Source organism: Kitasatospora sp. NPDC096128, assembly GCF_040303105.1.
Lineage (GTDB): Bacteria > Actinomycetota > Actinomycetes > Streptomycetales > Streptomycetaceae > Kitasatospora.
Map to the genome: position 1 here is coordinate 1 of NZ_JBEOSP010000058.1, position 41,059 is coordinate 41,059.

The window sequence follows — 41,059 nt, forward strand, 5'->3', positions numbered from 1 at the left end:
CGGGCCGGGGGGGGGGGGGGGGCCGGGGCCCCCGCGGGGGGGGGGGGGGGGGGGGCGCGGCCCCCCCCCCCCCCACCCGGCCGGACGTCAGACGATCGAGACCGCGGAGACGTAGGCGTTGTTGAGGGGCACGCTGCCGCCCGCGTAGAGGTTGTAGTTCCTACCGTTCGCCGTGATGACGCCGTTGTTCCACAGCGAGGTCACCGAGTACACACCGCCGACCCCGGGGTAGATCGTGCCGACGCTCCCCGCGTAGCACAGCTGCCAGTAGCCGCTGCTGTCGTGTATCCAGAGCTCGATGCCGTACGCCTCCGCGCCGCCGCCCGGGCACTGCACGCTTCCGATCGCGCTGGCCGGCGAGGCCGCCAGGACGCTGCCGCCGATGAGGCCCGCGGCCGCCAGCGCCACGGCACCGATTCGTGTGATCTTGCGACGAGCCATCTGCTTCTCTCCTCGTGTCGGACCGTTTCGACAACCGGCTGACCGGCCGGCTCGACACCATCCTTGTGTCAGCGGAAGCCCGCCACCACGACGTTGGCCGGACGTTGGGCCGACACTCGCGTCGTGGGGCCCTCATGCCCTGGGCATCCACCCGCCGACGGGCCAGATCCGGGCGAGCGCCGAACTCGCAGTCCTCGAGCCTGCCGCAGCGGTGGCCTCACGCCGACCCGCGGCCGTTCCCGCCTGGGCGCGGCGACGGGGGTGCCGGCTACCACCACGTCCTGCGCTCCTCACCTCCGGCGGACGAGCTCAGGCCCGATCCGGTGAGCCGTCCGGAGCCGGCGGTGCAGGACGCGGCCGTACCCCGGCCGGCCACCCTCCACGAGCTGCGCACCGCGCTGTCCCGCTACGGCCTGCCCGGTGACCGCGACCTGTTCGAGCGGTACCTGGCCGCCGTCGCCGAGGTCATCACCACCCACCACCACCTGGTCCTGCGCACCAGCCCCGAGGCCACGGCCTCCCTCGCCGCACCCATCGGCGGCCAGCAGTGGACCCCGGCCACCGATGTGTTCGCCCGGCTCCGCGCCGCCGGCGGCGACCGGTGACCGACCAGCCCGAACAGCCGGCGCCGCTGCACGTCTTCCTCTCAGACGCCGCCGAAGCCACCCTCGCGACGCTGCGCCATTCGCTCGCATCTCCCGGAACAGGTATGCGTAGGCACTGTCCAGGGTCAGCTGCCGGGGACCGCGCGGATCGCCCTGGTCGAGCAGCCGGATCAGCTCGCCCGTCAGCTCGGTGTACTCGGCGTCCACCGGCGCCAGCGCCAGGCTGTCCGCGGCCCCCATGAAATACATCCCGTGGACCGAGGGCAGGGAGAACTGCTGACGCGGCGACCGGTCCCCGAGACTGGCCCGCCCCGAGTGGCAGCAGTCCAGCACGACCGCCACCGTGGTGGCCCGGCTGGTGTCCACCGCCCGCCGCACCGCCGACAGGGACAGCGCCTGATAGCCCTCCTGGCCCGAAGTCAGTCGGTCTGTACCACGCGCCGACAGGTACAAATCCCCGTCGGGCCCGATCTGCCCGTGCCCGACGTAGTAGATCAGCAGACAGCCGCGCGCCGCCTCCGCTTCCTGTGCAACAGCCCTGGCCAGCCCCTCCGCAGTGGGCTCGTCGAGAACCATCCGGATATTCGCGGGTGCCGCACCGCACCGGGACACCAGCCGCTCCGCCAGCGCCCGCACCGTCCTTGCGACGCTCGGCAACGGCTCCAGAAAAGGGCCGTCATGCGTTCCCGTGCCGATCAGGAGGACCCGCACGCCCTCCTGCGCCAGCGACATCACCGCCCGTCAGCCTCATTCACCGGGTTCGGAACGGCAACTTCCCGCTGGGCAGGTGGCTCGGTGGCGTCCAGCATCCGCACTGTGTCCCGCAGGAGCTCGCGCAGCGCTTCCTGCGTCAACCCCTGCACCCGCTTGGCCGACAGGTCCAGCGTCGTCCCGTCCGGCCGCGTCACCTTCACCGTGACTTCGGCGCGCTGCTGGCGGATCCACGCGAACAACGCCGTGGCCAGCCCCGTCGCCAGCCCGCCAGGGCCGAGCGCGACCGCGAGCGCCTCCATCACCGATCCCATGGTGCCGGCGACCTGCCGCTCGACCGGGCTCGTCCGGCCGCGCAGCTCCGGCACGCCCGCAAGCCAGGACCGCAACGAGTCCAACTCGCCGACCACCGGGCTGCCTTCCAGCGTCAGCTGGACATCCACTGACCCCACCTCGCAACCGGAACTACCCGATAACCCGGACAGGCTATCCGACAGACAGTCATCTATGGGGCGGAATGGATGGACTGGGGTGGTTCGTCCCAGGACGGCGGCACCAGTTCGTCTGGATCTGCGCTCTGGAAGGAAGGTCCTGAGCGTGTCAGGCATGCCAGGCTATCGGGACGACGCGCGCTTCCCACGACGGGCGAATTCGGCGGCGTAGGCGGCGCGTGTGGACGCCGTCTCCTTGGTCCACTTCTCGGCTGCGGAGATGTGCAGGCCGAGCAGGCGGTTGAGCACCACAGCGGGGAGTTCGGCGGAGAGTTCCATCAGTGTGGTGTTGCGGGCGGGTCGGGCTCGGATGCCCAGGGCGGTGAGCTTGCGGGCTGAGCTGTTCCCCGCACCCGCAGGATGAACTCCCGTACCACGCAGTCACGCCGCGGCGCACACGTGCTTCCGGCGTCCACGGATGTGGCGGGGGGTGCCGTGTACCGAGCCCGAACCGGCCGCTCGCCAGCCACGCACACCCCTGCCGCCGGCCGCCCCTTGCGGGCTACCGGCGGCAGGGGCCCGGCGGTGTCAGGCCTTGAAGAACGCCCGCAGCCACTGCTGCGGGCAGTCCGACTCCGGGGCGGTGAAGAAGCGGAAGATCGCCTTGTCGATGTCGCTGCGCACCAGAGTCCCATCGCCGTCACCGTCGAGCTTGGCAAACTCCTCCACGGCACCCGCGGAGGAACTGTTGCGGGCCTTCAGGTACTTCTCGAACTCGGCCTTGCCGACCTTCCCGCTCCCGTCGGCGTCCATGAAGGCGAAGACCGCACGGGCGAGGTTCTTGACCGGGTCGGGCAGCGTCTCGGGCGTCTTGCCGACCATCGTCCTCTCCACCCAGTGGAGCATCTCGTCCTTGGACAACTTGCCGTCCTTGTTCGAATCGGAGCTCCGGATGATCTCCGTGACGATCCGGCCCACCGCCTCGCCCCGTTGAACCTGCTCCGCGCTCTGCCCCTCGGAGCGCGGAGCCAGGTCACCAGGGTCGACGAAGCCGCTGCGGCTGGTGTCGATGAGATCGAACAGTTCAAGAACCCTCTGCTTGTACGCGCCCATGGTCATGGTCCTTCCGCGATGAACGGTGCCGGTCGGGGATGGTTCGCCCAGCAACCTAGCCAGCGACCGGCCGCCCCGCCCCCACCTGCGGGTGCGCCCACCCGGTTGGGCGAACCGAAGCCATGACAGCAAGGCGGCCTCCGGGAGCCCGACCTGCACTGGGCTGTATCAGGGCCGGTGCTCTTGTTCGATGCAGTTTGGTCCGGGATCGAGATCACCGGAGAGGATCACCTGCGCGTCGCACTGGAGCCTGGGTGCTATGCCGTGCGCGCGGCGCATGTTGAGCCCGATCCGCTGACCTCACTTGTTCTCGTCCAATTGCGGCTCCTCCCGCAGCAGTGAGTCGGCACGAGCGATCCTCGTGGCGAGGTGCTCGGCATGCTGAATGAGGAGCTTGTCGGTTCGAGTCCGACATGGCCCACCGGTCGCCGGTCGGTGGATATTCCGCCTGACCTGCGTTTTGGCGCCCCGCCCGGGTTTTCCGGGCGGGGCGCTCACGCGTTCTCGGCCCCGCGTGCGGGCGACCGGGGTGAGCCCCGGCGTGTTGCGGCGCGTCCTGCTACGGGGCGAGGAAGACCACCGACTTGAACAGCCGCAAGGGCCCGGCCTTCGTACCCGCCTTCAGAGTCGTGCTCGGACCAAAGCATTCCTCCTCCAGGTAGAGCAGCACGTCCTCGTCGGTGCGGTTGTTCGGGCTGAAGGCGTTCTGGGCCGGATGCCCCACGATCTCGGGGATGTCGATGCACTTGTTGGAACTCGGGTCCAGCAGCACCGACGTGGTCGTGGCTCCCGGGAGGCCGTAGTGGTAGTCGAGGCGGCCGAGGGCCGCGTGGGCCGAGGTGGGAATCGCCACGGTGAGAACCAGGGCGCCGAGAGCGGCACCGACCGCATGACGAAGACGAAGACGCATAGGGGGCTTCCTCTGTTCGGAGGCGGCCAACCGGAGGTAGGCCGTCCGATCCGAACATGGACTGAACGTTCCTTCCGCAGGCCTCGACACGGAGGCGCACAGGGGTGATCAAGGGGCGCGAGGAAGGATCGGAGGGGACGCGGCCGGGCCTTTCGCGTCCGTGGCCCGAGCGGGGGAGGTCGGACAGCGTCCAGCCGGAATGCGCTTCGCTGCAGGCCGGCACCAGACTGTCCGGGCTTCCGGTGCTTGGGGACCGGTGTGGTCGACCACGTGGGCTGGTTCGGTGCGTTGGGCTGAGGGCCGTCGGCCCCGGCGGGTGGGGTCAGCCGGTGTGGAGGACGCGGAAGTCGTCGGGGGCCGCCGGGTCGCGGTCGGCGACCTGGACGGGCGGCCAGGCCCATTGCCACACGCCGGTGCCGGGTGCCCGGGTGAAGCGGATCGGGCCTCGGGTGCCCTGGACGGTGGCCGTCGGCCAGGCCGCGGCGATGCGGTCGCGGTCCGGGCCGGTGGAACGCAGCAGCTCGGCGAGGACGGTGACGGTGTCGTGGCCCTCGAAGGCGACGAAGGACGGTGCCTCGCCGAGCCGTTCCCGCAGGGCCGCCGCGACGCGTTCGCCCTCGGGGCCGAGCTGTTCGGGCAGGTAGCGCAGGAAGGGGACGGCCGCGCCCTCGTCGCCCAGCAGCGCCCGCCACTCGGCGAACTCCGGCTGCCCCGCCGGGGCGCCGATCAGGACCTCGGCGAGGCGCTGGTCACGACGGACGGCCCGGACGATCGGGACCGCCGGCTCCGGGTTGCCGACCAGGAGGAGCAGCGCCGTCGCGCGGTGCCGGACGAGCTCCCCGCACAGGTCGGCGGGGGAGAGCGCGCCGGTGTCCAGCTCGACGACGGCGCCGCCGCGCGGGGCGAGGTGCTCCCGCAGGATGCGGGCCCCGGCGGCCCAGTAGACGCTCGGTTGGGTCGCCACGGCGATCCGGCGGTGGCCCGCGCCGAGGAGGAAGTCCGCGTAGATCCGCCAGCCGTGGGACTGCGCCGGGCACAGCCGGGCGACCCGGTCCGTCGGCTCGTCGGTGAGCGCGTCGAGGACGGCCGAGGAACAGAGGTACGGCAGGCCGAGGGCGTCCGCCCGCGCGGCCACGGCCCGGGCGACGACGCTGTGGTACTCCCCGGCCAGGGCGACCACGCCCAGGCCGGCCAGCGCGTCCACCGCCGCTGCGGCCCGCTCGGGATCGGCCGCGGTGTCCCGGACCAGCAGTTCGAGCGGCCGGCCGGCGATTCCGCCGGCGGCGTTGACGTCGCGGACGGCCGTCTCCAGCCCGGCGAGCAGGTGCCGGCCCGCCTCGACCCAGCCCGGCCGGCTCAGCGGGACGAGGACGCCGATCGGCACGGACGACCCGTCGGCCCGCTCCGCGCCGGATGACGGTCGTGGCGTACTCATCGCTGGCGTCTCCCGCCTGACGGTTCGGTGGCAGGTGCGTCGGGAGCGCCGAACGGTGGGTCGGGCACACCCGCGTGATCATGCTGGACACATTGCAGCCGCCGCCGGGGCGGATGGCAAGCGGTTTTCCCTGAAGCGGCGTCGCTCGCAGTCAATTGCAATCAGGCGCAATCAGGCGCAGTCGGTCGCAGTCGGTCGCAGGCAAAGGAAGGCCGTGGTCGAGGGGTTGTGGGGGACCCGGGTGCCGGGGTCGACACCTGGCACCTGTATGTTGATCAGTCGCCGACCCCGCTGCGCTCCCGTCCCGGAGCCGACGCGCGCGGGTCCGGCCCGGACCGGTGCCCGTCTCGCGGAGGTCGGGCCGCCGGCGCGGGGGACTTCGGAAGGACCTGGCCCGGGGCGGAAGGCCGCTCATCGTCCCGACGTTCCCGAAGGATCCCGCATGACCGTTCCTGTCCCGCCCGACAGTCCGCAGTCCGGGGAGGGGCCCGCCGGCGCCGACCCGTGGGCGCCGCTGACCCCGGGGCAGAGTGAGGCGCCGGCCCCGGAGTCGGCTCCCGCGCCCGCCCCCGTGCCCGCGCCGGCCGGTGCCCCTGCCGCCGCCGTCGGCGCCCCGGCCCCGGCCCCGGTCGACGCCGCCGCCGGTGCGTACCCGCCTCCGGCTGATGCGGCCGCCGGTGCGTACCCGCCCCCGCCGTACTGGCCGGGGTACCCGGTGTCTGCACCCCAGCCCCGCAACGGTCTGGGCGTCGCGGCGATGGTGCTGGGGATCGTCGGTACCGTCCTCAGCCTGGCGATCATCCTGTTCTGGCTGTCCTGGCTGCCGGCCCTGCTCGCGCTGATCTTCGGCATCATCGGCCTGGGGTACGTGCGCAAGGGCGAGGCGACCAACCGGGGGGTGGCCCTCGCGGGCGTCATCCTGGGCATCACCGGCCTGCTCGTCTCGGTCGGCGGCGGGGTCTTCGTCGTCATGCAGGTGCACTCCGCGAACCAGGAGTGGAAGGCCGAGCAGGCCGCCGCCCGGGCCCGCTCCGAGGAGGAGGACCGGGCCGCCGCGGACCGGGCCGCGAAGGCGAAGGAGCGGCTCGACGCCGCGAAGAAGAAGTTGGCGGAGGAGCAGCAGGCGAGGGCCGCGGACGAGAAGGCCCGCCATCTGGGCTTCGGCCAGTCCTACACCTACTCGGACGGGTTGAAGGTCACGATGGCCCCGCCGGAGCCGTACGTCCCGGACGAGACCGTGTTCGCGGCGCCGAAGAACACCACGATCATCCAGGTGCGGATCACCATCACCAACACCGGTTCCAAGGACGCCTCGCTCGCCGCGTCGGGGATGCCCTTCGTCCATGACGCCAACGGCGGCCTGGTCACCACCCTGATCGACGGCAGCGGCCGGATGAAGTTCCCCGCCAAGTCGCTGGCACCGGGCGAGGAGTCCACCGGGGTGTCCGCGTACGCGCTGCCGAACGGCGCGGCGGACCCCTTCACCGTCCAGTTCGTCTACTACGGCGCCGGGCAGGGCGGGAAGGCCGTGACCTGGACCGGTTCCCCGACCGGCTCGCCGAGCTGACCGGTCTCCGACACCCCCTCGACCCCTGACCCCCCGAGCCTCGGATCCCCCCGAGGCTCGGGGGGTCAGTCGTGTGCGAGGCAGCGCCGGAGTTCGTCGAGCCGGTAGAAGTGGCTGCCCTCGGCGACCGGGCGGCAGGCGGGCTTGAAGTCGGTCTCCTGCTCGTTGTAGAGCATCCGGACCAGGTGCTCGGCCGGGCTGCCGCCGGCGGGCGCGTTATCGTAGAGGTCCCACTGGATGTTCGCGGCCATCGGCGCGACCTCGGCGCCGCGCCACGGGTTGTTCCGGTAGCTGTAGGGCTGTGCCGGATCGGCGCCCTCGGTGCTGCCGGGCAGGCCCATGAGGGCGGCGAGCGGCTCGATCTCCTCGGCGTGGGTGAAGCGCAGCACCGCGCCGTTGTGGTTGCTGCCATCGGCCCTGGCCCGGGCCTGGGCGAGGAGGTCGTCGAGGAGGACGCCGGCCATCTTGTAGGTGATGGTGCGTCCGCTGAAGGCGGGGCCCTTCCGGTAGAACTCCTCGGCGTCGTCGAGGTAGCCGAGCCAGCGGGCGTCGTGGCCGGTGAGGTAGCGGGACAGGTCGACCTCGGGCGCCTCCAGGCCGAGATCGGGCGCCGCGCTGTAGAGCTCGTACAAGGAGCGGGCGAAGGAGACCTGTTCGTCGACGGGCAGCGCCGCGACGAAGTCCGCCCGGAAGAGGCGGGTGAGCGCGTGCCGGGCCGCTTCGGCGGTGCGCGGATCGGCGTCGTTCCGGGCGAGGACCGCGGCCAGGTCGGGGTCGTCCGCCAGGTAGGCCCGGTAGTCGGCGTTCTGCGGCTGCTTGTGGAAGTACAGCAGGTCCTTGTCGGTGACCGGGGCCTTGATCAGGCCCGCCAGCTCCGGTTCGCCGGCGGTCAGGCCGGCGGTGAAGGCGTCGGCGCTGGCCACGGCGCGCGGGACGCCCGAGGTCTCCACCACGACGGGCTCCCGGTCGGCGACGATCGTCCGGAACAGGGACGGCAGCCGCTGTTCGAGGCGCAGTGCCGTCTGCCGGTGTTCCCGGGCGCCGAGGGCGGAGAGGTTGCCGTAGCCGAGGGTGGCGGCGGCGGTCAGCAGCGACCGCACCTGTGGGGCGAGTTCGGCCCCGAGGCCGGTGAGGGCGTCCTGCTCCTCGGCCCGGACCAGGACGGCGAGCACGGCGTCGCCGTCCTCGCTGCCCGTCATGGCCCGGGAGCCGTGGCGGGCGACGTTCTCGGTGAAGACCGGACGGAAGCCCCGCGGGGGTTGCTGGTAGTCGGCCGGATCGCCTTGCGGCTGGTAGGGGGTCTTGGTCCCGTAGCGGCCGTGCCGGTCGGGGCCGGGGTGGTCGTGGGCGGAGGCGGCGCCCGCGCTGGACAGGGTGCCGATGGCCAGGGTGAGGGCCAGGGCGGCGGAGAGGGCGGGGGTGCGCTTCACGGCGGTCCTCCGGGGCGGGTCGGGCGGGGGTGGGGCGGGTCGGGTGGCCGGGGGTTTCGGCGCTGTCGGCGCTGTCGGCGCTGTCGGCGCTGTCGGCCGCGCGCATGCTGGCATGTCCACGTGAACGGGAGTTGACGTGCCACCGGCGGCAACTCGCCAGCCTGGCCGGAAAGATGGCCCCGAGTCGGCCGAACTCGCGATCTTTCGGACAGTGCACGATCAAGCTCTTGATCTACGGCCGGGCGGCTCCTAGATTGCGGTGCAATGTCACACTGAGGCGATCGACGCGGCGTGCCTGGGGGACCGGTGCCGGACACTGCACAGGAAGTACCGCACCAGACCACCGAGAAGCTGCCTCGGGTGTTCTACCGGCTGGCGCTCGGCGACGCCCTGTCCACCTACGGGAGCCAGCTCGACCTGGTGGCGCTCAGCCTGTTCGCGTACGAGGCGGCGGGCAATGCGCTCGGCACGGCCGGGTACCTGATCCTGCGGCTGACCGGCGGTTTCGCCGGGGGAATGGTCGCCGGACGGCTCGTGGCCCGGGTCGACCGGCGGCGACTGATGACCGGCTGCGCGCTGGCCCAGGCGGTGGCCCTGGTCGTGGTGGCGCTCGCCCCGGTCTCTTTGCGCATCCCGGTGCTCTACCCGCTCGCGCTGGTCTTCGGCGGCGCGGCCGCGGTGTGCGCCGTCGCGCTGCGCACCAGCATCCCGGAGATGGTCGGCGCCGAGCGCCGGGCCCGGGCCAACAGCCTGATGGCGACCTGTCGTTCGGCCGCCATGGTGCTCGGCTTCGCCTCCGCGGGCGTGGTGGTCGCCTGGGCCGGGTTCCGCGCGGCGCTGCTGATCGACGCCTCCAGCTTCGTGGTGTTCGCCGCCGTGGTGGTCCGGCTGCCGCTGCGCACCCGGCCCGAACCGGCCGAGCGGCCCGTCGCCGACATCGACGCCGACACCGACAGTGGCGCCGACACTGGCGCCGGCAAGGCGAAACGATTCGGCAGCCGGTGGCAGGCACTGATCGTGCTGCGCGCCGCTCCCGTGGTCGGCGCGATGGCGGCGATCCGGCTGCTGGACGCCTTCGGCTCGGCCGCGCACAACATCGGCCTGCCGGTCTTCGCCAACCAGCACGACCCCGGCAATCCGGCCGCACTGCTGGGCATGTTCTGGGCCACCTGGGCGGTGGGCAACCTCGGCGCCCAGCAGCTGGTCTCCCGGCTCATGCTGTGCCGGGGCATCGAACCGGGCGAGCGCGCCTTCGCGCTGGGCACCTGCCTGATGTCCGGCTGCTTCATCCTGATCTTCACCGGACTGCCGACCCCGCTGTTCCTGCTGGTGGCGATCGGCGCGGGGTTCGGCGACGGCTTCACCGAGATCTCGTACACCACCCGGATCCAGGCCCTCGCCGACGAACGGCGCGGCCAGGCCTTCGGGTTGCTGGCCTCCGCCGAGAACGTCGGCATGGGCGCGGGGATGCTGCTCAGCGGAACGCTGCTGTCGCTGCTCAGCCCGCTGACCGTGGTCGGCGTCTCGCACGCCGTCCCGATCGTGCTGGCGATGGGCTTCCTGGTCCACGTCACCCGGTCGCGCAAACGCTGAAAACCATTGCAGGGCCTCGTACTTCCGCGCCGCACGTCACCGCATCGCATGTCACCGCACGTCAACGCATGTCACCGCACCGCCCATCACCACGCCCACGAAGACCGCGCCACCGGATCCGCCGACGCCCCACCGGGCCGCAGGCCACCCCGATCCCCCCCACCCTCCGAGACCCGGGGCAGCCCCACCCGCGCACGCCCCGCACCGATCCGAAAGGTGCCGTAGCTGATGAGCTCCACCGGTTCCGAGCGTGCCCGGCTGCGCGCCCTGGAGGCCCGGCTGCTGGTGCGTGCCGAGGTCGCCGACTGCGCGCTGCTCCCGGTCGAGCGCGCCGACGGCCGTCCCGGCCTGCTGGCCTACCTGGTGCCCGCCGCCGACACCGACCCCGCCGCGCTGCGCCGCCGGGCCGCCGCCGCCCTGTTGGACGCCGACCCGGGCGCCGTGGTCCACCTCCTGGACGGCATCGTCCGGACCCCGGACGGCGAGCCCGACCGCGCCGCCCTCGGCGCCGCGACGGCCCGGCCGCCGGCCGGGCCCGGGCCCGCCCTGCGCCACCTGCGCGAACTCACCGCGCACTGGCGGCCGTTCGGGGCCAACGGAGCCGCCGCCCGCCCCGCCCCGGACGGTTCGACGGCCGCCCCCGACGGTGCCACCCCCGAGGGCCCCGGAGTCGAGGCGGTCGGCGCCCCGCTGCCCGCTCCGGCGCCGGACGCGCCGCGCACCCTGCCCGAGGCGCTGCTGCGCGCCGCCGAGCGGCACCCCGAACGCGGCCTGCACCTGGTCCGGGCCGATGGCGGGGCGACCGCCCTGAGCTACCGCCGGCTGCTGGACCGGGCCCGGGAGACCCTCGCCCTGCTGACCTCCGCCGGGCTACGGGCGGGCGACCGGGTGATTCTCCAAGTACCGGACCCGGAGGACTACTTCGCCACCCTGTGGGCCTGTCTGCTGGGCGGGGTGCAGCCGGTCACGGTGGCCCGCCCGCCCGGGTACGACCAGCCCGACCCCGTCCTGGAGAAGCTCTGGCACGCGTGGCAGACCCTGGAGGAGCCGCCGGTGCTCGCCGCCGGCCCGGCGGTGGCGGGCCTGGCCCGGCTCGGGGAGCTCTACCCGGCGCCCGGCCTGCGGGTCATCGCGGTCGACCGGCCCGCCGACGGCGCCGCCCCGTCCGCCGACGGCGCCGCCCCGTCCGCCCGCATCGGCGCCGAGCACACCCCGGACCCGGGCGACGTCGCGATCCTCCAGCTCTCCTCCGGCAGTACCGGCCGCTCCAAGGCGGTGCAGATCACCCACCGCGGCATCCTGGAGTACGTGGCCGGCGCGGTCGCCCAGGGCAACGCGCCCGAGGACGTCACCGTCAACTGGCTGCCGCTGGACCACGTCGCCGGGCTGCTGATGTTCCACCTGCGCGACGTGGCACTGGCCGCCGACCAGGTGCAGGTGCCGACCGAACTGGTGCTCGCCGATCCGCTGGTCTGGCTGGACACGCTGGAGCGCTACCGGGGTGCGCACTCCTGGTCGCCCAACTTCGGCTACCGGCTGGTCGCCGAGGCGGTGCGGGCGGCCGGCCCCGGGCGGCGCTGGGACCTCTCCTCGGTCAAGTCCCTGATCAACGCGGGGGAGCAGTGCACCGAGGCGGTGCTGGACGAATTCCTGGCCGCCACTGCACCGTTCGGCGTCCGGGCGGAGCACGTGCTGCTCGGCTGGGGCATGGCCGAGACCTGCACCGTCGTCACCTACAAGCGCTACCACGAGGACGGCGCCCGCCGCCTGGTGCGCACCGACTCGCTGACCGGCCGGCTGGAGCCGGCGGACCCGGACTCCCCGGAGCGCGGCACCGCCTTCCTCAGCATGGGGCGCCCCGCCCCCGGGGCCAGGATGCGGGTCGCGGGCGAGGACGGCCGGGCCCTGCCCGAGCACTGGGTCGGCCGGCTCCAGGTCAATTCCGGCCGGGTGACCCCGGGTTACCTGAACAACCCGGCCGCCGACCGGGAGTCCTTCGTCGGCGACGGCTGGTTCGACACCGGGGACCTCGCCTTCCTGGCCGACGGGGAGGTGGTGCTCACCGGCCGGCGCAAGGAGATCATCATCGTCAACGGGGTGCACCACTTCTGCCACGAACTGGAGGACGTGGTCGCCTCGGTGGCGGGGGTGCGCTCCGGGCACGTCGCCGCCTTCGGGGTCCCGGACGAACGCACCGGCACCGAGCAACTGGTGATCGCCTATGTGCCGGAGGAGCCGGACGCCCCCGCGGCCCCGGTGGCCGCCGAGGTGCGCCGGCTGCTGGCCGCCCGGCGACAGCCCGCCCCCGTGCTGGTGCTGCCGGTGCCGGCGGCCGGGTTCCCGCGCACCACCAGCGGCAAGATCCAGCGCACCGCCCTGCGCGAGCGGCTGCTCGACGGCGAACTCGACGAGCACATCGTGGCGTTGGACCTGGCGGAGGCCAACGCCCGCACCCTGCCGGACTGTGTGCGCCGGACCGTCTGGGAACCTCGTCCGGTGCCGGACGTCCCCGAGGTCCCCGACGCCGCGGCGGCCCGGACGACCCTGCTGCTCGGCCCGGCCGGCCCCGGAACCCTCACCGGGGCGCTGTGCGCCGCCCTGCCGGGGGCCGTGGTGGTGGAGCAGCCGCCGACCGCCGACCCGGCGCAGTGGCTGCGGGCGCTCGGCGAGCAGCGGCCCGGGCGGGTGCTCCACCTGTGGGGCGCAACCGGCGGGCCCGTGGACGCCGTTCCGCCGGACCAAGCCCTGCTCGCCCTGCTGCGGGCCCTCGCCGAGCGGCCGCCGACCGGCGAGCTGGTCACCGTCAGCGTCGGACTGCACGCCGTGCTGCCAGGTGAACTCCCGGACCCGGCAGCGGCGTTGACGGCGGCGCTGACCGCCGGCGGCAGAGCCGAGCAACTGGTGCCGGCCGCCCGGCACATCGACCTGCCGACGGGCCTGCCACCTGCCGAGCAGGCCGCCGCGCTGCTCGCCCTGCTGGCCGAGCCCCGGCCGGAGCCAGAGTGCGCCTGGCGCGAGGGCCGCCCGTGGGTGCCCCGGCTCGGCCCGGTCGGTCCCGCCACCGACGCGGGCCCCGACGCGGGGGCCGGCGCCGAGGGCTGCTCGCTGCTCTCGCCCGGCGCCCGCTACCTGGTCACCGGCGGGCTCGGCGGGATCGCCGCCGAACTGCTGCCCGGCCTGCTGCGCGACCACGGCGCCCGGCTGCTGCTGGTCGGCCGCACCGACCTGGACGCGCCGACCGCCGAGGCGGCCGAACGCCGCGCCGCGCTGCACCGGCTGTCCGGCTACGGCGGCCGGGTCGACTACCGCCGCGCCGATGTGACGGACCGCGAGCAGCTCGCGGCGGTGGTCGCCGAGGCCGAACGGGACTGGGGAGCGCCGCTGGACGGCGTGCTCCACCTGGCCGGCGCCTACCGGATCGCCCTGCTCTCCGGCACCGGCCCCGAGGACTGGCGCGAGGCGGTGCGCGCCAAGACCACCGGCACGGACCACCTCGTCGAGCTCGTCCGGCAGCGGCCCGGCGCCCAGTTCGTCGGCTTCTCCTCGATGGTCGGCTTCCAGGAGGCCGTCGGCTCCACCGCGTACGCCGCCGCCAACCGCTACCTGGAGAGCGCGGTCGAGCGGCTGCACCGGGAGACCGGCGCCCCGGCCTGGACGGTCTCCTGGGGCCTGTGGAGCCGGGTCGGGATGAACCGCGCCACCGACCACGAGCAGGCCTCCGCCGCCCGGGGCATCGCCGTGCTGAGCGCCGCGCACGGCCGCCGACTGGCCACCCTGCTGCTGTCCGGCCCGCCGGGCCGCTGGTACGCCGGGCCCGAGCCGAGCGCCCCCGCCGCCCGCCGCCACCTGCTGGCCACCGCACCCCGGCCGGTTCCGGAGGCGCCCGCCGGCCGTACGGACCGGGAGCGGCCGGAGCGGCGGACCGCCGAGCCCGTCCCCGCTGCGGCCTCGCCCGCCACCGCAGAGCTGCGCCGGACCGTGCTGGACGCCTTCGAGGCGGTCCTCGACGCCCCGTTGGACCCGGCCCGTCCGCTGACCGAACTCGGTATCGGCTCCCTGCAGTTGATGCGGGTGCACGGTGCGCTGAGTGCTGCCCTGCCCGCGCCCCCGGCGCCCACCGAACTGTTCCGGCACCCCACCGTGGACGCCCTGATCGCCCACCTGACCGAGGCGCCCGCCGGGGTCCCGGCCGCTGTCACCGCGCCCGCTGTCACCGCGCCCGCCACCGCGCCCGCCGCCCCGGACGGCGGAGACCGCCGGGTGGCCATCGTCGGCCTGGCCCTGCGCTTCCCCGGCGCCGAAACCCCCGAGCAGTACTGGCGCAACATCGTCGACGGGGTCTGCAGCACCACCCGGTTCACCGAGGAGGAGCTGGCGGCCGCCGGACTGCGCCCCGAGGAGTACCGTCACCCCGACTTCGTCCCGGTGTCCGGAGCGCTGCCCGACGCCGACCGGTTCGACGCCGAGGCCTTCGGCATCAGCGGCACCGAGGCCGCGCTGATGGACCCCCAGCAGCGCCTGCTGCTGGAGATCTGCCGACAGGCCCTGGAGGACGGCGGCTACGACGCCCCCGACCCGCACCGCCGGGTCGGGGTCTTCGCCGGCACCGGGATGACCCTGTACGCGCTGCGCACCTACTACCAGCACACCCTGGCCGCCACCGTCGACCCGGCCCAGCCGGTGTCCGCGCTGCAGACCGCGATCGGCAACCAGGCCGACTTCGCGGCCACCCGGGTCGCCTACCGGCTGGGCCTGACCGGCCCGGCGGTCGGTGTGCAGACCGCCTGCTCCACCTCGCTGGTCGCGGTGCACCTGGCGGCCCAGTCGCTGCTGGCCGGCGACTGCGACCTGGCCCTCGCCGGGGCCGCCGCCCTGCACATCCCGCAGGCCGCCGGATACCGCTACGAGGAGGGCTCGATCCTCGCCCCCGACGGCGAGTGCCGGGCCTTCGACGCGGAGGCCGCCGGCACCGTCGGCGGCAACGGGGTCGCGGCCGTCCTGCTCAAACGCCTGGACCGGGCGCTCGCGGACGGCGACACGGTGCACGGCGTGATCCTCGCCTCGGCCGTCAACAACGACGGCGGGCTCAAGGTCGGCTACACCGCGCCCAGCGTGGACGGCCAGGCGGCGGTGGTCGGCCGGGCGCTCGACCTGGCCGGGGTGCCGGCCGAGAGCGTCGGCTACATCGAGGCGCACGGCACCGGCACCCCGCTGGGCGACCCGATCGAGTTCCGGGCGCTGGCCCAGGCGTTCCGGGCCCGGACGCAGGCCGCCGACTTCTGCGCGCTCGGCTCGGTGAAGCCCAACATCGGCCACCTGGACACCTGCGCCGGACTGGCCGGGCTGATCAAGGCCCTGCTGGTGCTGCGGCACGGCACCATCCCGCCGCTGGTCAACTTCAGCCGCCCCAACCCCGCGCTGGAACTCGACGGAAGCCCGTTCCGGCTCTCCGCCGAGCGCCGCGCCTGGCCGGCCGGCGCCACCCCGCGCCGGGCCGGGGTCAGCGCGCTCGGCGTCGGCGGCACCAACGCCCACCTGGTGCTGGAGGAGGCACCGGCGACGGCCGCGCCGCACGGCGCCGACGGCCCCCGGCAGGTCCCGACCGTGCTGCCGCTGTCCGCCCGCACCGAACAGGGCCTGACCGACCTGGCCGGACTGCTCCGCGACCGCCTCGCCCACGGGCCCGCCCCCGCCCCCGGCGACCTGCCGCTCACCCTGGGCGGCGGGCGCCGCGCGCTGCGCCACCGCCTGGCCGTCACCGGCGTCGGCCCCGAGGAACTGGTCCGGGGGCTGGAGGCCCACCTGGCGGGCCGCACCTCCGGAGCCGTACCGGTCCGTCGCGAGGCCCAGCGCGCCGACGTCCGGCCGGTGCTGCTCTTCACCGGCCAGGGCGCCCAGTACCGGGGCATGGCCGCCGAACTCCACCGCGCCTTCCCGGTCTTCCGGGCCGTCCTGGAGGAGTGCGACCGGCTGCACCGCGAGGCCTGGGACGAACCCCTGCTGCCGCTGCTGCTCGACGCCGTGCCCCGAGCCGCCGCCGACGACTGGACCACCGAGGCGGCGCAGCCCGCGCTGTTCGCCCTGCAAGCGGCCCACTTCCGGCTCTGGCAGGAGCTCGGGCTCCACCCGGCCGCGGTCGCCGGGCACAGCGCCGGCGAGTACGCGGCCTTCCACGCGGCGGGCGCGCTCGACCTCGCCGACGGGATGTTCCTCACCGCGCTGCGCGGCCGGCTGATGCACCGGGCCACCGCACCCGGCGCCATGACGGCGGTGATGGCCGGCCCGCAGCGGCTCGCCGAACTCGCCGGGCGGCTGCCCGGGGTGGAGCTCGCCGTGGTCAACGGCGCCGGCCAGTGCGTGCTGTCCGGCCCGCCGCAGGAGACCGCGGCGGCAGAAGCGGTGCTGGCCGCCGAGGGTGTGAGCACCGAACGGCTCGCCACCGACCGGGCGTTCCACTCCCGGCTGCTCGACCCGGTGCTCGAACCGTTCCGCGAGCAGCTCGCCCGGCTGCGCCTGCGGCCGCTGGCCGTACCGCTGGTGAGCAACCTGGGCGGCGAGGTGCTGGCCCCCGGCACCGTGCCCACACCCGACTACTTCGTGCGGCAGACCCGGGAGACCGCCCGCTTCGACCTGGTGCTGGCCGCCCTGGACGGACAGGGCCACGAGCTCTTCCTGGAGCTCGGCCCGCACCCGACGCTCACCGGCATGGGCCGCCGGGAGCTGCCGCACCGCCACTTCCTGGCCGCCGCCCGGCGCGGCGCGCCGCCGGAGCGGCAGTTCGCCGCCGCAGCCGCCGCGCTGTGGTCGCACGGCGTCCCGGTCGACTGGGCGCGCTACGCCGCCGCCCGCGACTGGCCGGACGGCCCGGCCCGCCGGGTGCCGCTGCCGACCACCGTCTTCCAGCGCCGCCGCCACTGGTTCACCGCCCCCGACCGGCCGACCACCGAGGACCCCGCCATGCACCAGGCACCGCCGCCCCAGCAGACCGCCCCGGACCCCGTCGCGGCGGCGCCCGCCGCGAGCCCCGAGCAGCTCGCCGAGGAGGCGGTGCTGCGGCGGGTGCTGGAACAGACGGCCCGCCAGCTGGGCCACGACGAGGGGACGATCGGGGCCGACGACCCGTTCTTCGACCTGGGCGCCGATTCGCTCGGGATGATCAACATGATCCGGGACCTGGAGCGGGCCTTCCGGGTGCGGGTCTCGATGCGCGAACTGTTCGAGGCGGCGGACACCCCGGCCCGGCTGGCCGGGCTGATCGCGGGGCGGCTGGAGCCGGCGGTCCGGGACGGGCTCGTGCCGGCCGAGGCGCAAGAGCCGATCACTGTCCCCGAGGCGGCTCCGGCCCCGGCGCCCGCTGCGGCACCCCAGGCGGTCGTGCCCGCCGTGCCCGCCGTGCCCGCCGTGCCCGTCCAGGTTGTCCCGGTCGCCCCGGCGGCCCCGGCCGCGCCTGCGCTGCCGGTGGCCCCCGCCCCGGTCACCGACGGCACCGGCCTGATCGAGCGCCAGCTCGCGCTGCTCGGCCAGTTCTCCGACCTGATGCGCGACCAGCTCGGCCTGCTGGCCGGGATCGGGACCGGGGCGGTGCCGTCGGCGTCCGCCCTCGCCACCGCGCCCGCCCCGGCCGTCGAAGCCGTCTCCGCCACCGCAGCTCCCGCCCCCGCACCCACCGCCCCGCAGGTGCACGGCCCCCGGGTGACCGTCGCCCGAGAGTCCGGCATGGCCTCCGGAGGCCTGACCGAGCAGCAGCGCGCCCACGTGGACGGGCTGGTCGCCCGCTTCACCGCCCGCACCGCCGCCTCCAAGGCGGTCACCCGCCGCCACCGGCGCACCCTCGCGGACAGCCGGGCCGTGGTCGGTTTCCGCTCCTCGACCAAGGAGATGCTCTACCCGCTCGCCGCCCGCCGGGCCCGCGGCTCCCGGCTGGAGGACCTCGACGGCAACACCTACGTCGACATCACCATGGGCTTCGGAGTCCTGCTGTTCGGCCACGACCCGGAGTTCGTCACCGAGGCCGTCCGCGAGCACCTGGCCGGCGGCCTGCGGCTGGGCCCGCGCGGCCCGGAGACCGGGGAGGCCGCCGAACTGCTGGCCGAGCTGACCGGCACCGAGCGGGTCGCGTTCGCCAACTCCGGCACCGAGGCGAACGCCGGGGCGATCCGGCTGGCCCGCGCGTACACCGGCCGGGACAAGATCGTCGTGTTCGAGGGCTCCTACCACGGCCACTTCGACCACACCCTGGGCCGGACGGTGGGCCACGGCGCCGACCGGGAGACCGTCCCGGTGTCCAGCGGCATCCCCGGCAGCGCGGTCGCCGACCTGGTGGTGCTGCGCTACGGCGATCCGCACAGCCTCCAGGTGATCGAGGAACTCGGCGACCGGATCGCCGCCGTGCTGGTCGAGCCGGTGCAGAGCCGCCACCCGGGGCGCCGACCCGTCGAGTTCGTCCGCTCGCTGCGCGAACTGACCGCCCGCCGCGGCATCGTGCTGCTCTTCGACCAGATGCTCACCGGCTTCCGGCCCCACCTGCGCGGCGCCGAGGGGTTCTGGGGCGTGACCCCGGACCTCTCCACCTACGGCAAGGTGCTCGGCGGCGGCTACCCGATCGGCGCGATCGCCGGGCGGGCCGACCTCCTGGACGGGATCGACGGCGGCCACTGGGACTACGGGGACGACAGCTACCCGCCCAAGGACACCACCTTCTTCGGCGGCACCTACATCCAGCACCCGCTGGCGATGACCGCGGCCGGCGCCGTGCTGCGCCACCTCAAGGAGGCCGGCCCCGGCCTCCAGGAGCGGCTGAACGCCCGCACCGACGAACTGGCGGCCACTCTCAACGGGTTCTTCGAGGAGGAGGAGTTCCCGCTGCGGCTGGCCCACTTCGGCTCGCTGTTCCGGTTCGAGCCGCGGGCCGACGTGGAGCTGTTCTTCCCGGAGCTGCTGACCCGCGGGGTCTACGTCTGGGAGTGGCGCAACTTCTTCCTCTCCACCGCCCACACCGACGGCGACCTGGAGTTCGTGGTCGACGCCGTCCGGGAGTCGCTGCGCGGCCTGCGGCGCGGCGGCTTCTTCCCGGCCCCGCCCGGGGTGCGGCTGCCGGCCCCCCGCCCGGCGGCCGGGCTGCCCGGGCCCGCCGCCGCGGCGCAAGCCCGTACGCTCACCGAGGAAGCCCGTACGGTCACCGAGCCCGCCCCGACGCCGTACCTGTACCAGCCGGTCCGCGACCCGCGGCGCCCGGTGGACTTCAGCCTCTACTTCTTCGGCGACTACCCCCTGGACTCCCCGGAGGACGAGAAGTACCGCATCGTCCTGGACAGCGCCCGCTACGCCGACCGGCACGACTTCCACGCCGTCTGGCTGCCGGAGCGCCACTTCCACTCCTTCGGCGGGATCTTCCCCAACCCCTCGGTGCTGGCCGCCGCGCTCGCCCGGGAGACCAGCAGGATCCGGCTCAACGCCGGCTGCGCGGTGCTGCCGCTGCACCACCCCGTCCGGGTGGCCGAGGAGTGGTCGGTGGTGGACAACCTCTCCGGCGGCCGGGTCGGCCTGGGCTGCGCCAGCGGCTGGCACCCCAACGACTTCCTGTTCTTCCCCGAGAACTACGGCGGCCACAAGGAACTGATGCACCGTCAGATCGACACCGTCCGGGCGCTGTGGCGCGGCGAGCCCTACCGCGGCCGCAACGGCAAGGGGGAGCCGATCGAGGTGACCCTGCACCCGCGCCCGTTGCAGGAGCGGCCGCCGATGTTCACCGCGATCGTCGGCAACCCCGACAGCTTCCGCGAGGCCGCCCGGCACGACCTGGGCGTCATCACCAACCTGATGACCCAGGACATCGCCCAGCTCGCCGAGAACGTCGCCCTCTACCGGCGCACCCGGGCCGAGCACGGCCTGGACCCGGAGGCCGGCCGGGTGGTCGTCCTGGTCCACACCTACCTGGGCGCCGACCTCGCCACCGCCCGCGCGCAGGCCTACCGCCCGTTCTGCCACTACCTGCGCTCCTCGCTCTCTCTGTTCGGGCAGATGGCCAACAGTCTCGGCCTGACCCTGGACTTCGAGAACACCCCCGAGGAGGACCTGGAGTTCGTGCTGGAGCGCGCCTACGAGCGCTACTGCGCCTCGCGCGCCCTGATCGGCACCCCGGACAGCGTGCGCTCCGTGCTCGACGAGCTGAGGGCGGCCGGCGCGGACGAGATCGCCTGCTTCGTCGACTTCGGGCTCGCCCCCGACCTGGTGGCCGCCGGCCTGCCGCAGATCGACGCCCTGCGCCGTTCCACCGGGCGCGGCGCCCCGCTGTCCTACGCACAGCAGCGGATGTGGTTCCTGCACCGGATGATGCCCGACGCGGCGCAGTACAACGAGGTCAAGGCCGTCGAACTGGCCGGCCCGCTGGACCCGGACGCGCTCGACGCCGCGCTGCGGGCGCTGGTCGAACGGCACGTCGGGCTGCGCACCGTGTTCCGGGAGCAGGGCGGCGAACCGTTCCAGCAGGTGCTCCCGGCGCCGGACGGCCCGGTGCTGGAACGGGTCCCGGTGGACGGGGCGGTGAAGGGCGCGCAGGCCGGCCCGGCCCAGGACGCGGTGGCCGCGCTGGTCGCCGCCGAGGGTGCCCGCCGCTTCGACCTGGCCGAGGGCCCGTTGTTCCGCGCCGCGCTGCTGGAGACCGGGCCCGAGCGGCACGTCCTGGTGCTGTCGATGCACCACATCGTGATCGACACCCTGTCCACCGTGGTGATCACCCGGGAGCTGGGGGAGCTGTACCGGGCCGCCCGGGAGCAGCGGCCCCACCGGCTGCCCGCGCTGACCACCACCCCGGCCGCCGAGGCCGCCCGGGAGCGGGCCGCGGTGGCCGCCGGGGCCTACGAGGAGAGCCTCGGGTACTGGCGCAAGGTGCTCGGCGGCGACCTGCCGGTGCTGACCCTGCCCACCGACCGCCCCCGCCCCGCGGTGCCGGACGGCCGCGGCCGCGCCCACGTCCGCCACCTGCCCCGGGAACTCTCTTCGGGTGTGCGGGAGTTGGCCCGCAGTCGGCGCTCGACCCTGTTCATGGTGCTGCTCACCGCCTTCGCCGGGGTGCTGCAGCGCTACGCCGGCCAGGACGAGGTGGTGCTGGGCACTCCGCTGGCCAACCGGGCGGACGGCACCGAGGACCTGGTCGGCTTCTTCGTCAACACCCTCGCGCTGCGGCTGGACCTCTCCGGCGAGCCGGACTTCGCCGAGGCGCTGGACCGGGTCCGCTCCGCCGCGCTGGACGGCTACGAGCACCAGGAACTGCCCTTCGAGGTCCTGGTGCAGGAGCTGAACCCGCAGCGGGACACCAGCCGCAACCCGCTCTTCCAGGTCATGGTCGAGTTCGAGAACCACGCCGTCTTCGAGCTGGACCTGCCCGGGGTGACCGCCCGCCCGCTGGACCACGTGGTCGACCGCTCCGCGTTCGACCTGTCGCTCTTCCTGACCAACCTCCCGGACGGCATCCGCTGCCACGTGGAGTACGCCGAGACCCTGTTCGACCGGGCCACCGTGGACCGGCTGTTCGACGCCTTCGAGCGGCTGCTCACCGCCGCCGTCGCCGACCCGGCCCGGCCGCTGATCGAGCTGGCGGCCGCCCCGGCCGACCCCGCCCTGGAGTGCGGGCCCGAGGCGCAGCGGGCGCCCGCGCACCCGCTGGCCACAGTGGCCGCCACCGCGGCCGCCCGTCCGGACGCCGTCGCGGTGGTCGCCGTCGACGGGACGGAGACCGACTACCGGAGCCTGTACGCCCGGGCCGAGGAACTGGCCCGCCGGCTGCTCGCCGCCGGGGTGCGCGAGGGGAGCCGGGTGGGAGTGCTGCTGCCGCGCTCGGTGGACCAGGTGGCCGCGCTGCTGGCCGTGCTGCGGCTGGGCGCCGTGCTCGTGCCGATCGACCCGGTGCAGGGCGCCGAGCGCTGCCGGCTGATCGCCGCCGACAGCGCGCCGACGGTGCTGCTCACCGCCCCGGGCACGGACCTGATGGGCATTTCGCTGCCGACCGTCCAAACCGACACCGACACCGACACCGAGCCCGTGGGCGGGGCCGAACTGCCGCTGCCGCCGCTGCCCGTCCCCTCGGCGCGGGCCGCCGCCTACCTGCTGTACACCTCCGGCTCCACCGGCCGCCCGAAGGGCGTGCTGATGCACACCCTCGGCCTGGCCTCGCTGATCGCCTGGAACACCGCCGAGCACCCGGCCGCCCGCACCCTGCAGTACGCCTCCTGCGGGTTCGACGTCAGCATCCAGGAGGTGCTGACCACGCTGGCCGGCGGCGGCACCCTGCTGCTGATCGAGGAGGAGACCCGCTACGACATCACCGCGCTGGCCGCCGTCGTCCGCGCCACCCGGGCCGAGCGGCTGCACCTGCCGTACACCCCGCTGGCCGCGCTGGTCGCGGCGCTCGGCGACGAACCGGTGCCCCACCTGCGCGAACTGGTCCAGGGCGGCGAGCAGTTGCTGCTGACCCCCGCGCTGCGGGCGTTCCTGGCCCGCAACCCCGGCTGCCGGCTGCTGAACCACTACGGCCCCACCGAGACCCACGGGGTCACGGCCGGCGAGGCCACCCCGGACGGACCGGACCACGTCTCGATCGGCCGCCCGGTGCCGGGCACCCGGATCGTGCTGCTGGACGCCGCCGGACGCCCCGTCCCGGCCGGGGCGGTCGGTGAGATCCACGTGCTCGGCGTCCAGGTCGGGCTCGGCTACCCCGGCCGGGCACGGGAGAGCGCCGCCGTCTTCACCGACACCCCGGAGGGCCGCCGCTACCGCACCGGCGACCTCGGCCGGTGGCGGCCGGACGGCACCCTGGAGTACCTCGGCCGGGCCGACCGCCAGGTCAAGGTGCGCGGCTACCGGATCGAACCGGGCGAGGTCGAGACCGTGCTGCGGACCGTACCGGGCGTGCGCGGCGCTGCGGTGACGGGACGCCGGACCGCGACGGGCACCGCACTGGCCGGGTACGTCCAGTGCGCGGCAGCCGACCTGCCCCGGGTGCGCGACCGGCTGGCCGACCTGCTGCCCGAGCACATGGTGCCCGGGCTCTGGGCCACGGTCGCCGACCTGCCCTTCAGCGTCAACGGCAAGCTCGACACCGCCGCCCTGCCGGAACCGCTGCCGCTCGGCGCCGGCCTGGCCGCCGTCGCCCCGGCCACCGAGCTGGAGCGCACTGTGCAGGGGCTGTGGGAAGACGAACTCGGCCGCCCCGCAGGCGTGGAGACGTCCTTCTTCGACCTCGGCGGCCACTCGCTGGCCGCCACCCGGCTGCTGAACCGGGTCCGCGAGGCCACCGGGCTGCGGATCGGCGTGCTGGAGTTCTTCCGCCGCCCCACCATCCGGGCGATGGCCGCCCACCGCCCGGCCGTCCAGGACCGGCCGACCCCGGCCTACGAGGAGGGCACCCTGTGACCGCCACCGCGCCCACCGCCGACGAGGGCTGGGACCGGCTCGTCCGGCTGCTCGACGAACGCGGGATCGTCCTGCGCACCACCGGCGACCGGCTCGGCTACCTGGCCCCGCCCGGGGCGCTGGACCAGGAGGTGGCCGGGCTCGTCCGGGCGCACCGGGAGCGGGTGCTGGCCGTCCTGACCGGCTCCGGCGCGGCGCTCGCCGCCGCACCGGCCGGGCTGGCCCAGCACCGGTTGTACCGGATGCACGGCCGCTCCGCCGACCCGGCGGTGTGGAACATCACCCAGCGCATCACCCTGCGCGGGTCGCTCGACCCCGAGCGGCTGGCCGCCGCCCTCACGGCGCTGAGCGAGCGCCACGAGAGCCTGCGGACCCGCTACCAGGACACCGAGCTGGGCCTGCTCCAGCAGGTGCGGCCGAACACCCCGGTGGAGCTGCCGGTCGAGGACCTGCGCACGCTCGCCCCCGCCGCGCAGGACGAGGCGCTCGCCGAGGCCACCCGGGCCGAGGGCGCCCTGCCGTTCGACCTGGACGGCGCCCGGCTGCTGCGCGCCCGGCTGCTCCGCCCGGCCGAGGACGTCTGGGTGCTGCTGCTGTCGCTCCACCACATCGTGGTCGACGGCTGGTCGCTGGCCACCCTGCTGGCCGACCTGGGCGCGCTGTACCGCCGGGACGGCGCCCCGCTGCCGGACCCCGGCCGGATGACCGACCACGCCTGCTGGGAGCGGACCGTGGTCACCCCGGCCGCCGTCACCGAAGCCCTCGACCACTGGGCCCACGTCCTGGGGGACACCCCGCCGGCGGTGGACCTGCCCGCCGACCGGCCGCGCCCCGACCAGCGCTCCGGGCGCGGCGGCACCCTCGCCTTCCGCGTCCCGGCGGCGCTGGCCGAGGCGGTGGGCCGCTGCGCCGCCTCGCGCTCCACCACCGCCTCGGCGGTGCTGCTGGCCGGCTACGCCCGGCTGCTCGGCGAGCTGACCGGGGCGGCGGAGACCCTGGTGGTGCTCTCGTACGCCAACCGCACCCGGCCGGTGGACGAGCGGGTCGTCGGCCTGCTCACCACCGGCCTGCCGATCCGGCTGCCCACCCGCCCGCCGGGCGGGTTCGGGGTCGCGGTGGACACGGCGGCGAGGGCGGTGGCCACCGCCCTGGACCACGCCAAGGTGCCCTTCGGCCAGCTGATCGAACCGCTGCGCGAGCGCGGCGTCGGGCTGCCGGCCGGGTACCCGCAGGTCCTGCTCGCGGTGCAGAGCACCCCGGCGATCGCCCTCGACCTCCCCGGTCTGGCCGTCGGGATCGAGGACGTGCCGGGCCCGTCCACCCGCGCCGACCTCTCCGTGCTCCTCACCCCGGACCCGGACGGCTACGCGGGCCAGGCCGAGTACGACGCCGACCTGTTCGAGCCGGAGACGGTGCGGGCCTGGCTGGAACGGATGGTGGCCGACCTGGCCCGGGAGCTGACGGACTGAGCGTGCCGGCCGCTGCCCGGCGTGCCGCCCGGCGAGGGATCCGTTTCAGGACCCACTGGACCGACCGGCCACCAGGCGTAGGGATGGTGGGGATTCCCCCCGGTGCTGGAGACCGGTCGGGGGAGTTGTCCGACCCGTCCGACCCGTCCGACCCGTCCGGCCCAGCACCGCGCGCGGGGCGGGCGCAGGGCTGCGATCTTCGGAGGGACCCGGCAGTGCCCGACTGCCGGGTCCCGTCGTTCCGAGACCGTGGAGGCCCGGATGTGGCAGGCTCCCCCCGCCCCCGTCAGCCGTGAGTGGCTTCCCACGCTGGACATGCCGGCGCCCGCCCGGCAGGCCCGCTGGACGGTGCTGCTGCGCTTCCTGCTGCTGATCCCGCAGTTCGTGGTGGTGTGGGTGCTGTCGGTGGTGGCGTTCTTCGTCACCGTGATCGGCTGGTTCGGCGCGCTGGTCCTCGGCCGGCTGCCCGGGTTCGCGGCGGACTACCTGAGCGCCTTCGTCCCGTACGAGACCCGGGTCACCGCCTACCTGATGCTCACCGTGGACCGCTACCCGCCGTTCCGGTTCGACGCCCCCGAGTACCCGGTGCAGGTCGGGCTGCGGCCGGGCGAACTGAACCGGCTGGCCGTCCTGTTCCGCATCATCCTGGTCATCCCCGCCTCGATCGTGCAGGGCCTGCTGCACGCGGGCTGGTGGATGGTGTCGTTCATCAGCTGGCTGGTGGTGCTGATCCTCGGCCGGATGCCGCAACCGCTGTACGAGGCCACCACGGCGATCCTGCGCTACCAGATGCGCTACACCGCCTACCTGGTGATGCTCACCTCCGCCTACCCCAAGCGGCTGTTCGGGGAGGAGCCGGGCAGCGAGCCCGAGCGGGTGTCGGCCACCCGTCCGCTGGTGCTGAGCGGCGGCGGGCGCGGCCTGGTCGTGCTCTTCCTGATCCTCGGCCTGGTCTCCTGGGCGACGAGCTCGGTCACCGCCTCGGTGAACACCGACGACAACGACGACGACAACGGCGTCAACCCGACCCAGCACGTCATCGCGCCCCTGGTGCCCGGCCCGCACTCCGGCCCCCGCTGACGGCGGGAGGCCGGGCCTCAGGACCGGTCGGCCGGCGCGGCCTCCCGGGCGGCCTGCTTGACGGCGGCGATCAGCTGGTGGCGGCGGGCGCGCAGCTCCTCGGGGCGGACGGCGAGCGAGACGCTGCCGATCACGGCACCGTCCGTCCCGAGGACCGGGGCTGCGAGGCAGGCCAGCCCCGTCCGGGCCTCCTCGACGTCCAGGGCGACACCGGTGCGGCGGATCCGCCGCAGTTCCTCGTCGAGCCGCTCGACGGAGGCGATCGTGTGCGGGGTGAACCGGCGCAGGCCGGGCTGCTCCAGGTAGCGGCGGCGCGCGGCCGGGCCGGCGGCGGCCAGGGCGATCTTGCCGTGGGCGTAGGCGTGCGAGCGCGGGTCGACGCCGACGGTGAGGTCGGGCCGCTCCCCGTCCTCGGCGGCGACGGTGCGCACGTCGGCGATCACCAGGCCGTCGCCCTGGTAGGCGACGTAGTTGGCGCAGGCGCGGGTGGCGTGCCGCATCCGGGCGAGCACGCCGTCGATGCCGTCGGTGAGGCCCATCTGCCGCTGGAACGCGCGGTGGAGGGCGGAGACCTGGTAGCCGAGGGTGTAGCCGCCGTCGGTGCGCACCAGGTAGCCGCGCTCGGTGAGCGGGGTGAGGAGGGTGTAGGCCGTCGACAGCGCGCAGCCGAGGCTGCGGGCGAGGGCCTTGGCCGAGACCGGCGCGGTCGACTGCGCGACGAGTTCCAGCACCTCCAGGGTGCGGTCGGCGGCGCGCGGCCCGGTCTGACCGGCCATGACGGGGCTCCTCCTGCTGGTGCTGCGTGATCCGTCCAGTGTGCCGGGGGCCGGAGCGGGGGCGGCCACCGGCCCCCGATCCGGCCGGTGCCCGACGCCGCCCGACGCCGCCCGGGCCGGGCAGGGCCGGGCAGGGCCGGGCAGGGCTCAGGCCTCGCGCGGGGTGATCTCGCCCATCAGGTCCCAGCCCTCGCGGTCGGGGAGGTCGACGCTGATGATCCGCGGCTTGGCGGCGACCGCGCCGGACAGCGTCTCCATGGCCTGCCGGAAGTGCGCCGACTCGACGTGCGCCCGCCCGGCCCCGCCGTCCCGGAACCCCTCGACGAGCACGTACTCGTCCGGGTCGTCCACGCTGCGGGACCAGTCGAAGAACAGGTTGCCCGGCTCGGCCCGGGTGGCCTCGGTGAAGTCGGCGACGATGTCGAGCCACTGCGCGCTGAGCTCGGGGCGGACGGGGAACTTCACGGTGATGAAGATCATGGCGCTCTCTCGGATCGGGGAGACGGTGGAACCCCCACCCTGCCCGAGCCCGGCCCGGCCGGGGGAACGCACCGCGCCGCGATTCCACCCATGCCGGAAACCGCCCCCCTGCCGGACCGGCCCCGGCGGTCAGGCCAGGTCAGGTCAGGCCAGGACGGCCGGCTTGAGCACCTCCTCGCACCACTGGCGGAAGGATGTCGGGCTCGCGCTCCGCGGGGTGCGCTCCACCCCGGCGTCGAGGCCTTCGTCCTTGGCCCGCATCATGTCGGCGAAGCCCTGCGCGAGCGCCTCGCTGTAGCCCCGCCCGGGGAGCGAGGCGCGGAACTCGTCCAGCGGCCGGCGCTCGTAGCGGACCGGGCGGCCGAGGACCTCGGACATGATGCGCGCCATGTCGTTCGCCGAGAGGTCCTCCGGGCCCAGCACCGGAACCTCGCCCGTCCCCGTCCATGAGCGGTCGAGCAGCAGGTCGGCGGCGGCCGCGGCGATGTCCCGGGTGGCGGCCAGGGGCGCCGGGCGGTCGGCTACGACGGTGGAGCTGTAGACGCCGTGGTCACGGATCAGGGCGGTCTGCCAGAGCAGGTTGTCCATGAAGGAGGGGTTGGCGAGCGCCCGGTAGGCCGCGCCCGTGCTCGCGAGGAGGTCGTCCATGGCCAGCGTCGCCGTCACGTGCCCGGCGCGGTCGGCGACGGGCGTGCCGCGGCCGAGCGCCGAGACGCCGACGACGTGTCGGACGCCGTGGGCCGTGAGGGCCTCGGCGGCGGGGCGGGCGAACCCGGAGTAGACGGCGTCCAGGCTCGGCGCCTGCGGCGTCGGCGGGGCGACCCAGAAGACGGCGTCCGCGCCGGCGAAGGCCCGGTCGACGACCTCGGCGTCGTCGTGCCGACCGACGACGACGTCGACGCGGGCGCGGACCGCGTCCGGGAGCTTCCCCGGATCGCGGACGACGACGCGCAACTCCTCGCCCTGGGAAGGGGATCGGTGGAGCAGGAGGTCGAGGAGCCGGCCGCCGATCCGGCCGGTGGGAGTGGTGATGACGATCATGCGTCGAGTCTCCGGGAGGGCCGACCGCGGGGTCCAATACCCTTCCTGGGCATTGATACCTTTCAGGCATGGATCTCGACCTGCGCAAGCTCCGCTACTTCGTCGCGGTGGCCGAACACCGGCACTTCGGCCGGGCAGCCGAACAGCTCTACATCACCCAGCCGGTGCTCAGCCGTCAGATCAAGGCCATGGAGCAGGAGTTGGACTGCACCCTGCTCGTGCGGACCACGCGCAGCGTGGAGCTGACCGCCGCCGGGAAGCAGCTCCACACGGAGGCGCAGGGAATCCTCGCAGCCGTCGCCGCGGCGGTGCAGCGCGTGCACGACGCCGACCTGGGCACCCGGCGGCTCGTCGTCGCCTTCTCGCCCGGGCTCCACGTGTCGGAGGCGATCCGGGCGTTCGCGCTCCGACACCCGGACGTCGAGACCGACGTCGTCCCGTCGCGCTGGTGGGAGCAGGACGCGCCGCTGCGCGACGGCCGCGCCCAAGTGGGCTACCTGCGGCGGCCGTTCGACGACGCGGGGCTGCGTACCGTCCCCATCGGTCGGGATCCCCGGGTCGCCTGCCTGCCCGCCGCGCACCCGCTGGCCGGCCGCGCCGAGCTCACCACCGCGGACCTCGACGGCGAGCGGATGCTCGACGTGCCGATCCGGCGGACGGCCTCGCTCGAGGAGAAGTTCGAGCTGATCGCGGCCGGACACGGCATCGGGCTGGTCCCGCTGAGCGTCGCGCGCTCCTATTCCCGGCCGGACCTCGTCCACCTGCCCGTCACCGACGCCCCCGGGCTCGAGACCTGCCTGGTCGTCCCCGCCGGCCGGCGGGAGAAGCTGCTGCGCGACTTCCTGGAGATCGCCACCGCCACATTGCGGTGCGGCTGACCTTCCCGCCTGGGGAATCCGGTCCGCGGGAATCGACAGGACGCCGGCCGGGGCGCCCGGCTACGCTGCCCCGATGATCGAGGACGGAGCCACGGACCAGGGCAGCGTGACCACGGTCCGGCGGATCGGCGACACCATCCGCCGGCCCGCCGGCGCGTGGACACCCGCGGTGCACGCGCTGCTGGCCCACCTGGAGGCGGTGGGCTTCACCCGGGCCCCGCGCCCGCTAGGCGTCGACGGCACCGAGGAGGTGCTCTCGCTGCTGCGCGGCGAACCCGCCTTCGCGCCCTGGCCGCCCGCCCTGCGCTCGACCGGGGGGATCCGCGCCCTCGGGCGCTGGCTGCGCGAGTACCACGACGCCGTCCGGGACTTCCGGCCGCCCGCCGACGCGCGGTGGCAGGGAGCCGAAGAGGAGTGGCGGCCCGGCCTGGTCATCCGGCACGGCGACCTCGGCCCGTGGAACGCCGTCTGGGACGGCGGGCACCTGGTCGGCTTCATCGACTGGGACTTCGCGGCGCCCGGCCACGCGCTTGACAACCTGGCCCAACTCGCCTGGTACGCCGTGCCGTTGCGCTCCGCCGAGCAGCAGCGGCGAGCCGGGGTCGCCGGGGAGCACGCGCTGCGGGAGCGCCTCGACGCGCTGTGCTCCGCCTACCGGGCCCGGCCGTCCGCGGTGCTCGACGCCCTGGACGCCCTGCAGACCCGGGAGGCCGCGCGGATCGAACGGCTCGGCGGGCTCGGCGAGGAGCCCTGGGCGAGCTTCCTCGCCCGCGGCGACGCGGCCGAGATGGCGGCCGAACAGGCCTGGCTCCGCGCGGAGCGCGCGGCCCTGCTCGACTGACTGCGCGGGCGACGCGCCGCCGGTGGTCCGGGAGTTCTGCGGTGGCGGCCGTCACCATGCTGGGCGTGAAGACTCTTCCGCGGTGTGCGACCGCCCTGGTGCTCGCCCTGGTCCTGGCCGTGGGCCCGGCCGGCCTGGCCGCCTCACCTGCTCGGGCCGACCAGGGCCGACTCCGGCTCGAAGCGGGCTGGGCGGCCCTCGCGCCCGGGGTCGGATACCGGGAACTGACGGTGCGCACCCCGCACGGCGACGCGCGGGTCTACGCCGTCCGCGCCGACCTGCGCGGGCCCGGGGTGCGGGCGGACCTGCTGTTTCCCGGGGCGGTCGCGGCCCGGGCTCCGCTGACCGCGATGGCCGGCGCGCGCAGTGCGGTGGCGGCGGTGAACGGGGACTTCTTCGACATCAGCGAGGAGCAGCACCCGGGGGTGGCGGCCACCGGGGCGACCTCCGGCCCGGCCGTGTACCGGGGGCGGGCCCTGAAGGCGGCGGTGCCGCAGGCGCAGCGGTTCGGCTGGTGGCCACCGCCGGGCGACACCGACCAGGACGTGCTCGGAGTCGGGGTGGACGGGGTGGCACGGCTGGGGCGCCTGGTGCTGCGGGGCCGCGTGCGGGCCGCAGGCGGTGCCTGGCCGCTGGGCGGGCTCAACCAGTACGCGCTCCCGGTCGGCTCGATCGGCGTGTTCACGCCCGAGTGGGGCGAGGTCTCGCGGGCCCGCGCCGCCTGCGGGAACGACGAGTCACGCAAGGCCCCCTGCACGGCGCAGACCCGGGAGGTGACGGTCCGCCAGGGCCGGGTGGCGGCGGTGTCCGACACCCCGGGCAGCGGGCCGATCCCCGCGGGCAGCACCGTGCTGCTCGGCCGCGAGGCGGGCGCCCGGGCACTGGCGGGCCTGCCCGTCGGTGCGCCGGTCGCCGTGGACTACCGTCTGGAGTCGAGCGAGCCGGTGCCCTTCCGCTTCGCGCTGGGCGCCTACCGGCTGCTGCGCGACGGGCAGGCACTGGCCGGGCTGGACGCCACCGCCGTCGAGCCGCGCAGCGCGGTGGGTCTCGCGGACGGGGGACGGGTGCTGACGCTGCTGTCCACGGACGGACGCGAGGGCACCTCGACCGGCCTGAGTCTGACGGAACTCGCCCGGACGGTAAGCGAGTTGGGCTGCCCCGACGGCGTCTACCTGGACGGCGGAGCCTCCGCCACCCTGGTGGCCCGGGACCGCGCCACCGGAGAGCTCACGGTGCGCAACCAGCTCGACCACGGCCGGGAGCGACCGGTCCCCAACGCGCTGGGCATCTTCGCCGGGTGACACCCGGTACCCCGGGGGCCTCAGGCCAGGCGCAGCACCAGCTTTCCGGTGTTCTCGCCGCGGAAGAGCATCCCGAGCGTCTCCGGGAAGTCCGCGACAGTGCCCTCGACCAGGTGCTCCTTGACCTTGATCCGGCCCTCGCCGATCCAGCCCGCGAGCTCGGCCGCCGCCTCCGGGTACCGGCGGGCGTAGTCGAACACGACGAAGCCCTCCATCCGCGCCCGCCGCACCAGCAGCGACAGGTAGTTGGACGGGCCCTGGACGGACTCCTCGTTGTTGTACTGGCTGATCGCGCCGCAGACGACCACCCGGGCGTGCATCGCCAGCCTGGTCAGCGCGGCGTCCAGGATCGGGCCGCCGACGTTGTCGAAGTAGACGTCGATGCCGTCGGGGGCGTGGGTGCGCAGCGCCTTGCGGACGTCCTCGGCGCGGTAGTCGATCGCGGCGTCGAAGCCGAGCTCGTCGGCCAGCAGCGCGCACTTCTCGGGCCCGCCGGCGATGCCGACCACCCGGCAGCCCTTCACCTTGGCGATCTGCCCGACCATCGTGCCGACCGCCCCGGCGGCGCCGGAGACCACCACGGTCTCACCCTCCTTGAGCGCGCCGACCTCCAGCAGCCCGAAGTAGGCCGTCATCCCGGGCATCCCGAGTGCCCCGAGGTAGGTGGACAGCGGGGCGAGCGCGGGATCGACCTTGAGCGCGCCCTTGCCGTCCGACACCGCGTAGTCCTGGACCCCGAAGGCCCCCACCACGTGGTCGCCGACCCGGAACTTCGGGTGGTTCGACGCGACCACCTCGACCACCGACCCGGCCCGCATCACCTCGCCCAGCCCCACCGGCGGCAGGTACGACGGCCGGTCGTCCAGCCACCCGCGCATCGCCGGGTCGAGCGAGACGTACCGCGTCCGCCCCAGGAACTCCCCGTCCCCGGGCACCCCCACGGCCTCCTCCCCGTATGCCCAGTCCTCCGGCCGCACCTCGCCGACCGGTCGACGGGCAAGGCGGATCTGGCGGTTGAGGTCGGTCATGGCGACTCCTGGGGGACGTACTGGCGCGGAACACGGACAGGTGACCGATTCTAAGCAAGCGCTTAGTCATATGACCAGAGAACGTCCGGATTCAGTGGGTTGGGCGTGGTGAAGTGCAGAGGAGGGGGTTGGGGCACCGATAGTCTTTCCGCCGGGCAGCCCCCGAGCGCGGAGACCGGCGCCGGAGAGGAGAACAGCTAGTGGGCACAGCGCAGATCGGTCCTGGCGACTACAGCCAGGTACCGAATCCGGAGCAGGCTCTGAAGTACGCGATCCAGCACATTGCGGGTGAACGCGTCGAGATCATCGAGGGAGTCATCACCCCCGTGTCGCCGTCCTGGGCGCATGAGCGCGCCACCGCCCTGATCGGCAAGCAGCTCGGCCGCCGCATGGACGAGCTGGGCCTGTTGGCGGGCTCGGGCAATCTCGATCTGCCGGGCACGCAGAACTTCTACCTGCCTGACATGGCCGTTCTGCCGGAGGAGCTCTTCGAGTCGGAGGGAGCCCTACTGCCGGACCAGACGCTCCTGGTGGTCGAGGTGACCTCGCCATCGAATGCCGACACCGACCGGACCGTGAAGCGCCGGCGCTACGCGCAGTTCGGTGCTCCGCTCCACCTGCTGGTGGACCGCCAGGAGGGGGCCTGCACGTTGTTCTCCCAGCCGGGAGAACTCGGTTACACCCGGGTGGAGGGCCCGCACCCCTTCGGCCTGCCGGTGCGGCTCCCCGAGCCCTTCGAGGTGGACCTCGACACCACCAGGTTCTGACCCGTCGCCCCCTCAGGCGGCGACGGGCAGACCGGTGAGGACGAAGCACGCCCCGCGGCCCTCGTGCGGGGCCGGTTGGCGGGCGAGCAGGTCGGCGTTGTGGGCGCGGGCGATCTGGCGGGCCATGGCGAGGCCGAGGCCGGAGCCGGGGAGGCTGCGGGCGGTGTCGGATCGGTAGAAGCGGTCGAACACGTGGGGGAGGTCCTCGGCGGCGATGCCGGGGCCGTGGTCGCGGACGGACACCTCCAGGGTTTCGCCGCGGTCGCCGGTGCGGGCCACCCGGACTTCCACGGGGCCGTGCCCGGCGCCGAACTTGGCGGCGTTGTCGAGCAGGTTCCCCAGCAGCCGCACCAGTCGGGCGGGGACGCCCGGGACGACCGCCTCGGCGGCGCCGGGGCCGACGGTGAGGGTGAACTCCTGCCCCGGCCAGTGTCCGCGTGCCGAGGTGACGGCGTGTTCGACCAGGGGCAGCAGGCGGAACCGCTCGACCAGGGCCTGGGGTTCCTCGTCGCGGGCGAGTTCGACCAGGTCGTTGACCATGCCGGTGACCTCGCGCAGCTGCCGCCCCAGGGCGGTGGCGGCCCGGGCGCGCTGGGCGTCGGTGAGGCGGTCGCCGCGGGCCAGCAGTTCGGCGTTGGTGCGGAGCGCCGTGAGCGGGGTGCGCAGTTCGTGGGAGGCGTCGGAGACCAGGCGGCGCTGGGCGGTGACCGACCGTTCCAGCGCGTCGAGCATGGTGTCGAAGCTCTCACCGAGGCGGGTGACCTCGTCGCGGCGGCGGCCGGTGGCCGCGTGGGAGGTGATCCGGTGGTGGGGGTCGCCGGTGGCGGTGATCCGTTCGACCGTGGCGGTGAGCCGGGCCACCGGGCGCAGGCCGGTCCGGGAGACCCACCAGCCGAGGAAGCCGGCCGCCAGCACCCCGGCGGCGCCGAGTCCGGCGAACGCGGCCGCGGACTGCCGTACGGCGCGGTCCACCCCGTCCGAGCGCAGCACCACCTGGAGGGCGGTGCCGCCCCGGAACGGCGTGACCAGCATGCGGGCGGGGAACCCGCCGATGGCGGTGGTGCTGAAGTAGGCCCCGCGCTGTCCGGCGGCGACCTCGCGCACGGCCGGGGTGACCGGGAACAGGTACGGCGCGACCGCCGAGCGGGGGTCGCGGGCCGGGTCGGCCGGGACGACCTGGGTGCAGGCCGGGGCGGCCAGGTAGCGGCACTGCCCGGAGAGCACGCCGGGCGGCTCGCCGCCCTGCTGCTGGGCGCCCTGCTGCTGGGCGGCGACGGTGGCGGCCTGGGTGAGCTCCAGCTCCAGCTGGTGGGTCAGCTCGTAGCGGATCACCGCGAAAGCGGCCCAGCTGAGGCCGAGTGCGACGGTGGCGACGGCCAGGGCGGTGGCGACGGCGAGTCGGACGCGGAGGGTCACGAGTCCGCGGCCAGTCGGTAGCCGACGCCGTGCACGGTGTGCACCAGGCGCGGTTCGCCGCCCGCCTCCAGCTTGCGGCGCAGGTAACCGACGTAGACGGCCAGGGAGTTGGACTCGGGGCCGAAGTCCTGCCCCCAGACGCGTTCCAGCAGGGTCTCGCGGGTGAGCACCTGCCCGCTGTGGCGCAGCAGCAGCTCCAGCAGGGTCGCCTCGGTGCGGCTGAACTCCAGTCGGCGGGCGCCGCGGTGCCCGGTGCGGGTGCGCGGGTCCAGGACGAGGTCGGCGTAGCGCAGTTCGGCGTCGGCCTCGCCGCCGGGTGCGTCGAGCGCGGCGCGGCGCAGCAGCGCGCGCAGCCGGGCGGTCAGCTCGGCCAGGGCGAAGGGCTTGACGAGGTAGTCGTCGGCGCCGGCGTCCAGCCCGTCGACCCGGTCGCTGATGTTGTCCCGCGCGGTCAGCACGAGCACCGGGGTGCGGTCGTGCAGTGCCCGCAGCTGGCGGCAGACGGCGAGCCCGTCGAGGACCGGCATCATCACGTCGAGCACGACGGCGTCCGGCTCGTGGGAGGCGATCTTGGCGAGGGCGTCGTGCCCGTCGACCGCGGTGACCACCTCGTAGCCCTCGACGGTGAGTCCGTCGGCCACGGCCTCCCGCACCTCCTGGTCGTCGTCCGCCACCAGAATCCGCACCGCCGGCCCTCCGTTCCTCGTACCCCGTCGACCTGCTCCGTCCCGGCGGGCCGTGCCCTTCCGGGCATACCGAAAGATAGCGGGCGAAGGCGCGCATTCTCTTAAAGGCCTCTTAGGCCGGGCCGCCACGGTGGTGGCCATGCACACACCTCTCTCGGTCGTCATCGGCGCCGGCGGTACCGGCGGCCACATCTACCCGGGCCTGGCCTTGGCGGAGGCCCTGCGGAAGACCGACCCCGACGCCGTGATCTCGTTCGTCGGCACCACCCGGGGCCTGGAGACCCGGCTGATCCCCGAGGCGGGGTACCGGCTGCACACGGTCGACATGATCCCCTTCGACCCCTCGCTCGGCGCCCGGCGCTACCTGCTGCCGGCGGACCTGGTCCGGGCCGCGAAGCAGGCCCAGCGCGTGGTCGAGGACCAGCGGGCGCAGGTCGTGGTGGGTATGGGCGGGTACGCCTCCGCGCCGGCCGTGCTGGCCGCGCGGATGGCCGGCCTGCCCAGCCTGATCCACGAGTCGAACGCGGTGCCGGGCCGGGCCAACGTCTTCGCCGCGCGGCTCACCCCGCACATCGCGCTCGCCTTCGACGAGACCAGGGCGCACCTGCCCAGGGCCCGTCGGCACCGGGCGGTCACCGTCGGCATGCCGCTGACCGGCGCGGTGGCCCGGCTCGACCGGCAGGCCGAGCGCGCAGAGGCGCGCCGCCGGCTGGGCGTTCCGCCCGGGGCGCGGCTGGTGCTGTTCAACGGCGGCAGCCTGGGCGCGCGACGGCTGACCGAGGCGGCGCTCGGCCTGGCCGAGCGCTGGCGCGACCGGACGGACGTCCGGCTGCTGGTCAAGACCGGCCCACAGGCCCTGGACGGCACCCGGCGGCAGCTCGCCGCCAGTGGCGGTGCCGCCGTCGCCGAGGCGGTGCCGTACCTGGACCGGATGGACCTCGCCTACGCCGCCGGCGACCTCGTGGTCTGCCGGGCCGGGGCCGCGACCGTGGCCGAACTCGCCACGGTGAAGGTTCCCGCGGTGCTGGTGCCGTACCCGCACGCGCCGGGCGACCACCAGTTCCACAACGCCAAGGTGCTCGCCGACGCGGGGGCGGCGCGGATCCTGCGCGACGAGGACACCGACGCCGACTCCCTCGCCGCCGTGCTCGACCCGTTGCTGGCGGAGCCGTCCCGGCTGGCCGCGATGGGCGCGGCCGCCACCGGGGGGACCCACGCGCAGGCCGCCGACCTGCTGGCCGACTGGGTCCGCCGACTGGCCGGCCGCTCCCACGACTCGACCACGACCACGACCACGACGCGTACCCCGATCCCGACCCCGATCCCGACCCCGATCCGCACCATCGAAACGGAGCTCGCAGAATGACCGACACCACCACCCGTGACAGCTGGGCCGACCGGACCGTCCTGGTCACCGGCGCCGAGGGCTTCATCGGCTCCACCCTGGTCGACCTGCTGGTCGCGCGCGGCGCCGAGGTCCGCGCCCTGGTCCACTACAAGCCCTACGCCGAACGCGGCCACCTCGCCGCCCACCTCGGGAGCGACCGGGTCGAGATGCTGGCCGGCGACGTCCGCGACGCCGGCCGGGTCTCGGACGCCGTGGCGGGCTGCGACACCGTCTTCCACCTCGCGGCGCTGATCGGGATCCCGTACAGCTACGACTCCCCGGGCGCGTACGTGCACACCAACGTCGTCGGCACCCAGAACGTGCTGGAGGCGGCGCGGCGCCACGGCGTGCGGCGGGTTCTGCACACCTCCACCAGCGAGGTCTACGGCACCGCGCTCACCGCGCCGATCGGGGAGGACCACCCGCTCCAGCCCCAGTCCCCGTACTCCGCCTCGAAGATCGGGGCCGACATGATGGCGCTGAGCTTCCACCACGCCTTCGAACTGCCGGTCACCGTGGTGCGGCCGTTCAACACCTACGGGCCGCGCCAGTCCGCCCGCGCCGTGATCCCCGCGATCCTCGCCCAACTCCACGCCGGGGTCAGGGAACTGCGCATGGGCTCGCTCACCCCGACCCGGGACTTCACCTACGTCACCGACACCGCGGCCGGCTTCCTGGCCCTGGCCGACTGCGACCGCGCGGTGGGCGAGGCGGTCAACCTGGGGACGGGGCGCGAGGTCTCCATCGGCGACCTGGCGGGCGCGCTGATCGCCGCCTCGGGCCGTACCGACGTCGAGATCACGGTCGACCCGGCCCGGCTGCGCCCGGCGGGCAGCGAGGTGCACCGGCTGCTCTCCGACAACTCCCGGGCCCGGACCTGGTCGGGCTGGGAGCCGGAGGTCCCGCTGGAGGAGGGGCTGGCCAAGACCTCGGCCTGGGTGGCCGAGCACCTCCACCTGTTCGACCCGAAGCGCTACGCGGTCTGATCACCGCCCCGCGCCGCCCGAGCGGTGCCGCACGGCCCGAGCGGCGCGCCCCCCGGTGGGGGACGCGCCGCTCGGCTGGTTCGCTCAAGTGGATTGTCAGAACTGGGTGCTGACGGTCACTCCGCTGAAGTCGGTGGTGGCGTACAGGCTGACGTACCGGTAGCCGGCCGCCGGGTTGGTGACGGTGAGCGTCTGGGTGGTGCCGGGGTCGGTGGAGGAGGCGGTGAAGGCGCTGGGGGAGGCCCAGGTGTCGGCGTTGTAGTAGAGCGCCGCGTTGCCGGTGCCGCCGGAGGTGGAGACCTTCAGGGTGCTGGTGCCGGCCGGCAGGTAGACGTAGAAGTAGTCCAGGTTGCCGGCGGTGCGGGCCTGGTTCGGCCGGGAGCAGTTCTGGCCGAGCGCGTCGGTGCGCGGGTCGGTGCAGGTCGGCAGGGTGGTGCTGCCGCCGGTGGTGACGGTGACCGAGGTCGGGGTGGCGGCGGTCTTGCCGGTGCTGTCCGTGACGGTCAGGGCGACGGTGTAGGTGCCGGCGGCGGCGTAGGTGTGCACCGGGTTCTGCTCGTCGGAGCTGCTGCCGTCACCGAAGGTCCAGTGCCAGGAGGCCAGCGAGGCCTGGGAGTTGCTCTCCACGGACTTGTCGGTGAGGGTGACGGTGGCGCCGTTGACGGCCTGGGTGAACAGGGCGGTGGGGCCGTCGGCGTAGCAGGCGCCGGCCGCGCAGGCGTTCAGCCAGGTGTCGAAGTCGGCGTCGTAGGAGGTGCCGAGGCCGTTGTAGACCGCGTAGCCGCCCTGGTAGTCACCGGTCCGGAAGTGGCCGAGCATGTTCTGGACGTCGGCGGGGTGCTTCTCCAGCATGTACCGCACGGCCAGGTAGCCCCACGGGTAGGTGCGCACCGTGTCCGAGTTGGCGTAGGTGTTCTGGAGGACGGTGCTGAGCTTGTACCGGTGCGTGGCGGCCTCGGCCATCGCCTGGGTGTCGGTGGTGCCGCGGTAGGTGTAGGACTCGTACTCGGCGACGCCCTCGATCCACCAGATGTCCGGGACGGAGATCTCGGTGCCGAAGTTGCCCTTCATGTCGTAGATGTTGTCGAGGTAGTGGGTGTACTCGTGGTTGAGGTTCCACACGTTGGCCGGGAAGCCGTCGTCGTAGGACTTCTTGTACATCACCGACACGGGCTTGTTGTCGGGGTCGGTGACGTCCATGACGGTCTGGCCGCCGTTGTCGGTGGAGTTGTTGTAGATCGCCCAGGAGTAGGTGAGGTAGTCGTCGCGGTTGGCGAAGACGGCGAGGGTGATGGTCTTGCCGTACTGGCCGGGGATCGCGCCGGGGTCCTTGACCATGTTGTGGAAGAAGGTGTCCTCGCCGCGCAGGCTCGCGCAGACGGTGGCCAGCTCCGCGGCGGTGAGGTCCTCGGTGCGTATGGTGCGGTTGTCGCAGACCAGGGTGTTGGGCAGCACGGCGGCGGTGAGCTTGCCGGGCAGGTCGCAGGTGCCGTAGTAGGAGCACTGGGCGTTGTCGAACCGGTTGGCGTTGTACGCGGTGTACACGTAGAGCTTGCCGACGGCGCCGGAGATCGGGGTGCTGTCGAGCACCTGCTTGATCAGCGGCTTGGCGACGGCCTCGACGGCGGCGCCGTCGCCGGCGGTGCGGGCCAGGGCGTTGCCCGCGTTGACGGTGAGGAAGGCGTTGGGGGTGGCGAGCAGGTCCTTGTGGCCCTGCGCGAAGTTCGCCAGCGTGGTGACCACGCTCGGGTCGGCGGTGACGGCGCTGACGAAGGCCGGGTTCCAGTTCGCCCGCCACAGCGGCGCCCAGAGCACGGAGTTGACGGCGTTGACCATCTTCGGGAAGGCGTTGTAGCCGTTGCCGTAGCTCTTCAGGACCTGCTGGTAGACGTTCAGGTACTGCGCCTGGAGTTCGGCGCTGTCGGTGAGGATCAGCACCTCGCTGAGCACGGCGCCGTTGGCGTCGCTGACGTCCGTCCGGTGCGCGGTGGCGAAGAAGGCGTCGAGGCCGGACTTGACGGCGGCGGTGAGCGTGGCGTCGTACGGGCCCACGGTGCTTGCGTTGTTGGACTGCACGTAATAGCCGGCGCGCAGGAAGAGCACCAGCTGCAGCAGGTTGGCGGAGTTGTCGCCGCCGTAGCTGCCGGCCTGGGCCTGGAAGGCCTTGGCCACGGCGAGCATCTGGGACTGCTTGAAGACGTCGGCCGCGTCGGTGCCGGTGACGTTGTACAGCGTCTTGACGCAGTCCGTGGTCGAGGCCTGGACGAAGGAGGCCAGGTCGGCGCCGCTGCGGCTGCCGAAGTCGGAGGGCGCGCAGCCGGCCGCGGCGGGCGCCTGGGCGGTCGGCGCTTGCTTGGACGCGGCGGGGGACTTCGGGTGCGGGGTGGTCTGGACGGCCGTCCCGGTCGGCTGGAGCGCCTGGCCGAGCAGCTCCGCCGGGAGCGGCGCGGCCGTGCGGCCCAGCTCCTCGGAGGAGTCGGGGGCGGCGATCTCGGCGCCGAACGGCTTCGGCGCGGCCGGGGCCTTGGTGGTGGGGGCCGCCGCGGCCGGGGCGGGGGCCGCGACGGCCGCCGTGGCGGCGGCGAGGGCGGGGGTGGGCAGGAGGGCGGCCGGGCCGGCGAGGGCGGCGGCCACCAGGAGCGGAAGGGATTGGCGCAGACGCACTGCGGTGTCCTTGTCCTGAGGTGGGGGAGGTGATGTGGCGTCAGTCATGAGGCGGAGGGGGATTGACGTGTTACCTGTCACCGGATTCAGGGTCAGAACAATGTCACAGGTTATATGTCACGACAAGAGTCCGCGCAGCGGTGGTCGGAGCCGGGGGTGACAGGGGACGAGGGCTGCGGGTTCGCCGTTCGATAAGCGATCGCGTTCGGTTCCGATCGCAGATCGGGTGTGGACGGGCGACCTCCGGACGCTGCATGCTCGTCTCCATGGTGGGGAACGCGAGTACGAAGCGAGGCGGCCGGGACGCGGCGGCTCTGCTCGCCTGCCCGTGCCTGTCCCCCGCGCCGATGCCGTCGCTGACCAGCCGTCGCATCGTCGACTTCGGCCTGCTGGGCTCGTCCGGCTGTCGCTGAGCCGACGCCCGCGGCGCCCCGGCCGGCCCGAAGGGCCGACCGCCTCCGGGCCGTACCCCCCCGGCCCACCGGCGTGTGGGGGAGGCCCGGCCGCCATCCGTTCCGGCTCCTGCTGGATCCAGTGGCCGCAGCCGTCGAGCACGTGTGAGCCGACCAGGCCCGGGAGGCTGGTGGGGAAGGCGCCGATCGCGTCGGCCAGC

Annotated in this window: 28 protein-coding genes and 2 pseudogenes; 14 read left to right on the forward strand and 16 right to left on the reverse strand. The window is 74.4% G+C overall.

Features of this window, described 5'->3' with window-relative positions; all coding sequences use genetic code 11:
* Window positions 1-87: 87 nt before the first annotated feature.
* Window positions 88-441: a hypothetical protein gene (locus tag ABTY61_RS37350; RefSeq protein WP_350509646.1), complete on the reverse strand. Its 354-nt coding sequence runs from the start codon at window positions 439-441 to the stop codon at window positions 88-90.
* Between the two features lie 323 nt (window positions 442-764).
* On the opposite strand from ABTY61_RS37350, the gene ABTY61_RS37355 reads away from it, so the two are divergent.
* Window positions 765-1,046, forward strand: a complete 282-nt coding sequence (locus ABTY61_RS37355; RefSeq protein WP_350509647.1) for a hypothetical protein — start codon at window positions 765-767, stop codon at window positions 1,044-1,046.
* A 93-nt stretch (window positions 1,047-1,139) separates the two neighbouring features.
* Here ABTY61_RS37355 and ABTY61_RS42090 read toward each other — a convergent pair.
* The 4 genes and pseudogenes from ABTY61_RS42090 to ABTY61_RS37370 form a co-directional block, all read right to left on the reverse strand.
* Window positions 1,140-1,778, reverse strand: a pseudogene (locus ABTY61_RS42090) (caspase, EACC1-associated type); the annotation flags it as partial.
* Entirely contained in the window at window positions 1,778-2,200 is a 423-nt protein-coding gene (locus ABTY61_RS37360; protein WP_350509648.1) for an effector-associated constant component EACC1, read from the reverse strand. The pseudogene ABTY61_RS42090 and the gene ABTY61_RS37360, both read right to left, overlap by 1 nt.
* Window positions 2,201-2,371: 171 nt before the next feature.
* Window positions 2,372-2,527, reverse strand: a complete 156-nt coding sequence (locus ABTY61_RS37365; protein WP_350509649.1) for a hypothetical protein — start codon at window positions 2,525-2,527, stop codon at window positions 2,372-2,374.
* A 249-nt stretch (window positions 2,528-2,776) separates the two neighbouring features.
* Entirely contained in the window at window positions 2,777-3,307 is a 531-nt protein-coding gene (locus ABTY61_RS37370; RefSeq protein ID WP_350509650.1) for an EF-hand domain-containing protein, read from the reverse strand.
* Between the two features lie 147 nt (window positions 3,308-3,454).
* Here ABTY61_RS37370 and ABTY61_RS37375 point away from each other — a divergent pair, with 147 nt between their 5' ends.
* Entirely contained in the window at window positions 3,455-3,643 is a 189-nt protein-coding gene (locus tag ABTY61_RS37375) for an Imm21 family immunity protein (protein WP_350509672.1), read from the forward strand.
* 217 nt (window positions 3,644-3,860) lie between these two features.
* Here the strand turns inward: ABTY61_RS37375 and ABTY61_RS37380 are convergent, their stop codons facing one another.
* Window positions 3,861-4,211 (reverse strand): hypothetical protein, encoded by a 351-nt coding sequence (locus ABTY61_RS37380; protein ID WP_350509651.1) that lies wholly within the window; start codon window positions 4,209-4,211, stop codon window positions 3,861-3,863.
* A 322-nt stretch (window positions 4,212-4,533) separates the two neighbouring features.
* Window positions 4,534-5,646, reverse strand: a complete 1,113-nt coding sequence (locus ABTY61_RS37385; RefSeq protein ID WP_350509652.1) for an ABC transporter substrate-binding protein — start codon at window positions 5,644-5,646, stop codon at window positions 4,534-4,536.
* Window positions 5,647-6,088: 442 nt separating this feature from the next.
* Between ABTY61_RS37385 and ABTY61_RS37390 the strand changes: the two genes are divergently transcribed.
* The gene (locus ABTY61_RS37390; protein ID WP_350509653.1) at window positions 6,089-7,213 is read left to right on the forward strand and encodes a DUF4190 domain-containing protein; all 1,125 of its coding nucleotides are present in this window, start codon (window positions 6,089-6,091) and stop codon (window positions 7,211-7,213) included.
* Between the two features lie 65 nt (window positions 7,214-7,278).
* Here the strand turns inward: ABTY61_RS37390 and ABTY61_RS37395 are convergent, their stop codons facing one another.
* On the reverse strand, window positions 7,279-8,643 hold the full coding sequence (locus tag ABTY61_RS37395; protein WP_350509654.1) for a histidine-type phosphatase: 1,365 nt from the start codon (window positions 8,641-8,643) through the stop codon (window positions 7,279-7,281).
* Between the two features lie 306 nt (window positions 8,644-8,949).
* Between ABTY61_RS37395 and ABTY61_RS37400 the strand changes: the two genes are divergently transcribed.
* The 4 genes from ABTY61_RS37400 to ABTY61_RS37415 all read left to right on the forward strand — a co-directional run bounded on the left by ABTY61_RS37400 (window position 8,950) and on the right by ABTY61_RS37415 (window position 26,195).
* Entirely contained in the window at window positions 8,950-10,236 is a 1,287-nt protein-coding gene (locus tag ABTY61_RS37400) for an MFS transporter (RefSeq protein WP_350509655.1), read from the forward strand.
* Between the two features lie 228 nt (window positions 10,237-10,464).
* Entirely contained in the window at window positions 10,465-23,646 is a 13,182-nt protein-coding gene (locus ABTY61_RS37405) for a non-ribosomal peptide synthetase/type I polyketide synthase (protein WP_350509656.1), read from the forward strand.
* Window positions 23,643-25,115 (forward strand): condensation domain-containing protein, encoded by a 1,473-nt coding sequence (locus tag ABTY61_RS37410; RefSeq protein WP_350509657.1) that lies wholly within the window; start codon window positions 23,643-23,645, stop codon window positions 25,113-25,115. The genes ABTY61_RS37405 and ABTY61_RS37410 overlap by 4 nt, the downstream gene beginning before the upstream one ends.
* Before the next feature lie 261 nt (window positions 25,116-25,376).
* On the forward strand, window positions 25,377-26,195 hold the full coding sequence (locus tag ABTY61_RS37415; RefSeq protein WP_350509658.1) for a DUF4389 domain-containing protein: 819 nt from the start codon (window positions 25,377-25,379) through the stop codon (window positions 26,193-26,195).
* Window positions 26,196-26,212: 17 nt separating this feature from the next.
* On the opposite strand, the gene ABTY61_RS37420 is transcribed toward ABTY61_RS37415, so the two are convergent.
* The 3 genes from ABTY61_RS37420 to ABTY61_RS37430 form a co-directional block, all read right to left on the reverse strand.
* Window positions 26,213-26,971, reverse strand: a complete 759-nt coding sequence (locus tag ABTY61_RS37420) for an IclR family transcriptional regulator (protein ID WP_350509659.1) — start codon at window positions 26,969-26,971, stop codon at window positions 26,213-26,215.
* Window positions 26,972-27,118: 147 nt separating this feature from the next.
* The gene (locus tag ABTY61_RS37425) at window positions 27,119-27,451 is read right to left on the reverse strand and encodes a putative quinol monooxygenase (protein WP_350509660.1); all 333 of its coding nucleotides are present in this window, start codon (window positions 27,449-27,451) and stop codon (window positions 27,119-27,121) included.
* A gap of 144 nt (window positions 27,452-27,595) precedes the next feature.
* Window positions 27,596-28,492, reverse strand: a complete 897-nt coding sequence (locus ABTY61_RS37430; protein ID WP_350509661.1) for an NAD(P)H-binding protein — start codon at window positions 28,490-28,492, stop codon at window positions 27,596-27,598.
* A gap of 68 nt (window positions 28,493-28,560) precedes the next feature.
* On the opposite strand from ABTY61_RS37430, the gene ABTY61_RS37435 reads away from it, so the two are divergent.
* The 3 genes from ABTY61_RS37435 (at window position 28,561) to ABTY61_RS37445 (ending at window position 31,512) form a co-directional block, all read left to right on the forward strand.
* On the forward strand, window positions 28,561-29,370 hold the full coding sequence (locus ABTY61_RS37435) for a LysR family transcriptional regulator (protein WP_350509662.1): 810 nt from the start codon (window positions 28,561-28,563) through the stop codon (window positions 29,368-29,370).
* Window positions 29,371-29,443: 73 nt separating this feature from the next.
* Complete coding sequence (locus ABTY61_RS37440) at window positions 29,444-30,211, forward strand: phosphotransferase (RefSeq protein ID WP_350509663.1); 768 nt, start codon at window positions 29,444-29,446, stop codon at window positions 30,209-30,211.
* Between the two features lie 65 nt (window positions 30,212-30,276).
* Window positions 30,277-31,512 (forward strand): phosphodiester glycosidase family protein, encoded by a 1,236-nt coding sequence (locus tag ABTY61_RS37445; protein ID WP_350509664.1) that lies wholly within the window; start codon window positions 30,277-30,279, stop codon window positions 31,510-31,512.
* 20 nt (window positions 31,513-31,532) lie between these two features.
* Here ABTY61_RS37445 and ABTY61_RS37450 read toward each other — a convergent pair whose 3' ends face one another.
* On the reverse strand, window positions 31,533-32,540 hold the full coding sequence (locus ABTY61_RS37450; RefSeq protein ID WP_350509665.1) for an NADP-dependent oxidoreductase: 1,008 nt from the start codon (window positions 32,538-32,540) through the stop codon (window positions 31,533-31,535).
* 200 nt (window positions 32,541-32,740) lie between these two features.
* On the opposite strand from ABTY61_RS37450, the gene ABTY61_RS37455 reads away from it, so the two are divergent.
* On the forward strand, window positions 32,741-33,307 hold the full coding sequence (locus ABTY61_RS37455) for a Uma2 family endonuclease (RefSeq protein WP_350509666.1): 567 nt from the start codon (window positions 32,741-32,743) through the stop codon (window positions 33,305-33,307).
* A 12-nt stretch (window positions 33,308-33,319) separates the two neighbouring features.
* On the opposite strand, the gene ABTY61_RS37460 is transcribed toward ABTY61_RS37455, so the two are convergent.
* Together ABTY61_RS37460 and ABTY61_RS37465 are read right to left on the reverse strand one after the other, a co-directional pair.
* Window positions 33,320-34,723, reverse strand: a complete 1,404-nt coding sequence (locus tag ABTY61_RS37460) for a HAMP domain-containing sensor histidine kinase (protein WP_350509667.1) — start codon at window positions 34,721-34,723, stop codon at window positions 33,320-33,322.
* Window positions 34,720-35,409, reverse strand: coding sequence for a response regulator transcription factor (locus tag ABTY61_RS37465; RefSeq protein ID WP_350509668.1), 690 nt, complete (start codon window positions 35,407-35,409; stop codon window positions 34,720-34,722). The genes ABTY61_RS37460 and ABTY61_RS37465 overlap by 4 nt, the downstream gene beginning before the upstream one ends.
* A gap of 139 nt (window positions 35,410-35,548) precedes the next feature.
* Between ABTY61_RS37465 and murG the strand changes: the two genes are divergently transcribed.
* Window positions 35,549-36,775: an undecaprenyldiphospho-muramoylpentapeptide beta-N-acetylglucosaminyltransferase gene (murG, locus tag ABTY61_RS37470; protein WP_350509669.1), complete on the forward strand. Its 1,227-nt coding sequence runs from the start codon at window positions 35,549-35,551 to the stop codon at window positions 36,773-36,775.
* On the forward strand, window positions 36,772-37,782 hold the full coding sequence (locus ABTY61_RS37475) for an SDR family NAD(P)-dependent oxidoreductase (RefSeq protein ID WP_350509670.1): 1,011 nt from the start codon (window positions 36,772-36,774) through the stop codon (window positions 37,780-37,782). Before murG ends, ABTY61_RS37475 begins: the two co-directional genes overlap by 4 nt.
* A 96-nt stretch (window positions 37,783-37,878) precedes the next feature.
* Here the strand turns inward: ABTY61_RS37475 and ABTY61_RS37480 are convergent, their stop codons facing one another.
* Window positions 37,879-40,446, reverse strand: coding sequence for a collagenase (locus ABTY61_RS37480; RefSeq protein ID WP_350509671.1), 2,568 nt, complete (start codon window positions 40,444-40,446; stop codon window positions 37,879-37,881).
* Window positions 40,447-40,712: 266 nt separating this feature from the next.
* Between ABTY61_RS37480 and ABTY61_RS37485 the strand changes: the two genes are divergently transcribed.
* Complete coding sequence (locus ABTY61_RS37485) at window positions 40,713-40,859, forward strand: hypothetical protein (protein ID WP_350509673.1); 147 nt, start codon at window positions 40,713-40,715, stop codon at window positions 40,857-40,859.
* A gap of 106 nt (window positions 40,860-40,965) precedes the next feature.
* Here the strand turns inward: ABTY61_RS37485 and ABTY61_RS37490 are convergent.
* Window positions 40,966-41,059: pseudogene (locus tag ABTY61_RS37490) on the reverse strand (alpha/beta fold hydrolase); the annotation flags it as partial.

What these genes read in the sequence shown, in the direction of transcription:
- ABTY61_RS37350 (WP_350509646.1), bottom strand. Translation starts at nt 441, where the DNA reads ATGGCTCGTCGCAAGATCACACGAATCGGTGCCGTGGCGCTGGCGGCC.
- ABTY61_RS37365 (WP_350509649.1), bottom strand. Translation starts at nt 2,527, where the DNA reads ATGGAACTCTCCGCCGAACTCCCCGCTGTGGTGCTCAACCGCCTGCTC.
- ABTY61_RS37370 (WP_350509650.1), bottom strand. Translation starts at nt 3,307, where the DNA reads ATGACCATGGGCGCGTACAAGCAGAGGGTTCTTGAACTGTTCGATCTC.
- ABTY61_RS37380 (WP_350509651.1), bottom strand. Translation starts at nt 4,211, where the DNA reads ATGCGTCTTCGTCTTCGTCATGCGGTCGGTGCCGCTCTCGGCGCCCTG.
- ABTY61_RS37385 (WP_350509652.1), bottom strand. Translation starts at nt 5,646, where the DNA reads ATGAGTACGCCACGACCGTCATCCGGCGCGGAGCGGGCCGACGGGTCG.
- ABTY61_RS37390 (WP_350509653.1), top strand. Translation starts at nt 6,089, where the DNA reads ATGACCGTTCCTGTCCCGCCCGACAGTCCGCAGTCCGGGGAGGGGCCC.
- ABTY61_RS37405 (WP_350509656.1), top strand. Translation starts at nt 10,465, where the DNA reads ATGAGCTCCACCGGTTCCGAGCGTGCCCGGCTGCGCGCCCTGGAGGCC.
- ABTY61_RS37415 (WP_350509658.1), top strand. Translation starts at nt 25,377, where the DNA reads ATGTGGCAGGCTCCCCCCGCCCCCGTCAGCCGTGAGTGGCTTCCCACG.
- ABTY61_RS37420 (WP_350509659.1), bottom strand. Translation starts at nt 26,971, where the DNA reads ATGGCCGGTCAGACCGGGCCGCGCGCCGCCGACCGCACCCTGGAGGTG.
- ABTY61_RS37425 (WP_350509660.1), bottom strand. Translation starts at nt 27,451, where the DNA reads ATGATCTTCATCACCGTGAAGTTCCCCGTCCGCCCCGAGCTCAGCGCG.
- ABTY61_RS37430 (WP_350509661.1), bottom strand. Translation starts at nt 28,492, where the DNA reads ATGATCGTCATCACCACTCCCACCGGCCGGATCGGCGGCCGGCTCCTC.
- ABTY61_RS37435 (WP_350509662.1), top strand. Translation starts at nt 28,561, where the DNA reads ATGGATCTCGACCTGCGCAAGCTCCGCTACTTCGTCGCGGTGGCCGAA.
- ABTY61_RS37440 (WP_350509663.1), top strand. Translation starts at nt 29,444, where the DNA reads ATGATCGAGGACGGAGCCACGGACCAGGGCAGCGTGACCACGGTCCGG.
- ABTY61_RS37450 (WP_350509665.1), bottom strand. Translation starts at nt 32,540, where the DNA reads ATGACCGACCTCAACCGCCAGATCCGCCTTGCCCGTCGACCGGTCGGC.
- murG (WP_350509669.1), top strand. Translation starts at nt 35,549, where the DNA reads ATGCACACACCTCTCTCGGTCGTCATCGGCGCCGGCGGTACCGGCGGC.
- ABTY61_RS37475 (WP_350509670.1), top strand. Translation starts at nt 36,772, where the DNA reads ATGACCGACACCACCACCCGTGACAGCTGGGCCGACCGGACCGTCCTG.
- ABTY61_RS37485 (WP_350509673.1), top strand. Translation starts at nt 40,713, where the DNA reads ATGGTGGGGAACGCGAGTACGAAGCGAGGCGGCCGGGACGCGGCGGCT.